Here is a 57671-nt window from a genome sequence, read left to right as displayed (position 1 = left end):
GGGCGAACTGCTCGGCGAACAGCCGGGCGCCGGTGTCCAGCGGGATCAGGGTGATGCCCCGTTCCCGGAAGACCGCCTTGACCTCCGGGGACACCATGCCGCTGTCCCAGGCGCCCCAGTTGATGGAGGTGACGTGGGCCGAGGGGTGGCGCTGCTTCCAGGAGGAGGCCCAGGCGTTGAGCACCTCGTTGGCCATGGCGTAGTCCGACTGCCCCCGGTTGCCGAAGAACCCGGCGACCGAGGAGAACAGCACGAGGTGGCGCAGGGCGTCGGCGTTCAGCGCGGCGGTCACCGCGCGCAGCCCGGCGAGCTTGGGGGCGAAGACCCGCTCGACCTCGGACGCCTTCTTGTTGGCGATCAGCTGGTCGGCGAGGACTCCCGCGCCGTGCACCAGTCCGGTGACGCGGTCCTTGTGCGGGGCGAGCGCGGCGGCGGTGGCCGCGGCGTCCGTGATGTCCACGGCCAGGTACTCCACCCGGCTGCCCGCGGCGCTCACCTCGGCGAGGGTGGCGCGGATCTCCCGGGCGCCGACGACGTCCCGGTAGAGCTGCTCGACCCGCTTGGGGGTCGGCTTCTCGCCCGTGGCCTTCAGCTGGGAGGCCGCGGCGGCCTTGAGCGCCGCGGCGTCCACCCCCTGGGCCCAGGCCGGTTCGTCCTCCAGCGGAGTGCGGCCCAGGAGCAGCAGGCCCGGCTGATACCGCCGGGCCAGCTCGATGACGCACGCGGCGGTGATGCCGCGTCCGCCGCCGGTCACGACAAGGAGGTCGTCACCGCTCAGGACGGGTGCGGTCGCCGGGTCCGAGGCGGTCAGCGGCTCTTCGGCGAGCGTCAGGCCGATGCGCCGGCTGCCGTCGAGGCCGACCTGGACCGTCTCGGTGACGGCGTCGCTCAGCTCCGGGAGCAGGAGGTCGGCTCCGGCCTCCGGGCTGAGGGCCGGGGCGAGGTCGACCGCCCGGCAGAACAGCTCGGGGGCCTCGACGGCCAGGGTCTTGACGAGTCCGCCGGGGCCGCCGGCGGGGACCAGGTCCTCGGAGACGCCGCCGAGCCCGAAGGCGCCGTCGAGCCGGGTGACCGTGACGAAGGCGGCGCGGCCGGAGGCGGCGGCGGCCGTCAGCGGTGCGACGGCGTGCTTGGCGACCAGCAGCGTGTGCGTGAGCCGCCGGACTCCGTCGTACCAGTCGCCCTCACGGGCGGCGGTCAGGTCGAGGACGACGCTGACCCGGTCGGCGAGGATGCTCTCCATCCGCTCGGCCAGTTCGGTCACGCCCCAGCCGGACAGCGCGTGGTCCTTGACCCCGGTGATGCGCTGGGCGACTCCGGGCAGCCGCAGGACGTGCACATGGCGTCCGGACTCGATGAGGCGCTGGACGAGCGGCGGCGCGAGCTCGGAGCCGTCGTCGACGACGAGCGCACCCGAACCCTCGGCGAAGCAGCCGACCAGCTGGTCGGGGGTGGGCAGCGCGACGAGCGCGGCCTGGGCCCGGCCTGTCCCGCCACCGGCCGGGGCGGCGTCCTGGCCGACCGGTGCGGGAGCGGCGGTGTCCGTCGCGGGGCTGTCGGCCGGGGCGGTCGGGGCTGCTCCGCTGGTGAACTCGATGATTTGTCGGAGGGTGCGGAGTTCTGCGAGTTGTTCGGGTCCTGCGGTGATGGCTCCGGCGAAGCGTTCTTGGAGGATGCCCATGATTTCGACGCGTTTGATGGAGTCGATGCCGAGGTCGGCTTCGATGTCCATGTCGAGTTCGAGCATGTCGGCGGGGTAGCCGGTTTTGAGTGCGACAACGTCGAGGAGTGCGGTTTGTACGGTTGTGGCGTCGAGTCCTGTGGGTGTGGGTGTGGGTGTGGGCGTGGGGGTTGCGGTTGGTGTGGGGGTGGTGGTGCTGGTGAATTCGACGATTTGTCGGAGGGTGCGGAGTTCTGCGAGTTGTTCGGGTCCTGCGGTGATGGCTCCGGCGAAGCGTTCTTGGAGGATGCCCATGATTTCGACGCGTTTGATGGAGTCGATGCCGAGGTCGGCTTCGATGTCCATGTCGAGTTCGAGCATGTCGGCGGGGTAGCCGGTCTTGAGCGCGACAACGTCGAGGAGCGCGGTCTGTACGGTCGCGGCGTCGAGTCCCGCGGGTGCGGGCGCCGCCGGGGGAGCGACGGGCTCCGGCGTGGGAGCCGCCGGGGCCGTCGGCAGCGGCTGTGGCTGTGGCACGGCGGCCGGGGCCGGGGCCGGGGCGATCTGCGCGGGGGCCGAGACCTGCGGGGCGGGCTGGGGCGACGGGGTCCGCAGGGCCTGCGGCGCGGCCGTACCGGTCGCCGCTGCGGGCGCGACGCCGAACTCCAGGCCGGCCAGGTCACGCAGGATCTCGTTGGCCCGCAGATGGCTGCGGCCGATGTCCAGGCCGTGCTCCTTGACGGCGTTCACACCGGCCAGCACCTGGTCGACCTGCCCCTGGACGGCGGCACGCTCCAGCAGCCCGGCCAACCGCTCCGCGCTCTGCAACTGGCCGGTGAGGTAGTCGTCGTGCAGGGCGAGGTGGTCGGCCACCAGACCGGAAAGGCGATCACTGTCCACGTGAGGTGTCTCCAAGGCAGTGGGTACGGGCGCGGGAGCGGGCAGGGCCGGGGCCGCGACCGCTGCGGGGCGGAGGGCCGTGGCGGTCGCGGTGGTCGCGGCGGGGACCGGGGCGGCCGCGGCCGTGACGGGCAGCGCCGCGGGGCGGGGAGCCGGAGTCGTGGGCCGGGCCGGTGGCGGTGTCGGGGGGAGCGCCGGAGAGACGTCCGCCGACGGCAGGGCCGGGGAGGCGATCCGGTAACCGTTGTCGATCGCATCGCGGTACGCGGCCCGCCGCTCGGGCGAGACGTAGTTGATGCCGTTCAGGAGGATGGACATGCCCTTGGCGGGTTCCGGCGTCGGCGGTGCGGCGACGTAGCGGTCGCTGGTCTCCAACGGCACGCCGAGAACGGCGAGTTGAGCGACGGCCTGCTTGAGCGCGACGTCCGCGTCGCGTCCCGGGCCGGCGTCCAGCCCCACCGCCCAGTGCTCCCGGTCGCCGAGGATGCGGCGTACCAGCTGAGTGAGGATGTTCTTGGGCCCGAACTCCACGAACACGCGGAACCCGGCGGCGTACATCTCCTCCACGCGGGCGGCGAAGTCCACCGGGTGGATGAGCTGTTCGGTCAGGACCTTGCGGTTGGCCGCGACGTCCTCGCCGTAGCCGGCCCCCTGGGTGTTGGCGAAGACGGTGCCGTTCGGACGGCCGATCTCGACGTGCTCGACGTCGGCGCGGAACGCGTCGAGCGCATGGCCGACGAACGGGGTGTGGAAGGCCGCGGAGACCGGCAGCCGGCTCGCCCGCAGGCCCGCCTCCCCCGCGGCGGCGACCAGTCGGTCGACTTCGTCCGTGGGGCCGCCGACGACGATCTGGTCGGGGGCGTTGCGGTTGCAGACGATCACATCGGTCCGGTCGGCGAGCAGCTCGGCGACCCGCTCCTCCGGGGCGGAGACCGCGGCCATCGCCCCGGCATCGAATCCGCGGTCCGGCGGCGGTGCCATGGCCCTTCCCCGGGCCCGGGCGAGCGTGAAGAAGGCGTCGTCGTCGAGCGCGCCCGAGGCCCACAGCGCGGTCAGTTCGCCGAAGCTGTGGCCGAGGAACCCCTCGGCGGTGAGCCCCAGTTCGCCCAGGTAGCGGAACTGGCCGGCGGACAGGGCCCCGATGGCCGGCTGTGCGTACGCGGTCGCCCGGAGCGCGGCCTCCTGCGCGGCCCGGACATCGGCCCCGAACAGCGGCGGCGGGAAGGCGACCCGGGACAGCGGCGTCTCGCCGGGCACCAGGACGTTGGCCCGGTCGAAGGCGGCCCGCAGCGGGGGCACCGCCAGAACGGCGGTGCTGCCGAGGTTCGTGTACTGGCTGCCCTGGCCCGCGAAGAGCGCACCGACCTTGCCGGTCCGCGCGGCGCGGCGCCGGTAGTGCAGGCCCTTGGGGTGCGACCAGGCGTCGGCGTCGCCACGGGTCCGCAGTTCGCCGAGGGCCAGCTCCCGCAGGGTGGTCAGCTCGTTCTCCGTACGGGCGACCAGCGCGATCCGGGCGTGACCCTCCGGAGCCGGCCCACCGGTCGCGGGCGCGCCCGCGGCGAGCAGTTCGGTGAGCGCCGCCGGGTCCGGCGCGTGCCACAGATGGACCGAGGCGACGGGGAAGGAGACCTTCAGGTCGTCGCCGTCGCCGTGCTCCTCCAGGACCATGTGGAAGTTGGTGCCGCCGAAGCCGAACGAGGAGATCGCGGCCCGGCGCTTGGGGCGCTCCGGGTCGCGGATCCACGGGCGGGCCTCGGTGTTGACGTAGAACGGACCGGAGGTGAAGCCGATGGTGGGGTTGGGCTCGGACACGTTGATGGTGGGAGGCAGGACCTTGTGGTGCAGCGAGAGCGCCAGCTTGATCAGGCCCGCGGCTCCGGCGGCCGCCTTGGTGTGCCCGATCTGGGACTTGACGCTGCCCACGGCCGCGTACTGCTGGTGGTCGTTGCCCTCGGAGACGACCGCGGACAGCGCGCTGAGCTCGGTGGCGTCCCCGACAGCGGTTCCGGTGCCGTGCGCCTCGAACAGCTCGACGCTGGAGGGGGAGCAGTCCGCGTCCTCGTACGCGCGTTGCAGCGCGACGATCTGGCCCTCCTTGCGGGGGGCGTAGATGGACTTGAAGCGGCCGTCGCTGGAGGTGCCCATCCCCCGCAGCACCGCGTAGATCCGGTTGCCGTCGCGCTCGGCGTCGGAGAGCCGGCGCAGTGCCAGCATCCCGATGCCCTCGCCGATCAGGGTGCCGTCAGCGTCCTTGTCGAACGGGCGGATCTGCCCGGACTTCGACAGCGCGGGCGTCTTGCTGAAGCAGAGATACATGAAGATCGTGTTCTCGGCGTCGCAGCCGCCCACCAGCATGGTGTCGGAGCGGCCTTCGAGCAGTTCGCTGACGGCGGTGCGGACCGCGCCGAGGGAACTCGCGCAGGCGGCGTCGACCGTCATGTTGATGCCGCCGAGGTCGAGCCGGTTGGCGATCCGGCCCGCCACCACGTTCCCCAGCATGCCGGGGAACGAGTTCTCCTCCCAAGGGGCGTACGCCAGACGGAACTTGGCGACAATCTCCTCGGCGTCCCGGTCGGACAGACCGCAGCTGCGGACGACCTCCTTGAGCACCGGGCTCTGGAGGCGGGCGGTCAGCGGCTGGGTGAGCTGGTTGGCGCCGGTGATGCCGAGGACGACGCCGGTGCGGGACGCGTCGTACCAGGGCTGCTCGGCGCCGGCGTCCTTGAGCAGATCGCGGGCGACCACCAGGCTCAGCAGCTGGAGGACGTCCGTCACCTCCAGGGTGTTCGGCGGCAGGCCGAACTCCAGCGGGTTGAAGGGGACGTCGGGGATGAAGCCACCGCGCTTGGAGTACGTCTTGTCCGGCACCGTGGGGTCGGGGTCGTAGTGCTCGTCCACGTCCCAGTGGCCTGCGGGCACATCGTCGATGCAGTCGGCGGCCGATACGACGTTCGCCCAGAAGTCCCGCACGTTGCTGGACTTGGGGTAGAGCGCGGAGAGGCCGACGATGGCGATGGGGTCCCGGGCGAGCCGACGGTCGAGGTCGGATTCCTGCGAAGAGTTCACGGCAAGTCTCTCTGGATCTGGGCGAACAGGGACTTCGGGGCGCGTCGCCCCGGCCGTCGGCGCGAGAGGCCGAGGGGAGGCCGGAAACGGGGCGGGGGCGGGCCCCGGCAGACGGACGGGCCGGCTGCTTGCTCATGGCGGAGCAGCGGCCGTCGGCGGGGGCGGGCCGGTTCGGTACAGGTGCGGGGCCGCTGCCGGTGGGGGCAGCCGGGCCGGTCGTGCGGTACGGGCCTCGCGCCTCGCGGGTTCTGCCCGAGATCGGGCGGGCGGCGGCCGGAGTGCCGGGCGGCCTAGGCCGCGGCGGTGTGCTTCTGGCTCTCCTCGGCGATGTGGGCGGCGAGGGCCTCGATGGTGGGGTGGTACCAGAGGGCGGTGGTGCCGAGCTCGAACCCGAGCCAGGACTCCATCTCACCGGCGATGATGAGCGCCTGGGTGCTGTCGAGGTCGAGCTCGTCGAAGTACTGATCGGCCGGGACTTCGGAAGGTGCCACGCCGACCCGCTGTGCGATCTCCTCGATCAGCCACTTCTGGGCTTCCTCGGCCGATATGTTCTTCGCCATTTCCCATCCTCTCCAAGCAGTTTATTGCCCATGGCGGGGACTTCGGTGAATTCCCCGCCGGGCGCCTCACGAGTGGAGGCTTTCGAAGGGCGGCAGGTGGAGCCCGGAACGGTGCCGACCGGGATCGTCCTGCGTTCCGTGACCCTAGGTGGGCACTCGTTCCGGAGCAACCGAACTCCGCTTGTATAAAGGCCGAGCAATGCTTTTGGTGAAGGAACTCCTCGCCGCTCGCGGTGCAATTGACTCGCTGAGCTGCGGTGAAGTGCGGCGGGGCGGGGCGATGAAAAGTGCTGTCAGCCTGCCGTAAGGCTGTCAGCGGTCATGTCAGGCTCCGTTTCCGGCGGTCTTCACCGTCGTCCCGACGGGTGGCCGATGAGCGCTCCCGGGACTGGAACGGGTACAGGTTGTTCGGTTCCCGCGTTCCCCGCCGGAGTTCGGCGACGAACTCGGAGATCGGCCTGTCCGGTGCCGCGGCGAGCCGGGCGACGGACCTGCGCAGGTCGAGCGGCAGATGGTCGCAGACCGCCGCCAGCTCTCCGGCGGCCCCGGGCTCGGCCTCCGCGCGCTCGGCGCCCAGGTGCGTCACGATGAGTTCGTGTGCCTCGTCCGCGGTCAGCGCGCCCAGGGGCAGGGAGAGCGCGCCCTCCCGAGTGGTCAGGTCGGCCAGCGGGGACCGGCTGGTGGCGATCACCGCGTTGCCCGGTGTGCCCGGCAGCAGGTGGCGGACCTGGGACGCGTCGGCGATGTCGTCCAGCACCACGACGAAGCGGCGGCCGGCCAGCAGGCTCCGGAAGAGGGCGGTCGCCTCCTCGGTGGTGTCGGGCAGCCAGTCGTCGCGTACGCCGAGGGAGCGGATGAATCCGGTCAGCACCGTGGCCGGGGTCACCGTCCGGTGCCCGGGATCGATGCTGCCCTGGAGACTGGCGTAGAGCTGCCCGTCGGGGAAGTCGTCGAGCCTTTGGTGCGCCCAGTGCACGGCCAGCGCGCTCTTGCCGATGTCCGGGGGCCCGTGCACGACCGCGATGCCCAGCGAGCCGTTCTTGTGCCGCGAGTGTTCCAGCAGGCCGTCCAGGGCGGCCAGTTGCTTTCTTCTTCCGGTGAAGGGCGCGGAATCCGGGGGGAGCTGGGCCGGCACCCCCATGGCCGGGAAGGGGCCGAAAGCGCTTGCGGCCTGCTGGGCCGGAAGGTCCGCGGTGGCGTGGTACGCCGCGTCGAGAAGCCGGAGCCCGGCGGGCGGGGTGGCGTTCGCGAGAGGGGAGGCCCGCTCGCCTCCCCCGCTCTGGCGGAGGACGGCCTGATGCGCCTGTCTGATGTCGTCGCTCGGCTCGACGCCGAGTTCTTCCTTGAGCCGTGTCCGCAGTTCGGCGAAGAGGTGGAGTGCGGCCGCCCGGCGGCCGGAAGCGGCGAGCGCCAGCATGATGTAGGCCTGGAGCGGCTCGTGCAGCGGTTCCTCGTACGAGGCGATCCTGAGGTGCTCCACGGCGAAGGCGGACCGCTTCAGCCGCAGGGCCAGATCGGCCAGTTCGATGGCCACGTCGATGTGGCGCTGGGCGACGCGCACCACCGCGGGGTGATGCCAGAGCTGGGGGATGTCGTGCAGCAGCCGGCCCTGCCAGCAGCTCAGGGCCTGTCCGTAGAGCTCGAGCGCGCCCTGTGGGTCGTTCGCCGCGGTCCGGCGGGCCAAGGCCGCACGGTCCTCGAAATGGCACAGATCCACCCGTACGCCCGCGCTGTTGAAGACGTATCCCCCGCGGACCGTGTGGATTCTCCGGTCGGTGGAGCCGTGTCCGGGGGGCGGGTCGACGATCCGGCGCAGCCGGGCCACATGGGTGTGCAGTAACTGCGGATAGGCGGGCGGGGGCTCGCCGCCCCAGAGCGCGTCCGCGATTTCCTCGTGGCTGACCATGCGGTCCGGCTGTACGGCGAGAAGGCCGAGCAGGACGCGTTGTTTGCGCGGTATCGGCACGGACCGGTCGCCGCTCAGGACCGAGAGGGGACCGAGCAGCCGGATCTCCTGGGTGCAGGGTCCGGAGGCCGGGAGGCCGGAGGTGTCCGTGCCTCCCGGGGGCTGCCAGCCGACGACTTCGGCGATACGTGTCAACGTCTCGTGCCGAGGCTTGACGTGGCCGTGCTCGATATGGCGTATGGTCCGCACGCTCACGGATGCTTTGCGTGCCACCTCGTCCTGGGTCAGACCAGCCTTTTGCCGTGCGGTGCGTAGTTCGGAACCTCGTATAGTTCTCAACTATGTCCCCACCGTAAGCCGATTGGCGAAGTCGGAAGTGAACTCGCTGTTAGGGTTCGCTCCCCGTCACTGTATTGCGCATGATTAGCGGAAGCGATCATTCCGGGGAAGGTGATGGTGCGGAATGAATGTCCAATCCGCAACTACTCTCTTGTTCCCGCGTCGGTGAATGACCATCAGGCGACAGGTTTCGGGCCCTCTGCCGTGTGCCGCGGGCTGATGTCCCGCCGGGTCTCTGCCACGTCCGACGGGACGGGTGTCCTGCGTACGAGGATCAGCACGAGGACGCCTGCCAGCACCGCCGCGACTCCGCTCACCAGGAAGGCCCGGTCGAGCCCGGCGGCGTAGGCCTGCTCGATCGCCCGCTCTCCCGCCTCCCGTGCTCCGGAGGGCAGTTCGGCGAGCAGACGTGCCGACTGGCCGCCCGTGACCAGCTCCGCGGCCGAGTCGGAGTCGGAGAACAGACCGCTGTCGGCCATGTTCCGCCCGATCGCGCCGGTCAGGATGGCGCCCACCACCGGGATACCGATGGCGAAGCCGAGCTGCCGGAAGGTGTTCGCCGCGCCGCCCGCCATGCCCGCTCGGTTCGCCGGGGCCGCGGCCAGGGCGGCCGAGGCGAGGATGGGTGACGCGATGCCGACTCCGACACCGGTCACCAGCATGCCGGGGAGCAGCGCCGTCCAGCCGGACGTAGCGGTCAGCCTCATCTCCAGCAGGGTGCCGAGACCGATCAGGAGCAGGCCGGCGCCGATCGGCCACTGCGGGGCGGCCGACGAGAGGAACCGGCCCGCCAGTCCGGCGGCCACGAAGGACATACCGCTCAGCGGCATCAGGATCAGACCTGCCTCGACCGGGCTGAGGTCGAGCACGGACTGGGCCCAGACGGAGACGAACACGAGGTTGGCGAAGGCGGCGGCGCTGAAGACCACCGCGCCCGCCATGAGCCCGCCGAACGAGGGCGACCGCAGCAGCTTCAGATCCAGCATCGGGTCCTGCCTGCCCTTCTCGACCAGGAGGAAGACGGCCAGCGCGACCGCGCTCCCGGCGAAGAGGGTGAGGGTGGTGTTCGAGCCCCAGCCGTCCTCGCCCGCGTGGATCAGGGCGAAGATCAGCAGGGTCGCGGCCGCTGTGAAGCCGACCGTGCCCGGTACGTCGATCCGGCGTCCGGCTCCGGACGGGGAGCCTTTGAGGTGCCGGTGGCCGATGATCAGCGCGAGGGCCGCGACGGGCAGATTGACGAAGAAGATCCAGCGCCAGTTGACGTGCTCGGTGAGCAGGCCGCCGAGGATCGGCCCGGCGGCGGCCGCGGCGCCGTTGACCGCGCCCCACAGGCCGAACGCGATACCGCGGTCCTTGCCCTGGTAATTGGCGGCCAGCAGGGCGGTGTTGGTGGCGAACATCGCCGCGGCGCCCAGGCCCTGCACTCCTCGGGCGACGATCAGCTGGGCGCTGCTGTCGGCGAGGCCGCAGGCGAGCGAGGCGGCGGCGAAGAGGGCCAGCCCGATCAGATAGACGCGGCGGGATCCGACGTGGTCGGAGAGGGAGCCGATGGCCATCAACAGGGCCGCGAGGACCAGGACATAGATGTCGACCACCCATTGCAGGGCCGTGAACGAGGTGTCGAGCGAGTCCGTCATCTGCGGGAGGGCGACGCTGACGATCGTCACATCGATCAACAGCATGAACGTGCCCAGGCAGACCGCCAGCAGCGGCATCCATTTGCGCATGGCGCGGTGCCTCTCAAGAAAAGGAGGAACAGGGGGGGTGGACCCACGGGCCCTTCGGGGCCGGACGTGGGGTGTGTTTTTCGGCCCGCACCGGACGGGGCGACGCCGTCGGCCTGCCCGTACGAGCCGGTGTTAGACAGTGGCTAATAGGTTAGGCTGACTCTACGCCCTGCGGGTCGCCGGGCGTCAAGGGTCTCCAGTGCCGGACTCCCTGGTAGCTCACCCAACCGCTAGGTTTCAGCCATGCCCGAATCAGCTCCACGTGTGCCCGAATCCGCTCCGCGCCGCCGGTCGCGTGCCTCGGCGGGCCTTCCGCCGATCACCGCGGACAAGATCGTCGACGCGGCGGTCGACCTGACGGCGGAGCACGGCCTCGACGGCTGGTCGATCCGGCAGATCGCGACCCGGCTCGACGTCTGGCCCGGCGTCGTCGCCCACCACGTGGGGGACCGGGAAGCGGTCGTGATGGCGGTGACGGACCGGATTGTCGGCCGGATTCCCGTCCCCGGAGCGGACGTTCCCTGGCGGGACTGGTTCCGTCAGCTCATGTTCGAGGGCCGTGCCGTCCTGAAGGAGTATCCGGGGGTCGCGCGCCGCCTGGTGGTGGTGGGCCCGAACGTGCCGTCCGCGCTGGCGACGATCGACGCCGGCATCAGGGTGCTCCAGGCGGCGGGCTTCGGGAGCCGGGCCACCGAGATCTACCGGTACCTCCTCAACAGCGCTTTCATGCTGGTGGCGGTGGAGGACGACCGGGGGAGCTTCTTCCCGAGCGCACGGGCGGACATGGGCCGCACGATGGCCGCGTTCGCGCAGGACAAGGACCGGCCGGGGCTGGCGGCCGCCGGCGAGCAGGCGCTGTCCAGGAGCAAGGACACGGCCGAGCAGGACCTGGCGTTCTTCCGCCTGACGGTGGAGCGTTCCCTGGACGGTGCGGAAGCGCTCCTCAAGGGCTGAGCCCTGGTCGCGGACCGGAAAGGACCGTGCCCCGGACGAGACGTCCGGGGCACGGTCCTTTCCGGTGGGCGCGGCGGCTCAGTGACGCCGCGTTCCGGCGGTCGACTCGTCCGGCGCGCGGGTCGCCAGCACGCCCGCCAGGAAGCCCGCGATCTCGCTCACCGTCGGGTAGTTCCACAGCAGCGTGGCCGGCAGGGCGACCCCGAGGTCACGCTCCAGCGCCACCCGTACCGCCGCTGCCAGCAGGGAATCGACGCCCGCCTCCGTCAGCGGCCGGTGTATCCCGATCGCGTCCGGCCGCAGCCCGAGGACCGCGGCCACCCGGCTGCGTACGTCGTCGAGCAGATACGCCGCCAGTTCCTCGCCCGACAGGCCCACCCAGTCCGGCACTTCGGCCGGCCGGCCCGCGTCGTCCTGTGCCAGCTCCGCCAGGAGCGCGGGCCGGGGGCCCTGGTGGTCGCGGAGCAGCCCGAGCACGGTGACCAGCGGTCCCGGGGCCCCTGCCGCGATCTGGTCGAAGGCGCGCAGCGCCCGGTCCGGGGCGATGTCGGCAGCACCGCGGGCGGCGAGTTCGACATCGGTCGCCTCCGCCGCCGTGGCCATGCCCATCCCGCGCCAGCTGGTCCACGCGATCGATACGGACTCCCGGGCGCCGCCGGACCGCCGGTGGGCGGCGAGAGCGTCCAGATAGGCGTTGGCCGCGGCGTAGGCTCCCTGACCCGGCAGGCCCAGGAGCGGGCCGGCCGAGGAGAAGAGGACGAAGAAGTCCGTGTCGCCGGGCGGGAAGAGTTCGTGCAGGACCCGGGCTCCCTCGACCTTGGGCCGCATGACCTCGCGCAGGGCGTCGGCCTCCAGCCGGTGCAGCATCGCACTGTGGACGGTGCCCGCCGCATGCACCACGCCCCGGACCGGCGGCAGTTCGAGCCGGTCCAGCGCCTGCCGGGTCGCCTCCCGGTCGGTGATGTCCACGGCGAGCGTGACCACCGTGACGCCCGCCGACTCCAGCCGCCGCACCGCGGTGACCCGGCGGTCCTCGTCGGACCAGTGGGGGCGCGGTGGCAGCGGGCTCCGGCCCAGCAGCACGATCCGGCGTGCTCCCCGCTGGGCGAGATGCTCGGCCAGTTCGAGGCCCAGCACCCCGAGTCCGCCCGTGATCAGGTAGGTGCCGTCGGCCCGGCAGCCGAACGGCTCCTCGTCCGCCGCCGGGGCCGAGGGGACCAGGCGGGGCGCCTGGACGGCGCCGTCGGCCAGGGAGAGCACCGGCTCCTGGGGGCGCAGGGGGAGCAGGTCCAGCAGCAGGGTGGCGGACTCCTCGCTGAGCGGACCCGTCGGGACGTCCACGACGCCACCCCAGAACTCGGGATGCTCACTCGCCGCGACCCGGCCCATGCCCCACAGCGGCGAGCCGCCCAGGTGGTCCACGGAGGCCGCCTCGCGCACCCCGGACGTCAGGCACCACAGGCGGGGCTTGCGGCCGGGCAGCGCCGCGACCTCGGCGACGAGCCGGGTGAACTCGACCGCGGTGGCCTCCGGATCCCGGTCCGCGGGCGCGTAGAGCACATGGTCGGCGTCCGTGAGCGCGGTCGCGTCCACGCTCACGGTGGCCCCCTGCCCCGCGCAGGCGGACACCAGGGAGCGGGCGAGCTGTTCCGTGCCCAGCACGAGCACCGTCCGGCCGGGCAGGGCGGTACGCGATCCGGCGTTCACCGGGAAGGGCTGCCACTCCAGGTCGAAGCGGCCGCTCGTGCTCCGCTCCTCGCCGGAGAGGCTGCCGTCCAGTTCGCCGTAGCGCAGTCCGCGCAGCGCGAACACCGACTCGGCGCCGTCCCGGCCCTCCGCGAGCCCGCGGATGTCCACGTGCACGGTGGTGGGACGTTCCGCGTCGAGCGTCACGGTGATGGCCGCTCTGCGGGGCGGCGGGCCGGACCGGCTCACGTGGTCGATGTGGGCGGGCATGCGCAGCACACCGGGGCCGGTGAAGACGACCGAGGCCATCGAGAGGGCGGCGTCCAGCACGGCGGCCCAGCTGCGGTCGAGTTCCGCGGTGGCCACGGCGGTCAGGACGCCCTCCCCGCGGCGCAGTTCCTCGATCCGCCACGGGTAGCCCATGTCGGCCACGCCGAGCTCGGCCAGCCGCTCGATCACATGGCCCGGGTCCACCCGCTCCGGCGCGCTCACGTCGCCTATCGGCTCGACGGCCGGCTCGCCGCCGACGTCCGCCAGCGTGTGCGTGGACCAGGCGTTGTCCGGTGCGCCCAGCTTGCGGGAGACGAGCCGCAGCCCGGTGTCGTCCAGGACGGTCTGGATCTCCCGGGTCTCCTCCTGCGGCACCACCACCGGCTGCCGCAGCCGCAGATCGCTCAGCACATCGGTCCGGCCGGCGGTCAGGAAGGTGTTCACCAGCACGGCGGCCGGGATGATCTCGGTGCCCTGGACGGGGTGGCGGCGCGGGTAGGGCCGGGTCTTCAGGTCGAGCGTCGTGTGCCAGACCCGCAACCGGGAGGCGTGCACCGCCGTCGGAGTGCCGAGCAGGGTGTCGACGGGCGACTCGGCGGTCTCCCGGGCGTCGACCCAGTGCCGTTCGTGCTGCCAGGCGGTGGCGGGCAGTTCGGCGCGCCGGCCCGTGGGGTGGAGCACCGGCCAGTCCACCGGCACACCGGAGCAGTGCAGCCGTGCCAGGGCGGTGAGCAGCGTGGCGCGCTCGGGCTTGTTGCGGCGGAGGGTCGGGACCACCAGCGCGCCCGGGGAGCCGGCCGTGGTCTCGGTGATCGAGTGGCTGACGACGGGGTGCGCGGAGATCTCCAGGAAGGTCCGGTGCCCGTCCTCGACGGCGGCTCGTACCGCGTCGGCGAACCGCACCGGGTTGCGCAGGTTCGCCGCCCAGTAGGAGGCGTCCTGCCGGCGTCCGGAACGCGGGTCGTCGACGGCGGTGAGATAGAGCGGTACGCGGGCGTCGCGCGGTTCGAGGTCGGCCACGGCCAGGACGAGATCGGCACTGATCTCCGTCATGTGAGCGCTGTGGAAGGCGACGTCGGAGTCCACCCGCCGGACGGTCCAGCCGAGGGCCGTCCACCGCTCGGCGGCCGCGTCGACGGCGGGGATGTCGCCGGCGACCACGGTCGAGGCGGGAGCGGCCGCGATGGCGGCGCACAGGGCGTCGGTGTCGCCGATGTGGTCGGACACCTCGTCGAACGGCCGGTCCACCATGACCATGGCGCCGATCCCGGCAACCTTGCGCAGCAGCGTGGAGCGGCGGCAGACGAGCCGGGCTCCTTCCGTCTCGGACAGCACACCGGCCGCCACGGCGGCGGCGATCTCCCCCACGGAGTGGCCGATGATCGCGGCGGGGGCGACGCCGTAGTGCCGCCAGACCGCGGTCAGGCCGATCTGCATGGCGAAGAGCATGGACTGGATGATGTCGACCGAGCCGAGGTCGCCGTCGGTGAGGACCTCGCGCGGAGTCAGCCCGAGCTCTTCCGCGTAGACGGGGCCGAGCCGGTCGATGGCGGCGGCGAACGCCGGTTCGTCCCGCAGGAGTTCGCGGCCCATTCCGGACCACTGCGCGCCGTGTCCGGAGAACACCCAGACCGGGGCCCGCACCGGACCGGAGGCGTCGCCGGTGACCAGGGCGGGGTGCGTCTCACCGGCGGCCAGCGCCGTCAGGGCCGCGGTGAGTTCGTCCCGGTCGCCGGTGACGACGGCCGCGCGTTCGGCGAGGTGGGCACGGCGGTGGGCGAGGGTGTGGCCGACGTCCTGGAGCGGGTGCGCACCGACGGCCCCGGCCAGCCGGGCGGCCTGTGCGGCGAGACCGGCGCGGTTGGCGGAGGAGACGGGGTGGAGGGTGAGCGGCGGCGCGGCGCCCGGCCGCCCGGCGGTGACCTCGGTGTCCTGTCCGGCGGGGCCGGAGCCGGGTGCCTCGGCCGGGGCCTGCTCCAGCACGGCGTGGGCGATCGTCCCGCCGTAGCCGTAACTGGCGACTCCGGCCAGCCGGGGCCGTCCGGTCACGGGCCAGGGAGTCGCCTCGGCCACCAGGCGCAGGCCGGAGGTGGCCCACGGGATGTCCCGGCGCGGCCCGTCGACGGAGAGGGTCGCCGGGATGACGCCGTGCTGCATGGCGAGCGCGGTCTTGATCAGCCCGGCGACTCCGGCGGCGGACTCGCAGTGGCCGATGTTGGTCTTCACGGACCCGATGAGGCACGGCCCGCGGCCCGCGGCCCGGTCGCCCACGACCTCGGCCAGCGCGGCGGCCTCGATCGGGTCGCCCACCTTGGTACCGGTGCCGTGCGCCTCGACGTAGTCGACCTCGCCGGGCGTGATGCCGGCCGCGGCGTACGCCTTGCGCAGCACATGCGCCTGTGCGGTCGCCCGGGGAGCCATGATGCCGTCGGTGCGGCCGTCCTGGTGGACCGCGCTGCCGCGGACGAGCGTGATGACGCGGTCGCCGTCACGTCGGGCGTCGCTGAGGCGCTTGAGGACGAGAACCCCGCAGCCCTCTCCGCGGCCGTAGCCGTCGGCGGCCTCGTCGAAGGCCTTGGAGCGGCCGTCCGGGGAGATGGCCCCGGCGATGTCGAGGACCGTGGTCAGGCCCGGTCCGGCCATCAGCATGACCCCGCCCGCGAGCGCCAGGGGCACCTCGCCGGCGCGCAGGGCGGCGCACGCCTGGTGCAGGGCGACCAGGGACGAGGAGCAGGCCGTGTCCACGGCGAGGCTGGGGCCACGCAGATCGAGGGTGTAGGAGATCCGGTTGGGCACCCCGCACAGCGAGGAGCCGATCCCGGTCCAGGCCTCCACACCGGGCAGATCCTCCAGCAGCCTGCGGCCGTAGTCGTCGGTGCCCACGCCGATGAAGACACCGGTGTCGGTGCCGGCGAGGCTCGTCGGAGGGATGCCGGCGTGCTCCAGGGACTCCCAGGCCACCTCCAGCGCCATCCGCTGCTGCGGGTCGAGCTGGCGGGCCTCGGTGGCGGACATACCGAAGAACGCGGCGTCGAAACCGCTGATGTCCTCCAGGAAGGCTCCGTTGGAGATCACGCGCGACAGGACGGCCGCGTTCTCCCGCGACCGTGCGCGCTGCGGGGCCCAGCGGTCCTCGGGCACCGGTCCGGACGCGTCGACCTCGTCCGTCAGCAACGTCCAGAAGTCCTGCGGGGAGTTGATGCCGCCGGGAAAGCGGCAGCCGATGCCGACGACGGCGATCGGCTCGTCGGGGGACGGCGGCAGAGAGGTCGGATCACTCACCATGGGTCACCGCTCACGGGTCGGGGAGTCGTCCGCTGCGGACGACAGGGGGACGAGGGGAGTTGGGCCGGGGCCGGTGGGGCGAACGTGGACCGGGGCCGGGTGCGGCTCGGTGATCATGCGTACATGACCGCCTTGTCCCAGTCCTCGCCCTCGCCGAAGAGATAGCGGGCCTTGAGGATGTCGCGCTGGGCGGTGAGGGCCGAGGTGGGGACCAGCGTGCCGAGCGGGAGTCCGGTGATCTCGTGCGGTACGCCGAGCTCGCGGTCGATCAGCCGGGTCAGCTCCTTGACGGCCCGTTCGCGTACGGCGTCCGGCGCCTCGAACTCGACGCGCAGCAGGCCGGGGTGGGCCATGGCCCGCCAGAACATCACGTCGTACTCGATGGGCAGGCTGAACACCAGTTCTTCCAGGCGCTGCTGAGTGACCGTGCCGGTTCCCACGGAATAGCCCGCGCCGGACCGGCCCAGTACCCGGACCGTGGGCAGGACCCAGTCGCAGGCGCAGCCGCCGTCGGTGACCTCGACGTCGTCGGCGAGGTTGTAGCGCAGCAGGGGCATGGCCTCGCGGTGGAGCGGGGTCACCACCAGCTGGCCGCGACCGGTGGCGGAGAGCGTCCCGGTCCGCGGGTCCCACACCTCGAAGACCGCGCGGTCCGCCCACAGGTGCAGGGACCCCTGAGGGCATTGGCCGGCGATGGTGCCCGTCTCGGTGGAGCCGTACTCCTCGACGATCGGGATACCGCCCCAGATCTCGCTGATCCGGCGCCGCCGCACCTCGGTGAGCGGTTCGGCGGCGGTGAACATCGCCCGCAGGGCGGGGAAGTCCTTCTCGGGGCGGAGCCCGGCCGCCTTCGCGGTGGCGGCGAGCATCATGATCTCGGTGGGGTTGCACCAGGTGAGGGAGACGTCCAGGTCGCGCATCACCCGGATCATCCGGGGGAGCGGCGTGGTCAGTGAACGGGCGTCGCCCGGCACGATGGTGGCTCCGCGCAGCCGTCCGGCGGCCTGGGCGAGGTGGGCGGTGATGACCAGGCCGTAGGGGGTGCGGACGAGGAAGGTGTCCGCAGGGGTGATGCCGACCCACTTGCGGGCGTAGCGCTCGGCCAGATCGGCCCAGTCCTCGTCGGTGTAGTACGAGGCTGTCGGCTCGCCCGACGTACCACTGGACTCGTGGTAGGTGGCGAGCTTCTCGCGGTCGACGGCGAGCATCCCGAACGGGTAGTGATCACGCAGGTCCTGTTTGGTGGTCAGCTCGATCCCGGCGAAGTCCGCCGCCTCGGCCGGCGCCGCGCGGCCCGCGTAGCGGGAGGTGTAGAAGGGCGAACGCATCGCCTGCGCGAGCACCCTGGGCAGCTCGGCCTCTTGAAGCTTCGCGAGTTCGGCGGGGCTGGACCAGTCGCCCGGTTCCGGACGCGGCAACGGCATCGGATCTCCCTCGTCTGTGCCCTGGGCCGCGAGCTGCGGCGCGCGGCGGCTAGGCGCTCAGCACAGCACCGGGAACCGGGGCGCGCCCGAGTAGTCGGTACTCAAGTCGCGTGCGGGCGGGCGCCGGGCGCGACGCATCGGCGCTGCCCAGCGCCTCTCGCCCCGGGCGGCGCCCGAGGGGGTGTTGAGTACCGCCTACTCATGAGGGCCCGGCGCCGCAGCTGTTGTGCTTGCGGCCAAGGCCACCCACCACGAAGGAGTCGGCGCGATGAGGACCGAGAACCTGTATCTCGCCGGGATCGGCAGCCACCTGCCGCCCCTGTACCCGGCCGAACGCGCAGTAGCGGAGGGGCTGTACGAGGAGGAGGCGAGGGAATCCTCCGGCATGCTCTCCGCGGCCGTCAGCGAGTCGACGCCTGCCCCCGACATGGCCGTCGACGCGGCGCGCGCCGCCCTGTCCGGATCGGGCCACACACCGGACGACTTCGGCATCCTGCTGCACAGCTACACCTACCACCAGGGGCCCGACGGCTGGTCGGCCGGACACTACGTCCTCAAGAACACCCTCGACCGTCCGATCCCCGCGGTGGAGATCAAACAGGGCTGCCTCGGCATGCTCGCCTCGGTGGAGGCCGCGGCCAACCGGCTCATCGCCAACCCCACGCACGAGGCGGCGCTCGTCACGACCGGCGACAACTACTCCACGCCGGGGGTGCGGCGCTGGCAGGCCTCCGGGCTCTTCGTGCTCGCCGACGCCGGATCGGCCGTGGTGCTCTCCCGGCGCTCCGGATTCGCGCAGTTGCTCGCGGTCGGCTCGCTGTCCGACTCCTCCATGGAGATCCTGCACCGGGCGGGCGAGGACCTCTTCCCGCCGGGCGTCACCCGGGGGAGGGGGCTGAACTTCTCCGAGCGGGCCGAGAAGGTCCGCGAGCAGTGGGCCGCCGGCCAGGCCCCGCCGATCAAGAACTTCGGCGACCGGGTCGCCGAGATCGCCGAACGCACGCTGAAGGAGGCCGGTCTCACTCTCGACCAGATCAGCCGCGTCTGCCACGTCGGCTTCGCGCGGCCGGCGCTGGAGGCGATGTTCCTGCTGCCGCTGGACCTCCCCGAGGAGAAGAACGTCTGGGAGTACGTCCGCACGGTCGGGCACACCGGGGCCGCCGACCTGTTCCTCGGCCTCGAACACCTGTGGCGCGGGGGCGAGGTGGGCCCCGGCGACAACGTCCTGCTGATCGGCGCCAGTACCGGTATGGAGGCGGGCGCCGCCGTCGTACGCATCACCGAGTCCGCGCCCGAAGCCGAGTGAGGAGAGCCCCCCATGCTTGCCGGATGCACCCCCTGGCCGCCCGATGTGGCACAGCGCTACCGCGAACAGGGCCTCTGGCGCGGTGAGACGCTCGGCACGGTGCTGCGCGACGCCGCCCGCAGGTACGGCTCCGACACGGCGCTGATCCACGGCGACCGGCGCATCAGCTACGCCGAACTCGACACCTGGGCCGACCGGCTGGCCGCCGGCTTCCTGGAGCACGGCGTCCGGGCGGACGACCGCATCGTGGTCCAGCTGCCCAACGTGCCGGAGTTCGTGGCGATCTCCTTCGCGCTGATGCGGATCGGCGCCAAGCTCGTCTTCTCCCTCCCCGCGCACCGGGAGACCGAGATCAGCCACCTCGTGGAGCTCAGCGGCGCCACCGGTTATGTCCTGCCGGAGGAGCACCGCGGCTTCGACCACCGGGAGACGGCCCGCAAGGTCCTGGAGGACTGCGACACGCTCCGCTCGCTCTTCGTCCTCGGGGCGAAGGACGAGGGCTTCGTCACCGTGGCCGAGCTGGAGGCCGCCACCGCCGACCCCCGGCCGCTGCCCGAACCCGACCCGTCCGACGTCGCGTTCTTCCTGCTCTCCGGCGGCACGACGGCCCTGCCCAAGCTGATCCCGCGCACCCACGACGACTACGTGTACCAGGCCGGGCGAGCCGCCGAAGTATGTGAGCTGTCGGCCGCCGACACCTACCTCGCCGTGCTCCCCGTCGCGTTCAACTTCGCCTACGGGTGCCCCGGTGTGATCGGCACGCTGATGACCGGGGGCACAGCCGTGCTCGCCGACACCCCCAACCCCCTGGACTGCTTCCCCCTGATCGAGCGCCACGGCGTCACCGTCACCGCGATGGTGCCCTCCATCGTGCAGTTGTGGCTGGAGGCCGCGGAGTGGAGCGAGGACGACCTCGGCAGCCTGCGGCTGCTGCAAGTCGGTGGAGCCCGCATGCTGCGCGACTTCACGGCACGCATCGCCCCCACCCTGGGGTGCTCGCTCCAGCAGGTGTTCGGGATGGCCGAAGGGCTGCTGACCTTCAGCCGGCCCGACGATCCGGCCGAGTCGGTGCTGACCACACAGGGCAGGCCGATCTCGGACGCCGACGAACTGCGGATCGTCGACGAGACCGGCGCCGCGCTCCCCGCCGGAGCCGTGGGCGAACTCATCACCCGGGGCCCCTACACCCTGCGCGGCTATTACGGCGTGCCCGAGTACAACCGGCGCGCCTTCACCGACGACGGCTTCTACCGGACCGGCGACCTGGCCCGGCTCACCGAGGCCGGTGAACTGGTCATCGAGGGCCGGATCAAGGAAATGATCATCCGGGGCGGCGACAAGATCTCCGCGGGCGAGGTGGAGGACCACCTCCTGGCGCTCGACGGCATCGCCGCGGCCGCGGTGATCGGGGTCGCCGATCCGTTCCTCGGCGAGCGGATCAGCGCGTTCATCGTCGCGGACGGGCCGCAACGGTCGCTGTCCGACCTCAAACAGGCCGTGCACGCCCGTGGAGTCGCGGACTACAAACTGCCCGACGCCGTGCGCTACGTGCCCGAGCTGCCCCTCACCCCTCTCGGCAAGGTCGACAAGAAGGCGCTTGCGGCATCCGCGGCGTCCGAGCAGGAAGGCTGACGTGGACAAGTCCCCGAACCCGACGGAGCAGGACCTGCGCGAGACCCTCGCGCCGCTGCTGGGCATCGACCCGGCGGAGATCGACCCCGACGCCAACCTCGTGGTGCTCGGCCTGAGTTCGCTGGAGATCATGCGGCTCATCAGCCGCTGGCGCAAGAGCGGTGTCCCGGCCCAGTTCGACGCCCTGGTCGCCGCCCCGACCCTGAACGGCTGGATCGCCCACTTCGCCGCGGTGACGGGCGCACCGGCGGTCGAATCGGGGACCGGCCGATGAGCGCCGAGCTGATCACCGGCGGTACCGTCTACACCGCGGACGCCGAGGAGAGCGTGTACCCCGGAGGCGCCGTCCTGGTGGTGGACGGGGCGATCGCGGCCGTCGGCTCCGCCGCCGACGTCGAGCGGGCCGTCGCCGCCCTCACCCCGGAACAGCGGGCGGGCCTGGGCCGCCGTGACGCCCGCGGCATGATGGTCCTGCCCGGCTTCGTCAACGCGCACTGGCACGAGATGTTCGCCATGCGTCTCCCGATGCGCGGCGCCCTGCGCCCGGTGTCCGACCGCGAGGACCAGGTCGCGTTCATGGGCGGCGGCGGCGACATGCACCAGATATCCGCCACCTTCGACCGGTTCGACGGCCTCATCGACGCGATGACCCCCGACGAGGCGCAGGCCATCGCCGCCTACTCGATGTGGACCCAGCTGCGCGGCGGCGTCACCACCCTCGGCGACATGGGCTCGCTCAACCGCCCGCACTCCATGGTCGCCGCCGCACAGGACCTGGGCATCCGCTTCTCCGCGAGCACCTGGGCGAGTGATGCGATCTGCCCGCCCGACCAGAGCCGCTTCGTCCGCACCCGGGACACGGACGGGGTGCTCGCCCAGGCCGAGGACCTGCTGGAGCTGACGGCCCGGGACACCTCCGGCCGCATCCGGTTCCGCCCCAGCATCGCCTACGTCACCAACATGACCGACGAACTGGCGCGCGGCATGGCCGACCTCGTCGCCCGGCACGACCTGGGCTTCGCCACCCATGTGGGCGCGCTCCGCAACGAGGTCGCGCTGATGCGCACGTACTACGGGCAGACCGGTGTCCGTCGGCTGGCCGAACACGGCCTGGTCGACGAGCGGCTGATGGCCGGCCACTGCGCCTTCCTCGACGAGCACGAGCAGAAGCTCATGGTCGCGGGCCGCGCCCACATCAGCCATTCCCCCGGGAAATACGGCCCCTCCGGCGAGTCCTCGCTCACCGAGACGGGCGTCGTGCCCGCGCTGCGCCGGCAGGGACTGGACGTGTCGCTGTCCACGGACGGCTCCTCCATGCCGAGCGCCGGGATCGCGGAGACGATGCGTGCCGCCTGGCAGATGTACAACGAGATGAGCGCCGACCAGACCGAGGTGCTGCCCACCGACGCGCTGGCGATGGGCACCAGGATCGCGGCCAAGGGACTGCGGTGGGACGACGCCGTGGGCAGCCTGGAAGCGGGGAAGCAGGCCGACCTCGTCCTGGTACGGGCGGACGACTGGCGCTATCTGCTCAACCCCCGCCCGCTGGAGGGCTTCCTGTGGCTGGCCGGTTCGGCCGACGTGGACACGGTGATCGTCGGCGGCCGCACCCTGCTGTCCGGGGGGCGGAGCGTCGGGACCGACGAGAGCGCACTCCAGGAGCGCTACCTGGACGCGCTCGCCTCGTTCTCCACCCGCGAGCTGGGCATCCCCGGCGAGGTCGTCGGACGGGTCGTCGGGGGGTGGACCCGATGAGCGCCCCGCTGTCCGGCGTCGCCCTGGTCACCGGAGCCGCCGGCGGCATTGGGGCCGAGGTCGTCCGCGCCCTGTCGGCCGCCGGGCTGCCGGTCGGACTCGTCGACCGGGACGTCCCGGCCCTGTGGGAGCTGACCGCCGAACTCAGCGCGGCCGGGGCCCGGGTGCTCGCGGTCCCCGCGGACGTGACCGTCAGCAAGGACGTCGACATGGCGGTCGCCAAGGCGGAGGCCGAGCTCGGCCCGATCGAGAACCTGGTCAACGCCGCCGGAGTGCTCCGCAGCGGACCCGCGGCCGAACTCAGCGACGCGGACTGGGACACCACCTTCGCGGTCAACGCGGGCGGCGTCTTCCACACCAGCCGGGCGGTGGCCGGTGTCATGGTGCCGCGGCGGCGCGGCTCGATCGTGACGATCGCCTCCAACGCGGCGGCCACGCCCCGTATGTCCATGGCCGCCTACGCGGCCTCCAAGGCGGCTTCGGCCATGTTCACCAAGTGCCTGGGTCTGGAACTCGCCCCCCACGGCATCCGCTGCAACGTGGTCGCGCCCGGATCGACCCGCACCCCGATGCTCACCGCCCTCCAGGGCGACGCCGCCGAACGGGCCTCCGTGGACGGGGTGCCCGCCGCCTACCGGCTCGGCATCCCGCTGGGGCGGATCGCCGAGCCCGGCCACATCGCCGACGCCGTGCTGTTCCTGCTCTCCGAGCGGGCCGCGCACATCACCATGCACGACCTGACCGTAGACGGCGGAGCCACGCTCGGCGTCTGACCGCTCCCGTGAGAAGAGGACACGTTCCGTGGCGATTGCGCCGATCGACCCCTACCCCCTACCGCGGGCCGCCGATCTGCCGGCCAACAAGGCGGCCTGGACCGTCGACCCCCGCCGGGCCGTACTGCTGGTGCACGACATGCAGCACTACTTCCTCGCCCCCTTCCCCGAAGGCTCCGAACCGCGTACCGGGCTCCTCGAAGGCGTCGCCGCGCTGCGCGGGAGCTGCACGCGGGCCGGCGTCCCCGTCGTCTACTCCGCCCAGCCCGGCGACATGACCCCCGAGCAGCGCGGGCTGCTCCAGGACTTCTGGGGCCCCGGCATGTCCGCCTCCCCCGGGGACCGGGGCATCCCGGACGCCATCGCGCCCGGTGAGGACGACACCGTCCTCACCAAGTGGCGGGCCAGCGCCTTTCACCGGACCGAACTGCTGGACACCCTCACCGCGCAGGGACGCGACCAGCTGATCATCTGTGGTGTCTATGCCCACGTGGGCATCCTGCTCACCGCCTGCGACGCCTTCGCCCACGGCATCCAGCCCTTCCTGGTCGCCGACGCGATGGCCGACTTCACTCTCGACTACCACCGGTTGGCGCTCCAGTACGCGTCGGCCCGCTGCGGCGTGTCCGTCACCACGGCGACGGTGTGCGAGGCCCTGACGAGCGCGTCTACGACGACGGCCGGGAGAGTATCGTGACCACACTCGAGGAACTGGCCGAGGACGGCCGCCCGTTCGCCCTCCTGCACCGCCCCGAGAGCGATCACCCCGACGCCGTCGAACTGCTGCTCGGTGACTTCTCCGAAGTGGCCACCACGGCCGGCCTGCCGGAGGCCAACGGCGGCGCCGACCGCCACGAGACACTCGTCCTGCTGCCCTACCGGGTGATCGGTGAACGCGGTTACGACCACCACGACGACGGTGAGCCGCTGCTGGTCATGACGGTCCGGGACCAGGCGCGGCTGCCGTTGGCCGACGCGCTCGGCCAGGTGCTGGCCTGGCCGGTGGATCCGGACGGGGCGAACGGGGGCTTCGACCTGTCGGACGAGGCGTACGGAGATCTGGTCCGGCGGGTGCTCGCCGAGGAGATCGGCCACGGATCGGGGGCCAACTTCGTCATCAAGCGCACCTTCGTCGCCGAGATCCCCCACTGGTCGGTGCGGACCGCGCTGGCGTTCTGGGGGCGGCTGCTCCGCGGCGAGCCGGGAGCGTACTGGACTTTCATCGTCCACACCGGCGAGCGGACCTTCATCGGCGCGAGCCCCGAGCGGCACGTCAGCCTCGACGGCGGTGTGGCGGTGATGAACCCGATCAGCGGGACCTATCGCTACCCCGCCGACGGGCCGGACACCGCGGGCCTGCTGGAGTTCCTCGCCGACGGCAAGGAGACCAACGAGCTGTACATGGTGCTCGACGAGGAACTGAAGATGATGAGCCGGGTCTGCGACGATGCGCGGGTGGTCGGTCCGGGACTCAAGGAAATGGGTCATCTCGCCCACACCGAGTACCGCATCGTCGGCCGCAGCACCCGCGACGTGCGCGAGATCCTGCACCAGACACTCCTCGCCCCGACCGTCACCGGCAGCCCGGTGGAGAGCGCCTGCCGGGTGATCGCCAAGTTCGAACCGCACGGCCGGGGCTACTACGCGGGCGTCGCCGCGCTGATCGGCCGGGACACGCACGGCGAGAGGCGCATGGACTCCGCCATCATGATCCGCACGGCGGATGTCGATGCCCGGGGCCTGATGCGGATCGCCGTCGGCTCGACGCTCGTACGGGACTCCGACCCCGCGGGGGAAAGCGCCGAGACCCGGGCCAAGGCGGCCGGTCTGCTCGCCGCCCTCGGCCGTGCGCCCCGGCGCCGGCCTCCGGCCGGCCATCAGGACCATCCGCAGATCAGAGCAGCCCTCCTGGAGCGCAACCGGCCGTTGTCCGATTTCTGGACCACCCCCGCGGCGCGGCGCCGCACCGGCCGGGGACGCCTGCTGGTCCTCGACGCCGAGGACACCTTCACCGCGATGGGAGCCCAGCAGCTGCGGTCGCTGGGCTTCGACGTCACGGTCCGCCGGTACGACGAGCCGCACCGCTTCATCGGCTACGACCTCGTGGTCCTCGGGCCCGGGCCCGGCGACCCCCGGGAGGAGAGCCACCGCAAGATCGCCTATCTGCGCGCCGTCACCGCCAGCCTGATCAATCTGCGGGTGCCGTTCGTCTCGGTCTGTCTGAGCCATCAGATCCTGTGCCAACTGCTCGGACTCCCGCTGCGCGCGCTGGACTTCCCCAACCAGGGCGCACGGCGGACGGTCGACCTCTTCGGCACCGCGCAGCAGGTCGCCTACTACAACAGCTTCGCCGCGCACTCCACCGCCGACCGGCTGTACAGCCCGCTGGTCGCCCACGACGTGGAGGTCGCCCGCGACCCGGACACCGGCGAGGTGCACGCCCTGCGCGGCCCCGGCTTCGCCTCGGTGCAGTTCCACCCGGAGTCGGTGATGACACGTCACGGCGCGGCCATCCTGGACGGCCTGGTCACCGGCGCGCTCGCGCCGGTGTCTCACGGAGTGGAGATCACGGCGTGACCGGTTCCCTGCCCTGCGCCCCCGCCGTGCCGCCCGCGGCCGGCCCGCAGGCCCCGCCCGCCCGGCAGCAGCCGCACTGGCACGACGGCCCGGCGCTGTCGTCCTCCCTCGCGGCCCTCGGACGGAGCCTTCCGCTGGTGCTCCCGTCCGAATGCGCCCTTCTCAAGAGCCGGCTGGCCGCGGTCGCCCGGGGAGAGGCGTTCCTCGTCCAGGGCGGCGACTGCGCGGAGTCCCTCGACGCGCTGGACGCCGGTTCGATCCGGCGGACCGTCGCCACCCTGGGGCGCGTGGCCGACGTGCTGGGCCGGGCCCTGGAGCTGCCGGCCGTCACGGTCGGACGGCTGGCGGGTCAGTACGCGAAGCCCCGCTCGTCGACCACCGAGATCCGCGACGGCGTCGAACTGCCCGTCTACCGGGGCGACGCGGTCAACGGCCACGCCTTCACCGCCGCGGACCGGGCTCCCGATCCCGGCCGACTCGTCCGCGTCCGCGACGCATCGGCCGCCACGCTCAACCTGGTGAGAGCCCTCATCGCAAGCGAGGACGGCACGTCCCGGGAAACCCTGCCCCGGGAGCTGTTCACCTCGCACGAGGGGCTCGTTCTCGACTACGAGCGGGCTCTGACCCGGGCCGATCCGGCCGGCGGGCGGTACGCGTCCTCCGGCCATCTGCTGTGGATCGGGGAGCGCACCCGGCAGCTGGATGGTGCGCACGTCGAGTACTTCGCCGGCATCAGCAACCCGATCGCGGTCAAGATCGGACCGACGGCCGGCACCGACGAGCTGATCCGGCTGGTCGACCGGCTGGACCCCGACCGCGACCCCGGGCGGCTCACCCTGATCGTGCGGATGGGAGCCGACCGCATCCGCGATGTGCTGCCCGACCTGATCAGCAAGACGATCGCTGAAGGCATGACGGTCGGCTGGGTGTCCGACCCCATGCACGGAAACACCTTCGGAGCCCCTTGCGGGCGCAAGACCCGCCGGTTCGACGACATCCTCGACGAGGCGGCCGGCTTCTTCGAGGTGGCCCACGGCCTGGGGGTGCACCCCGGCGGCGTCCATCTGGAGCTGACCGGCGACGATGTGGCCGAGTGTGTCGGCGGCGCCGACGGCGGGGTCGGCTTCGGCGACCTGCCGGGCGGCTACCGGTCCGTGTGCGACCCCCGGCTCAACCGGCGGCAGTCCCTGGACCTCGCGGACCGGCTCGCCGCTCTCCTCGCCCGCTCTCCTTCTCCGGCGGACGGCGGTGAGGGAGCGTCCGGTCGGGCGGCCGTGTCATGAGCGCCGCCGCGGTCGTCGGCGGTGACCCGGTCACCGGCACCGCCGACGTCTGGCTGCTCCCGGAGCACGCCATCGACGCGTTCGCCGCGGAGTGCGGCGGCGAGGGCCTCCTGAGCGAGGACGAACGTACGCGGATGGCAAGGCTGTTGCGGCCGGCGGACCGGAAGCGGTTTCTGGCCCGACGGATGCTGTGCCGCTTCGCGCTGAGCGCCCGTACCGGCCGCCCGCTCGGGGAGTGGCGCTTCACGATCGCTCCGCACGGCCGGCCCGAGCCCGAACCCGGCACGGACGGACTGCGGTTCAGCCTCGCCGACACCCGGGGACTCGTGGTGTGCGCCGTCACCGCGGGGCGGGCGTGCGGGATCGATGTGGAGCAGACCTCCGTGTCCGCCGAGTCGGCCCACCACATCAGCAGGTTCTTCGCCTCCGAGGAACTCCTGGAACTCTCCGCACTGGACCCGGACGCACTGGTCGCCCGGGTCGGCGAGCTCTGGGTGCTCAAGGAGGCCTACCTCAAGGCACAGGGGACGGGGCTGCACCGGAGTCTCGCCGGATTCTCCTTCGCCCCGCGAGGGCCGACAGGAGCCGGGCGGATCACCGTACGCGACTCCGTACGACCCGGCGCCTGGACATTCGAGCTCTTCCGCCCGGGCCCCGACCACCTGGTCGCCCTCGCCGTCGAGGGCGACGACCGAGCCGCAGTGCGGCAGACCTGGCTGACCGGTTCCGGGAAGCCGACCGATCCACGACGAGGGGATGGCCCATGAGCCGAGAACTGGATATGACCGTCGCGCTCTTTCCCGGGCAGGGCGCCTACCGCCCCGGCGCGCTGAAGGAGTTCTGGGAGAGCGGGGACCGGACGGTGCGGTCCACCTTCGAGGAGGTGGACGCGGCCGCCAAGGAGCTGGTGGGCCGCGCTGTCTCCCCGACCGTGTTCCAGCCGTCGCCGCCCAGCCCCGCCGCCCTGCTGGAGTCCGCCCCGGACGTCCTCCAGCTGGCCGTTTTCACGACGGCCGTCGCCACCCACCGGCTGCTCGCCGAGCGGGGGGCGGCCCCGTCGGTGCACCTCGGCCACTCCCTCGGTGAACTCGCGGCGCTGACCTGCGCGGGTGCCTGGGACCTGGCCGACGCCGCGAAGATCCTCTGCGAGCGGATCTCCGTCCTGCGCGAGCACGACCACAGCGGCGGCGTCATGCTCGCTCTGGGCTGCGACCGCGAACGCGCCGAGCGGATCGTCGGCCTGATCGGCGACCCCGGCCTGGTGCTCGCCGTCGACAACGGGCCCCAGTCCGTCCTCTCCGGCCGCGCCGAGCCGATCGCGACAGCCGAGGCCGTCGCCGCCCAGCTCGGCATCGCCCGTACCCGGCTGCGCTCCCCGCACCCCTTCCACCACCCCCTGCTGGAGAACGCGCGCGGCGTACTGGCCGAGCGGCTCGCCTCCTTCCCCTCCCGCCCGCTCGATGTGCCCGTCTACTCGCCGATCCTGGGGAGGTTCTACCGGGACGGGGACGACCTGGCCCGGCTGCTCGCTCTCCATCTGGTCACGCCGGTCGAGTTCGGACCGGCGGTCTCGGCCCTGCACGCCGCGGGGGCGCGGGTGTTCGTCGAGGCCGGGGCCGGCCGGGTGCTCAGCGCTCTGGTGGAGGAGGCCCGGCCGGGCGTCCACGTGGTCGCGCCGCTGGCCGGGCGGGACGAGGAGGCCGGGCTCGCCGCGGCGGCCGACGCCCTGCGGTCTCCGCTGACCCGCGGCTCCGTACCGGTGTCGACGGGGCCGGAGTCCGCAGCTCTCACGTCCCCCGTGACACCCCCGGCGCCCGTCGTCCCGGAGGCCGTCCCGGAGACAGCCGCCGTCGCCACCCCGCCCGTCCCCGACCGCGACGAACTCGTCGGCCGGGTGAGGGCCCTGTACGCGGAGGCGATGGAGTACCCGGAAGAGGTCTTCACGGACGACGTGCAGCTGGAGGCGGACCTCGGGGTCGACTCGGTGAAGCAGACCGAACTGCTCAGCAGGCTGGGGGACCGCTTCGGCCTCGGCCTGCCGCCCACCGGGCTGCGCGTCGCCGACTACGACACCTTCGGCAAGGTCGTCGACTTCGTGGCGGCCGGTGTCACCGACGGCGCGGACACCGGAAGCGCGGCCGGACGATGACGCATTCCCCCCTCCGCGCCGACGCGGAGTTCGCCGGACGCATCGCCCTGGTCACCGGCGGCGCGGGCAGCGTCGGCCGGGTCGTCGTCGAACGGCTCGCGGAGCGCGGCGCGACCGTTCTGCTGAACTGCTTCCACTCCTACGAGGCCGCGAAGCAGCAGGTGAGCGCGCTCGTCGACCGGGGACTGGACGTCAGGCTGATCCGCGGGTCGGTGGCCCGGCGGGCTCAGGTCGAGCGCATGTTCGCGGAGATCGCCGAGGAACACGGGCGGCTCGACATCCTGGTGAACAACGCCGCCGCCGGCTCCTTCGTACCCTTCGAGGAGATCACCGAGGAGCTGCTGGACCGGACGTACGCGACCAACGTCAAGGGCCCGCTGTGGTGTGCCCAGTACGCCCGGCCGCTGCTGGCGGCGTCCGGGCGGGGCGGCGCCATCGTCAACGTCTCCTCCCTCGGAGCCGCGACGACTCCGGCCAACTACCTCCCGACCGGGGTCTCGAAGGCGGCGCTGGAGTCGCTGACGCGCTATCTGGCCGCGGAGCTCGCCCAGGACCGGATCCGGGTCAACGCGGCCTCGTGCGGTCTCATCGACAACCCGGTGGGACGGCTGTTCCCGGAGTTCGAGGACGTCCGGGCGAACACCGTGGCGGCGACCCCGCTGTCCCGCTTGGGCCGACCGGAGGACCTTGCGGAGGTCGTCCTGTTCCTCAGCTCGGAACGCTCGGGGTGGGTGACGGGGCAGACGGTCCTGGCGGACGGCGGCCTGACGCTGCTGCGTTCCGCGATGTCCCCGACGCCGGAGCCGATGCGGGAGCCCGCGCCGCGGTCCTTCACGGAGCCCGCGCCGCGGCAGAAGCCGCAACCAGCGCCCCGGACCGCGCCGTTCCCGCCTGAGACACCTGCGACACCTGAGACGCCGCAGACGTCCCGGACAGCGGAGGCGCCGGACGACGACCCCATCGCCGTGGTCGGCATGGGGCTGGCCATCCCCGGAGCCTCCTCACCGGAGGAGTTCTGGCGGCTCCTCACCGACGGCGCGGAACTCTTCGTGGACGCCCCCCGCGACAGGTGGGACATCTCGCGCTTCCACGCCGAGGACCGCCGGGCGCCCGACAAGACCTACCAACGCCGCTCCGGCTTCATCACCGACTTCCGCCCCCACGAGAAGCTCCGGGCGGAAGGGCTCGCCGACGCCGGACTCGACCACACCGCGCTCTGGCTGCGCCACAGCCTCCACCAGGCGCTCGAAGGCGTGCGCCGTGCGGACGGCGACCGCTTCTCCTTCTGCGTCGGCTACACCCCCGACGGCAGCCAGCACCTCGAAGAGGCGTATGTGCTCGGCCACGCGCTGGAGACCCTCGCCGAGGACGGCGACGAGGCCGTGCACGGCCCGGTCGGGGACGCCCTGCGCCGGAGATTCGGCCGGGGCGGCGAGCCCGCGGAGGCGCGGCATCCGCACCGCGTCGGCCAGGTCGCGATGGACGGCATCCTGCCGGAGGGCACCCGGCTGCACATGGTGGACACCGCCTGCTCCTCCTCGCTGTACGCGATGGACCTCGGGGTGCGCGACCTTCTTTCGGGCCGCAGCGACGTGGCGGTGTGCGGGGGCTCCTTCGCCCTCGCCCCCAGCGGCTCGATCCTGTTCGCCAAGCTGAACGGTCTTTCCACGGGCGGGGCCGTCCGCGCCCTGGACGCCGACGCGGACGGAGCCCTGTTCTCCGACGGCGCCGGACTCGTCGTGCTCAAGCGCCTCTCGCGTGCCCGCGCCGACGGGGACCGGATCCTGGGCGTCGTCTCGGCGATCGGCCTCTCGGCCGACGGCCGGGGCAAGGCCATCTACGCACCGGCCCCCGCGGGCCAGGAACTGGCCGTGGAGCGGGCGTTCGAGCGCAGCGGGCTCGGCCCGGACGACATCGACTGGATAGTCGCCCACGCCACCGGCACGCCCGCGGGCGACGAGGCCGAGTTCACCAGCCTCGCCCAGCGCTACTCGGGCGACCGCGTCCAGCAGGTCACCTCCAACAAATCGCTCGTGGGGCACTGCGGCTGGGCGGCCGGAGTGGTCTCGGTCATCCACACCCTGCTGGCACTGCGCCACGGCACGATCCCCGCGCAGTACCGGTTCTCCCGGCTGCCCGACGCCCTGGCCGAGCGGGCGACCGGTCTCACCGTGCCGCGGAAGCCCGTGCCCTGGCCCGCCGACGGCGGCCGGCCGCGCCGCGCGGCGGTCTCCGGCTTCGGGTTCGGCGGCACCAACGCCCACGTGATCATCTCCGAGGACCACAGCGCGGTCCGGACCGGACATCCTGCGGCCTTGCCCGCTCCGCTCGACGAGGACCTCGTCGTGGTCGGCTGGTCCTCCCAGCTGCCCGGCAGCCCTTCGTCCGCGGAGGTCGCGGCCTGGGCGACGGGGGACCGCGACGAGGACTTCGCGCCCTCGTTCGGCATGGCCTACCCCGTACCGCCGTTCAAGGAACTGCGGATGCCGCCGCCCACCGCCCGTACCACCGACCGCACCCAACTCGCCATGATCCGCTGCATGCAGGCCCTGGACGAGCCGGTACGGGAGCTGTGCCTGAGCCACCACCGGACCACGGGGGTCGTGGTCGGCCACACCGGGGCCACCCGCAACGCCCTGCTCTACAAGTCCCGCGCCTACCTCGACGAGATCCGCCATGTCGTGGCGGGAGCGGGCGAGCCCGGCACGGAGAAGTTCACGACCCGGCTGGAGGAACGGGCCACCGGTCTGATCGCCGCGCCGACCGAGGACTCCTTCCCCGGGGCGATGCCCAACGTCATCGCGGCGCGGCTGTCCAACTACTTCGACCTGCGCGGTCTCAACATCACGGTCGAGGCCGGCGAGGCGTCTCTGCTGGAGGCGTTCGACGTGGCGGGTTCCTACCTCGATTTCCGGGAGATCGACGTCGCGCTGGTCGCGGGCGTCAACGGCACGGCCCTGCCCGGCTGGAACGACGAACAGGGCCGGCGGCCCGCCGAGGGAGCCTTCCTGTTCGTCATGGTCCGCAGGTCGCTCGCCGAGGAGAGAGGCCTCCCCGTGCTGGCCGTCGTGGAAAGGAGCGTGGCGGCATGAGCCCCTCGCGTCAGGGAGCAACCACCCTGCTGGGCGCCGAGGGCGCCCGGGAACTGATCGCCTTCCTCGCGCGGTCCGGGCCCGGACCGGCCACCGTGGTGATCGAGCGGGCCCCGGAGCCGGGCGGTCCGGCCCACAGCCTGCGGCTGCGCCGCCCCGCCGCCGAGGAGGAGCCCGCGGAGCCCCGGCTCCTGGACCGGCACGTTCTGCGTCTCGCCCCCGCGCCGCGCCGGGAACCCGGCCCGCCGACACCGTTCTTCCCGCCGTCCACCGCTCTGCTGACGTACGACCTGGCGGCGCTCGGCGCGTGCGAACTGCCCATGGACACGGCACTGTTGCCGCTGTCCCAGCAGGACGCGCTGGAGGAGGCCGTCCGGCGCGCAGCCCCGCGCCATGTCCGTATCGTGGTCGACCTGACCCGGGAGGACAAGCTCCAAGGCCCCTCCGAGCGGCTGCTGCGGCTGCACGACGCCCTCTTCCGTACCGCGAAGGCCTGCGCCGGGCTCCCCGCGCTGCCCGAGTCGTTCGTCCTGGTCATCCTGGGCGGTATCGACGCCGACCGGGTGCAGCACCCGAGCGCCGGGCTGTTCTCCGGGTTCGCCAAGAGCCTGGCGCTGGAATGGCCGGACTCCTCGGTGGTCGCGGTCGTCCACGAGGCCGCCGCGCTGACGGACGCCGAGGCCGACGCCTCGGCGGAGTCCCTGGCCCCGCAGCTCCTGCCCGTCGTCGCGTTCGCGGGCGGCGTCCGCCTCCTGCTCCGGGCCACCCGGGACCCGGGAGCCGCCGCGGCATCCCCCGAACCGCTGCGCACCGTCGTCGCGGCGGGTGGCGGCCGGGGCATCGGGGCGACGCTCCTCACGGCGCTGGCCCGCCGGGACCGGCCGCGCTTCCACATCATCGGCTCCACGCCGCTCGGCACCGGAGAGCCCGAAGAGGCCATCGGGCGGCAGGAGTTCATCCGGACGCACAGCACCGGGCCGGACCGGCTCACCGTACGGGAGGCCAACGCTGCCTACGACCGGCTGGCCGCCGCCGCCGAGGTACGCACCACCGTGCGCACGCTCGAGGAGATCTGCGGTGCGGACCGGGTGACCTACCACGCCTGTGATCTCCGCGATCCGGATGCCGTACGGGAGGCCGTCGCGCGGATCGAGTCGGTGGAGCGGGACGGCGTCGACCTGCTGCTCAACGTCGCGGGCACCAACCGGGCCGCCTCCGTGGCCAAGAAGAGCCTCGCCGACTTCCGTGCCGTCCGTGATCTGAAGGTACGCACCCACACCAACCTCAAGGCCGCGTTCGGCGACCGGCAGCCCCGCCGCTGGTGCAACTTCGGCTCCTTCGTCGGCTTCACCGGACAGAACGGCGAGACCGACTACGGATCGGCGAACGACTACCTCAACACCGCCGCCGCGTACAGCGCGGCCCGGGGCACGGGCGAGTTCACCATCGGCTGGACGCTGTGGCGCGACGTCGGCCTCGGGGCGACCCCGATCATGCGGAGGTTCCTGGCGAAGAGCGCGCAGTTCACCGCCATGCCCACGCCGGAGGGCATCGGCCACTTCCTGCACGAGATCGACCAGGCCGAACCGGCCCCGCTCACCGTGCTGTTCGGGGACGCGGAACGGGCGACCATGGAACGGGCGGCCCCCGGCTACCTGGACTTCTGCCGTGCCCCCGCCCCGGACCCGGCCCCCGCCTCCGGCCGGGCCGCCTCTTCCCCGGCCCCCGTGCGCCCGGCGCCGCCCGACTTCTTCGTCGACGACATCGTCGACCGCGGCGCCGGCCGGCTCACCGTGGTGCGCACCTTCTCCCTGGAGCGGGACGCCTATCTGCGCGAGCACGTCGTCAACGGCTACCCGACCCTGCCCGGCACCTTCGTCCCCGAACTCGCCGCGCAGGCCGCCATGCACCTGGTGCCCGGCCGGGTCCCGGCCGTGCTGGAGGACATCCGGCTCGACGCGTTCCTGCGCGTCTACCGGCCCGGCCGCGGCGAGACCAAGAAGATCACCGCGCGCCTCGTGGAGAGCGGGCGGCACGAGTCCGTCGTCGACGTCGAGGTGACGGGCGACGTGCTGGCCCCCGGAGGCCGACTGCTCGTCAAGGACCGCCGCCACTTCTCCGCCCGCGTACGGCTGCGGGACGAACCGGTGACCGCGCCGCGCTGGGAGCACTGGGACGACCAGGGCGCCGAGCCGGTGGCCGACCCGTACCACCTGCCCAACCCCGCCGTCCTGCTGAGCGGCGTCTTCGTCTCCACCGGCGACACCCGCGCCCACCCGCACGGCCGGCGCGCCCGCTACGTTCCGGACCGGCCGGGCATCGAGCGGTGGTTCTCCGGCCTCGTCGTGCCCTCCGTACTGCTCGACGGCCTGGCCCGGACCTCGGTTCTGAACCGGAGCGACGGCGACTGGATCCCGCTCGCGGTACCGCGGACCATCCGCCGTATCGACCTGTACGACGGCCACACCGACGCCTCCCTGGCCGCCGCCGGTACCCGGGTCGAGCTCTACTCCCTCCCCGCACGCCTGGATCTGGAGAGCGCCGAGGAGAACCGGTCGGTCGCGGTCACCGCGGCCGGGGACGTCGTCCTACAGATCAAGGACATGACCGGAGCCGTGCTCGGCCATGTGAACCAGACCACCGGCGAGTACCGCGGACGCCGCAACCCTGCCGAGGAGACCACACCATGACCGACACGCCCGACGGCGTCGCCACCGGCCCCGCGGCCCCGGAAGCCGGCGCCTGCCCGGTGACCGGCGCCCGGGCGAAACCGGTCGAGGGGCCGACGAGATTCCCGCGCTCCTCGCCGGTCGTCTCCACGATCGCGTACGCCGCCGATCCGCCCGGCTACTCGCTGCGCGCCCAGCGCGACCACGGCACCGTCGTGAAGCTGCCGATCCTGCCGCACAACCCGACCGTGCAGATCTCCGCACCCGACGGAATCCGCCGGGTGCTCCAGGGCAACGCCGACAACTACGCGCGCGGCGCCTACTACGAGGCGTTCGAACTGTTCATGGGACGCGGGCTGCTGACCCTGGACGACGGGGACTGGCGCGTTCACCGCAAGGCCGTCAACTCGGCGTTCACCCCGAACGCCATCGCCGCCCGGGGCGTGCACAGCGACGAGGCGGTCGCCGCGCTGCTCGACCGGTTCGCCGAACACGCCCGCACCGGAGAGCCGTTCGACCTCTTCGCGGAGGCGATGAGGCTGACCTCCCGAGTGATGGGGATCGCTCTGGTGGGCAAGGACCTCTCGCAGGACGGCGGCGAGTTCGCGGCGGCGGTCACGGTCGCCCTCGAAGCGATCTTCAAGAACGTCGGCTCGGTGGACAAGGCGATCCCGTCGTTCCTCCCCACCCCCTACCGCCGCCGCGTCGCTCGGGCCCGGCGGACCCTGGAGCGGGTCGTCGCCGAGGCGGCCCGGGACGTGGACCTCGGCGTCGGCGGCGAGGTCGCCACGCTCATCCGCGAGTCGGACCTGCCGGACGACGCGCTCTGGGCCGACCTGGTCACCCTCTTCCTGGCGGGCGTCGAGACGACAGCGCTGTCGCTGACCTGGACGGTGTACGAAGTCGCCCGCCACCCCGAGGTACGCGAGCGGCTGGTGGAGGAGACCGACCGGGTGCTGGGCGGCCGCCCGCCGACCGCCGACGGGCTGGACGGCCTCACCTACACCGCGATGGCGGTGGACGAGAGCCTCCGGATGCACCCGCCGGTGTGGCAGTTCACCCGTGAGGCGATCGAGGACGACGTCCTGGCCGGTCACAGCATCCCCGCGGGCACCCCGCTGCTCGTCTCCGTGTACGGGGCGCACTACAACCCCGAGCAGTGGGAGGAACCCGAACGGTTCGACCCCGAACGCTTCCGGCCGGGGGCCCCGGCCGATCGGGACCGCTCGGCCTACCTGCCGTTCGGAGGCGGACGGCGCCAGTGCATCGGCAAGCGCATGGGACTCGCGCTGCTCCAGCAGACGGTCGCGGCGGTCTTCGGCCGGTACGAGGTCTCGGTGGAGCGGGAAGCGGTCCGCGGCGGCGCGTTCATCACGCTGTTCCCCAAGGGCGGGATGCGCGTGCAGGTCCGGGAGCGTACCCGATGACGGCTTCCGGCGGCGCCGCGGAGACGACCGGCCTGCCGGCGCTCCGACCGCACCTCTCCTCCTTCGACCCGGACGCGTTCGTGCGCCCGGTGGGCCGGTTCGTCTGGGAAGCCGTCCCCGTCCCGCACCCCGGCACCGCCGCAGACCGCCCGCTGGCGGGGCGGCGGATCCTGCTGGTCGGCGAGTCGGCCGCCCTGGTGGCCGCCGTCGCCGGGGAGCTCGGGGAGCGGGGCGCGCTGGTCGTACGCTCGGACCCCGGCACGCCGCTGACCGCCGAGGGCTGGGACGGCATCGTCGATCTCAATCTGACGGGCCGGACGTACGAACTGGGCGACACCGACTGGCGGTCCGCGCTCGCGCGCACCACCGAGGCGATTCAGGCCGCATACGGCCGCTGGAGCGAGGAAGCGCGCTTCGGCCGCCATGTGTATCTGGCCGTGACCCACCTCGGCGGTCTCGCCGGCCACGGACCGGGCCGCGTGCCGCAGCCGCTGGGCGGCATCTGGGCCGGACTCGCCAAGTGCCTGCCGCGGGAACTCCCCGCGGCGGGCGTGGTGGTGGTCGACCTGGACCGGGCCGACGCGACGGCGGTCGCGGACGCGGTCGAGCGGGAGTTCGTGGCGCCCGCCCAGTTCGAGGTCGGCTACCGCGACGGCGTACGCCATGTGCTGGCCGGGCGCCCGGCGCCCGACTGCCCGCCGGGCTCCCGGCCGCCCGGTCCCGAGGACACGGTGCTGATCACCGGTGGCGCGCGCGGGGTCGGGTTCGCCGCCGCCCGCTCGTTCGCCGAGACCTTCGGCTGCCGCGTCGTGGTCACCGGCCGCGGTGAGCTGCCGGAGGAGGGAGAGACCGCCTTCCTGGACGACGGGGCGTTCGCACTGTGGCGGCGGCGTCGGATGTCCCGGGCGCGCACCCCGGGCGATCTGGCGGAGCTGCGCCGGGAGGTCCGGCGGGCCGACGAGGCCCGTACGGTCCTCGGCAATCTGCGGCGGGCGGCCGAGGACGGGCTGCGCATCACGTATCTGCGGTGCGACTGCACGGACGCCGAGCAGGTGGAGAGCGTCTTCGCCGCGCTCGGCGACGGCCCGCAGTACGTGGTGCACAACGCCGGTATCGACGAGCCCGCCCGCTTCGACCGCAAGTCCGCCGCGTCCGTGGTCGGCACGGTGGACGTCAAGGTGACCGGCTTCGTCCAGCTGGTCCGTGCGGTCCTCGCCCGGCCCGAACGGCGGGCCGCGCTGAAGCTGCTGAGCAATGTCGGATCACTGGCCGGCCGGATGGGCGGAATGGTCGGCCAGATCGACTACGCGGCGGGCAACGAGGCGCTGGCCCGGCTCGGGTTCTGGGCCCGCGACGATCTCGGGCTGCCGGTGCAGACCCTCTGCTGGCCGACCTGGGAACGTCTCGGCGTCATCGCCAACTACTCCGCGGCCGTCCGGTACGTCTCGACACTCGACCCGGCGGAGGGCGCTCGCCGCTGGGCCGAGGAGATCGCTTCCGGGCACACCGACGAAGCGGTCTTCCTGGGCCGGATCGGGGCCGTTCTGGCGCCGGGGCAGCTGCGGGGCTTCGGCATGCTGACCGGCCACCCGGACCTGCCCCGGCTCCATGCGCTGGACCACCACCTCGGCGAGGTCGAGGAGTACGCGCTGTTCCGCTCGATGCGCACGCGGTGGACGCTGGAGGCCGGAGCGCATCCCTGCCTGACGGACCTGCGGATCGAAGGTCTGCCGGCCGTCCCCGTGGGTGTCGTACTGGAGCATGTGGTGGCCGCGGGCGACTGGGTGGTGCCGGAGGGCTGGCCCCTGCTGCACCTGCGGGAGGTGCACCGGTTCGCGGTACGCCTGGCCGGCCTCCGGATCACCGGTGGGTGCCTGGTGCTGCACCGGGAGGCCGAGGGCGTGCGGCGGGACGGCGTATGGCAGGTGGACGTCACGGTGCGTGACCCTGCCGGTGAGCAGGTGGCGAGCGCCACCCTCGTGTACGGGCCCGAGCCCGCCTCGCTTCCCGCCGCGGCGCCCGGCGCCCGTCCGGAGCCGGCGGAACCGGCGGAACCGGCCGGGCCGGACACCGGGTGGCTGGACTGGGCCGGGGTGGTGTTCCGGGAGGAGCGGCCGGAGCCCGGCGACGCGGGAGGGTTCGCCCTCCGCCCGGTGGCGCCGGCGGACCTGTGGACGACGCCTTTCCCGCCCGCTCACACGCTGTCGCCCGCGGCCGTCGAGACGATCGTGCGTGAGACGGACCGCTCCCGCGAACGGGATTCGGCGGGCACGCTCACGATCGAGCGGCTGGTGCTGAGCCCGGGGGCGCAGCGGATCGACCTGGTGCGCGGGAGTGCGGTACCCGGGGAGTGGCGGGGCTCCTGGGCCGGGCGCGAGGTGCTCCTGGCAGAGGGCGTCGCCCTCGGGTCCTAGCCCTCAGGCCGTGGGGGGTGCCTGGGCCGCGGAATCCGCGGCGCGGGCACACCAGCCGCTGACCACGGCGTGCAGGGTCTCCTCGTAGGCGGCCCCGATGTCGAGTCCCGGCGGGGCGTTGCCGGACAGTTCCAGGGAGACCAGTCCGTGGGCCGCGCCCCAGCAGGACAGGGCGATGACCTCGGCCGTTCCTTCCTTGAACTGTCCGGCGGCCTGGCCCCGCACCACCGCGTCCACGAGCGGCTGGATGGTCGAGCCGGCCTCGCTGCGCCGTTCGGGCGTCGGTTCGTAGTCGCCGCGGTCGGCGAAGACGATCCCGTACAGATGAGGGTTGGCGAGGGCGTACTCACGGTAGGCGATACCGAGCCGTACGACGTCGGCCGAGGGGTCGTCGGAGGAGTCGACGGTGCCCAGGCGGGCGATGAACAGCCGGACCGCCTCCTCGTACAGGCTGTCGAGCAGCCCGGCCTTGTTCCCGAACAGGGAGTAGACCGCTGTGGTGGATGTCTTCACGTCGGCAGCCAGCTTGCGCAGGCTCAGCGCGCCCGTGCCGCGGTCGAAGACCGTGGCGGCGGCGCGGTTGATGAGCTTGAGGCGAAGAGCTTCGTCATGTGTCTTGAGCCTGGCCATGACCCCAATGTAGCGCAACGGTGTTTTGAATGGATCCACGCAGGAGCTGAATCCCGAAGGGCTGACACGAGGCTGACATCGGCCCGAAAATCTTGCACAGTGTCTAACTCGCGCAAAGTACCAGGTCAGAGCGTGTGCACCCGTGCTCTCCGGCCCGGGTGGCCCGCCCGATTCGTCGTGCCGCGTATTGATAACGCTGTTACTGTCGTCGTAGCTTGGGGACTGTGACACGACGAACAGGCAAGGCGATCTAGGGAGTTCGGATGTTCGAGACGTTGGGGCGCTTCATTTACCGGGGGCGCAAACCGCTGCTGATCCTCACACTGGTGTTCGCTGTCTTCTCGGGGGTGTACGGCCTCGGCGTCTTCGGCGACATGAAGCCCGGGGGCTTCGAGGACCCGAACTCGGAGAGCCGCAAGGCGGCGCTCCTGGCCGAGGAGGCGTTCCCGCAGCGCGCGCCGGACGCGGTCGTGGTCTACCGCAGCAAGGACAGGACGGTCGACGACCCCGCCTTCCAGGAGGCGGTCGTCGGCAAGATCTCCTCGCTGCCCGAGTCCGCGGTGACCGGTGCGGCGCACTACTGGATGACCAAGATGCCCGCTCAGGTCAGCCGGGACCGGCACGCCACCTATGTGGCGATGAACCTGAAGGGCAGCGACGACAACGCCAAGGAGGCGTCGTACAAGAAGGTCAAGGACCAGCTGGACGTCGAGGGGTACGAGACCTTCCGCGGCGGCCCCGTCCCCACCGGCTTCCAGGCCGGTGAGCAGATCGGCGAGGACCTCGCCGTGGCCGAGGGCTTCTCCTTCCCGGTCCTGTTCATTCTGCTGGTCGTGGTCTTCGGCGGACTCGCCGCGGCCAGCCTCCCGCTCTTCGTGGGAGGGCTGTCCATCCTCGGCTCCATGGCGGTGCTGAGGGTCATCGCCCAGTTCACCGACGTGTCGGTGTTCGCGATGAGCCTGGTCACGATTCTGGGTCTGGCCGTGGCCATCGACTACGGCCTGCTGATCGTCAGCCGCTACCGCGAGGAGCTGGACGCCGGACACACCGGCGAGGAAGCACTCTCGCGTACGGTCGCCACCGCCGGCCGGACCGTCATGGTCTCCGGCATCACCGTGGCGGTCGCTCTGTTCGGCATGACCTTCTTCCCCTTCGCCTTCCTCAAGTCCATGGCGTACGGCGGCGTCGCGGCAGTCGTGCTCTCCGTCTTCTTCTCGATCATCGCGCTGCCCGCCGCGCTCGCGGTGATGGGCCCGAAGGTCAACGCGCTCTCCCTGCGCCGCAAGAAGAGCGCCTCGGCCCCGGCGGCGAAGGACGAGGGCCCCTGGTTCCGGCTGGCGCACGGTCTGATGCGCCGTCCCGTCGCCGTCACCGTGGTCGCCCTTGCGGTGATGCTGGCGCTCGCGGTGCCGTTCCTGCGGATCGACTTCGGCGCCAACGACGCGCGGCAGCTGCCCGACAGCGCGGAGGGCCGCCAGGTCCACAACATCATGGAGCGGGACTTCGAGGGCGACGGCGTCAAGTCCATCGACGCCCTGCTGAAGCTCCCCGGCGACGCGAAGTCCCCGGAGCAGGGTGCGGCGCTCCAGGCGTACGCCGAGCGGCTCGCGAAGGTTCCCGGGGCGAAGGACGCCCAGATCAGCGGGGCGGAAGGCACCTCGGGCCGGGTCTCCGTCAGCTTCGACGGGGTGGCGGTCTCCTCCGAGGCGCGCGACCTGGTGAACGATCTGCGTGCGGTGGAGCGGCCGGCGGGCTCCACGGTGTACTTCGGCGGGGAGACCGCGGTCTTCGACGACACGCTGGACGCGCTCGGCGACGTACTGCCGTGGATGCTCCTGTACATCGCCATCGCGACGTACATCCTGCTCTTCCTGGCCTTCGGCTCGGTGCTGCTGCCGCTCAAGGCCATCGCCATGAACCTGCTGTCCTTGTCGGCCACCTTCGGCATCCTGGTCTGGATCTTCCAGGACGGGCACCTGGCCGACCTGATCGGGTTCGACCCGACCGGCAACATCGAACCCAACATGCCGATCATGCTGTTCGCCCTGATCTTCGGCCTCTCCATGGACTACGAGGTCTTCCTCGTGTCCCGGATCCGGGAACAGTACGACCAGCTCGGCGACCCGACCGCCGCCGTGGCGACCGGCCTCCAGAGCATCGGCAAGCTGATCGTCAGCGCGGCCCTGCTGATGTGCGTGCCGCTCGCGGCGATGGCGACCAGCGGTGTGCTCACCATGACCCTGTTCGGCGTCGGCATGGTGATCGCCATCCTGCTGGACGTGGCGGTGGTCCGCATCCTGCTGGTGCCGGCCGTCATGAAGCTGATGGGGCGCGCCAGTTGGTGGGCTCCGGGTCCCCTTCAGAAGGTGTACGCGCGCTTCGGCATCAAGGAGGGCGACGCGGCGCTCGCGGAGAAGAAGCCCGCCGGGGAGCGCGTTCCCGTGGGCAGCTGAACCGACCGGCCCGCCGGGTGAAGTGCCGCCTCAACGGGGTCACTTCACCCGGCGGGGCGCGGGAATCCGGCTTTGCCCGACCGCTCGGGCCGAATGTCGGGTACATTCATCACATCCATTAGACAGCGTCTAACTGAGGTCATGGAGGACGGGATGGCCACGGAAGAGGCCGTACTGGGCGAGATCCTGCGCCCGATCAAAGGAAAGCTACGGCTGGCCGTGGCCGCTCAGACGGTCTCGGCGATCGCGGGGGTCGTCCCCTTCATCGCCATCGCCGAACTCGGCCGGGTGCTGCTGAGCGACCACGCCGACCGCTCGGACCGGGCGTGGACCATCACGGCCGTCGCCGTCGGCGCCCTGCTCGTCAGGCTCGCCTTCATGCTGGCGGCGGGAGCCCTGTCGCACTTCGCCGACAACGAACTCCAGTCGCACATCCGCCGGAGTCTGGTGGCCCGGCTGGCCCGGGTACCGCTGGGCTGGTTCTCGGAGCGCAACTCCGGCACCGTGAAGAAGGCCGTGCAGGACGACGTGGACGCGATGCACCACATGATCGCCCACTCGATCCTGGAGATGACGTCGGCGACCGTCGTCCCGGTGGTCTCGCTGGCCTACCTCTTCTGGGTCGACTGGCGGATGACGCTCGTGACGATCGCCCCGCTCGTCGTCGGGCTCGGCCTGTACAGCGTCACGATGGCGCAGATGGCCAAGCATCTGCCGGACTACGACCGGGCCATGGGGGAGATCAACGGCAGTGCCGTCGAGTTCGTCCAGGGCGTCGCCGTGGTCAAGACGTTCGGCCAGACCCACCGGGCGCATCAGAAGTTCCGGGACGCGGCGGACGACTTCGCCGCCTTCTTCCTGTCCTGGGTCCGTTCCACCGTCCGTTCCAAGGCGGTCGCGGAGATGGTCCTCTCGCCCATCGCCGTCCTGCTGGCGGTCGTCACCGGAGGCGCCTTCCTCGTCACGGGAGGCGGGCTCGCCGGCGTGGACCTGCTGCCGTTCGCCCTGCTGGGCGTCGGCCTCACCGCCCCGGTGCTCGCGCTCTTCTACGCCAGTTACGAACTCCGGTTCGCCAAAGCGGCCGCGGCACGGGTCGGCGACGTACTGCACGCCGAGGAACTGCCCGTGGCCCGGGAGCCGCTCAGCCCCTCCGGCAACCACGTCAGCTACCAGGGCGTGAGGTTCAGCTACGACGGGGAGAAGGAAGCCCTCTCCGGCATCGACCTCGATCTCGCCCCCGGCACGGTCACCGCGCTGGTGGGCCCCTCCGGATCCGGCAAGAGCACCCTGGCCACCCTGCTGCCGAGGTTCGGCGACGTGACCGGCGGGAGCATCACCATCGGCGGCGTGGACATCCGCGACATCGCGCTGGACGACCTGTACCGCAGGGTCGCCTTCGTCTTCCAGGACGTCCGGCTCACCCAGACCTCGGTGGCCGACAACATCCGCATGGCCCGGCCCGACGCGAGCCGGGAGGACGTGATCGCCGCGGCCCGTGCCGCCTGCGTCCACGACGTGATCGAGGCGCTGCCCCGCGGATACGACTCGGTGGTCGGCGAGGACGCCCGGTTCTCCGGCGGGCAGGCCCAGCGGGTCTCCATCGCCCGTGCGGTGCTCGCGGACACCCCGATCATCGTCCTGGACGAGGCGGCCGCCTACGCGGACCCCCAGTCCGAGGCGGAGGTGCAGGAAGCCCTGTCCGGGCTGACCCGGGGCAAGATCGTCCTGATGATCGCGCACCGGCTCTCCACCGTCGTCGAGGCGGACCGGATCGTGGTCCTGGAGAACGGGGAGCTCATCGAGTCGGGCACGCACGCCGAACTCGTGGCCCGCGAAGGCCGGTACGCCCGGATGTGGCACGCGCACGAACGCAGCACGGTCTGGCAGCCGCGCCGGAGCGATCCGGACCCGGCCGCCGCTCGAACGGGAGGAACCCGCCGATGATCAGCCAACTGCTCAAGCTGGTGGGACCGGAGCACAACCGGCCCATCCGCAGGATGATCGCCGCGCTGGTCGTCTGCGCGGTTCTCCAGGGCATCGCCTTCGCCCTGCTCGTACCCATCCTCGAAGCACTGCTCGGCTCGGATCCGGACTCCGTCTGGCCGTGGCTGTGGACGCTGCTCGGGGTGTCCGCCCTCTACTGCATCGCCTACTACGACTCCCTGCGTACCGGCTTCGACGCCGGCGCCACCCTGTCGCGGATGCTGCACAACCGCATCGGCGACCAGGTGGCCTCGCTGCCGCTCGGCTGGTTCGGGCCCGAGCGCGTGGGCCGGCTCGGGCAGCTCGCCACCAAGAGCGTCATGGATGTGATGGGCGTACCGGCCCACCTGCTGAGGCCGCTGGTCACCAGCTTCGTCACCCCCGCCACCGTCGTCGTCATCATGTACTTCTTCGACTGGCGGCTCGCCCTCGCGGCGACGCTCACGGTGCCGCTGATCGTCGTGGTCTACCGCTGGAGCGCCGGTCTCACCCGCTCCGCGGACGAAGCCCGCTACGCCGCCCGGGCGGTCACCGGCGGAAAGGTCGTCGAGTTCGCTCAACTCCAGCCGGTGTTGCGGGTGTTCGGGCGTAACGCGGAGGGTTCCGGCGGCCAGGGGCTGGACGCCGCGCTGGAGACGCAGCACGAGGCGTCCCGGCGGGTGCTGATGACCGGGGTTCCCGGGCTGGTCAGCTTTGCCCTGGTGGTCCAGGCCGCGTTCACGGTGATCCTGGTGACCGGCACCTACCTGGCGCTGGACGGCGGGCTGGACGTCGCCAAGCTGCTGGCGATCCTGGTGCTCGCGGCGCGCTTCACCGAGCCGATCGCGGAGGCCGCGGTCCTGGGATCCACCCTGCGCACCGCGCGGGCGGCCCTCGACCGGATCGCCGAGCTGCTGGCCGAGCCCCGGCTGCCGCAGACCGCCCATCCGCTCACGCCGCGGGGCCACGACATCGAGTTCGAGGACGTGGACTTCGGCTACGACGGCAGCCAGGTGCTGTCGGGGGTGTCGCTGAAGCTTCCGGAAGGCACGATGACGGCCCTGGTCGGGCCGTCCGGCTCGGGCAAGACCACGGTCAGCAAGCTGATCCCCCGGTTCTGGGACGTGGACGGCGGCGTCGTGCGGATGGGCGGGGTGGACGTCCGGGAGATCGACCCGGAGGTGTTGATGTCGAAGATCTCCGTGGTCTTCCAGGACGTCTACCTCTTCGAGGGAACGATCCTGGAGAACATCCGGCTGGGCCGCCCCGGGGCCGGCGACGAAGAGGTCCGCGAGGCGGGCCGGCTCGCCCGGGTCGAGGAGATCGCGCTCCGGCTGCCGCTGGGCTGGGACACCAAGGTCGGCGAAGGCGGAGCGCTGCTCTCCGGCGGTGAGCGCCAGCGGGTCTCCATCGCCCGGGCGATCCTGAAGAACGCGCCGGTGGTGCTGCTGGACGAGGCGACCGCGTCGCTCGACCCGGAGAACGAGCGGGCGGTGCAGGAGGCGCTGGGCCACCTGACGGAGGGGCGGACGCTCCTGGTCATCGCGCACCGGTTGCAGACCGTGGCGGCGGCCGACCAGATCCTGCTGCTGGACGACGGACGGATCGTGGAACACGGCACCCACGACGACCTCATGGCACGCGAAGGCCGGTACGCGTTCTTCTGGGCGCAGCGCAGCCGCGCCCGGCGCTGGCGGCTGGCCGCCCGGCCGGCCTGACGGCCGGGCCCCGAACCCCTCGCCCCCGGTCGCCCTCCGGCACCGGGGGCGAGTGTTCTCCGAGGGCCCGGCGCGACATCCGTTCTGGCATATGACCATGAGAGACAAGGGGCGGGAAGTTTCCGGTAACAGCCCGCCGGGACGAAGTAAGAATTGCCGGTCGGTATTGCCTGTCCGAGTTCCCTCCGGCGGTCGGCAGCCTGTTTATCAGGCAACTTGAGATCTCGTGACCCTGCCAGTTTGCTGTCAGCTCCACTTTCAAGGTGCCGGTCTATACTTGACCGAATCCGTTAGTTCCGATGGTCAGATTTTGACCGTGAAGTTGCTTGGCTTGAAGCTGCGGACAAGGTCTTCTCGGCCATGTCCGGGCAACGTGTAATGCAGCGTTTACGCGGCAGACACAGGGGGCAGGCCAAGGGGCTTCGGGGCGTTTATCTGAGAGTGCTGACATTCTTCCTGCGGGGGCATGCATCCAGATGTCAACAGAAGTTCTCTTCTCATGGCCGATAACTGGTAGACAGGCCGAGCTCAAAGATGTAGAGCGTGCTCTTGAGCGCGGCGGCGGAGCGCTTCTGGTGGGCGGAACGGGAGTGGGGAAAAGCCTCCTTCTCGCCACTGCCCTGGAGCGGGCCGCCGACATCGGCCGTACCGTCCTTTCCGTCGGAATCGCGAGCTGGAGCAGCGGCGCCCGCGCGAAGGGATACGGATCACTCGGCGAATGCCTCGCCTCGATCGAACCCGCGCACCTGAGCGGCTCGGCGGCCGACCGCCCACTCGTCGGCATCGACGACGCCCACCTCGTCGACGACGCGTCCGGCCACCAGCTCCACCGGCTGGTGGCGGCGGGCCGCATCAGCGTGCTCGCCACCAGCCGCAAGGACGTTCACACGCCCGCCGGAATCGACAAGCTCTGGGTGGACCGCCTCATCGACCACGTCGAGGTGGCCCCGTTCGACCGTGCGCAGCTCCGGGACGTCCTGCACGCCCGGCTCGGCGGCCACACGGACGCGGCCACCCTGGAGCGCCTGTGGTCCGCCACGCACGGCAACGCGCTGGTGCTGCGGGAACTCGTCGACCACGCCGTCGAGAAGAAGTCGCTGCGCTGCGTCGACGGGGTCTGGTTGTGGGAAGGGCTCACCCATCCCCCCAGCCGCCGGCTGTCCGAACTCATCCGCCTCGGACTGCGCGACCTCAGCCTCGAAGAGCGCGAACTGGTCCATACGCTGGCCGTCGCCGAGCCACTGGAGATGGACATCGTCGCGGCGTCCGGACTCGCACACGCGGCGGAGTCGCTGGATCTGCGCGGCATCGTGGCCGTCCGCTACAACGGTACGCGCGTAGAACTGCGACTGGCCGTTCCGCTCAGCCGGGTGGTGGTCGCCTCCCGGATGTCCGACCTCACCGCGCAACGGCTCCGCCGGCAGGTGGCGGACGCGATGGAGCGCATGGGGGCGCGGCTCCCCGAGGACATCCTGCGCATCGTCTCGCTGCGGATCGAGGCCGGGCTGCTGCCGGAGCGCGAGCAGCTGCTCGTCGCCGCACGCACCGCGGTCCGGCAGCGGATGCACGAACTCGCCGAGCGACTCTGCCTGCTCGCCCTGCGCGTCACCGGCCAGGAAAAGCCGCCGCCGCACAGCACCCCCGTCTCCGACTTCGGTGAGGGCCCGGAGGCCGTGTGCCGCATGGTGGCGCACGCGATCCAAGGCTCGGACGCTCCCAGAGAATCCCTCCGTGCCGCACTGCTCCTCGGGGAGGTCTTCATCGGCAAGGGGCGGCACGAGGAGGCCGAAGCGGTCTTCGACACGGCCCTGAGCGCCGCGGTGGACATACCCCAGACGGAATACGTCGCCGCCGTCCACGCCCGCGTGGTCAACCTGGCCTGGCGGCTGCGGCGGGTCAAGGACGCCGGTGCGGTGCTGGACCGTGCCGTCGCCGCTGTCGGGCCGGGGCAGGCGGGAGTGCTGCACGGCAGCCGCGCCCTGATCGCCGTGATGTCCGACCGGCTGCGCGACGCCGTCGAGATCGGTGAAGCCGTCCTGCGGGCGGGGGACGCCCAACAGGCCGTCACCCAGGCCCTGGTCCCGGTGATGGCGCTCGCCCGGTCCGAACTCGGCGACGCGGCAGGCGCGCTGGAACTGATCGGCCGCCACCGGGGCCCCTCCTCCGACGGGGACGGTGAGGCGGCGGCCCTGCTGGTCGCCCTCGCGGCCCGGTGCCTGTGGCACACGGGCAACCTCAGGGAGGCCGAGGACGTGTTGGACACGGCGCGCCGCTACGACGACGCCGACCGCTGGCCGGTGCTGCTCCAGACCGTTCTGGCCCGCGCCCGGCTGCTGCGGCTCCGCGGCGAGCCCCAGCGGGCGGTGGCACAGTTGCGTCAGGCGGTGGCCCTGGACACCGGCCACGAATGGCCGGTCACCCGCGCGTGGACGCTCGCCCAGCTGGGCGGCGCACTGGCCGAGTCGGGGCAGCAGGCGGAGGCGCTCCGCGCGCTGGTCGAAGCCCGTACCGTACAGCGCGAAGCCGTCTCCCACCCGATCGCCGACGACGAGATCGCCTACGACCGGGCCCTGATCCTCGCCCACACCGGCGACTACTCCGGAGCCGCCTCCGCCGCCCTCGACCTCGCCGACCGCGCGGAGGCCGGAGGACGTACGCCCACCGCCCTGGCGGCCCTGCACCTGGTCGCCCGGGTCAAGGAGAACGCCTCCTACCGCTTCCGCTCCCGGGCCCGGCAGTTCGCCGCCCGGTGCGGCGGCGCCACCGCCCGCGTGATGTCCGATCACATCCAGGCGCTGGCGGAGGCCGACGGGAACGCACTCACCAAGGTCTCCCGGCAGTTCGGGGAGATGGGCGCCCTGCCGCTCGCCGCCGAGGCGGCGGCCCAGGCCGCCCGCGCCCACCGGGCCGCCGGACAGCGCCGCAAGGGCCGGGAGGCATGGGCCACCTGCGAGGACCTGCTCCGCGGCGGTACGTTCTCCCCTCCGCCCTGGATCGTGAACGAGAACCGCGGCGACATGGCCCCGCTCACCCCGCGCGAACGGGAAGTGGCCGCGCTCGCCGCCACGGGGATGTCCAACCGCGACATAGCGCTCCGGCTGGTCGTGTCGGTGCGGACGGTCGAGAACCACTTGCACCGCATCTACCACAAGCTGGGCATCACGGAGCGTCAGGCACTGCACCGCTCCCAGGGACAGGAGGCGCCGATGCGCGGCGTCAGGCTGCCGGCCGGGTGACCGCCCCGGAGGCGTCGAGGCCTCCGGGGCGGCGGGCGAAGGGCGGTGGCCGACGAGGATTTCCGTCGGCCACCGCCCTTCGGCCCGTCCCGGCTCCCGGCTCGGGCCGTCAGCCCGCCCCGGCGGTGGCCGCCACCGGTTCGGGCAGCGTGCCCTGGCGGACGAAGTAGGAGACATAGGTGGCGAACAACGCCTCGTCGATCTCCGGGCGGACGACTCCGGAGCCGCTCAGGAAAGCGCGTGTGGCCTCGTCGGAGAACTCGGCCGCCTCGAACCTCTCCAGGTCCACGATCAGGCGCATGAGGGGAAACATCGAGTTCTGCACATCGGCCGAGACCGCCTTCATCCACTTCAGGATGCTGACCTCCCTGATCTCGTACCCCGCGCCGCGGACGAGTTCGAGGATCCGGTCCGAATCCAGCGAACGCGCGCTCACCTGGTGAAACACCTGCCCGGTCGACCGGGCGTCGCGGGAGGCGGCGACCAGCGCGGCGCTGACGTAGTCGACCGGCACCATGTTCATGTCCAGCCCGAACCGCCGCGGATACACGCCCGCCTGGATCGACCCCTTGATGAACCGCCACACGAAGTCGTTCGGCTGGCAGGCCCCGGTGGTCGAATCGCCCCACACCTGCCCCGGCCGGTGGACGGTCACCGGCACCCCGCGGCGGTGGGCCTCCTGCACCAACTGCTCGGCCACCCACTTGCTCTTGGTGTATCCGAGGGACAGGGACTCGGGGGGCCCGGTCGGGTCCGACTCCTTCCGGGGGGTCTCGTGCTCCTTGGGCTCGAAGATGCCGGTCGTCGAGACGTGGTGCAGGGTGGCGCCGGAGGCGCACGCCAGCCGCAGGACCTCATGGGTCGCGTCCACCGTCGGCTTCCGCAGCCACTTGTAGAGGGTGAGGAAGTTGACCTTGGCCGCGGAGTGGTAGATCGCGCCGATGCGCGCGGCCAGCTCCGCGTACACCGCCTCCTCCATGCCGAGCCGGGGGCGTGTGACGTCCCCGGTCACGACCCGGACGCGAGAGAGGTCCACCTGGTCCAGCACCTCGTAGCCGCCGAGCGTCTTGCGCAGCCGCGCGAGACCCGCCTCGGCGTCGGCGGCCCGTACCAGGCAGTGCACGGTCAGTCCGCGCGCCAGCAGGTCCTTCAGCAGAAAGCTCCCGAGGAATCCGGTGGCGCCGGTGAGCAGCACCTCGGAGACCGTGACCGGGTCCTTCGCCTCGAAACCGGTGATGTCGTCGGCGAGCACGACATCCTCCGCGAACTCCTCGGCGATTCCCGCATACGTGGGCGGAGTCATCAGTCTTCTTCGTTCCTTTCCCGGGACCCGGTCCCCGGATCCGTACGACGTCGGAGAGCGGTCTCAGCCGCCGGTGGCCTGGGCTATCGCCCCGCTGAGCAGTGACAGGGCCTCTTTCACGTCTTCGTCCGACGCGATGATCGGAGGCAGCAGCCGCAGCGTGGTCGGACGGCTGATGCAGGGGGAGATGACGAGACCGCTGCCGGCCAGGGCCGCCAGCACGTTGCCGGAGATCTCGGCCGTGGTGAAGTCGATGCCCCACAGCAGTCCCCGGCCGCGTGTCCCGGCCACCACGTCGGCATGGCGGTCCTCGATCTCGGCCAGACCGGCGGACAGCGCCGCGGCGATCCGCTCGCCGTTCCCGGTGTGCTCCTCGATGGCGGCCAGCGCCGTGGGGATCACGCCCGTACCCAGGGGGTGGCCACTGAACGTCGCGGTGTGCAGCATCGGGTCGGCCAGCAGCGGTGCGAACAGCCGGTCGTTGCCGACAGCCGCCGACACCGGCACCACTCCGCCGCCGAGCGGCTTGCCGAGCAGGACGGCGTCCACCGGCAGACCGGCCTCCAGCGACGGCGACCGTGCGCCGCAGCGCCGCAGCCCCACCTGGATCTCGTCCGACACGATGAACGCGCCGTGTTCCCGGGCGTCCTGGCACCAGCGCGCCAGAACGGCCTCGTCCAGGATCCGCACGCCGTTCTCGGCCTGCACCGGCTCGAAGAAGACGGCCGCGACGTCCCTCTCGGCGATGACCCGGGCCACCGCCGCGGGGTCGTCGGGCGAGACATGCACGACGTCCCGCAGCAACGGCTCCAGTCCGGTGCGGAACCTGTCGTTGTGGGTCAGCGAGAGCGCCCCGAGGGTCTTTCCGTGGAACGCGCCCTCGACGGCCACGACCGTGGTGCGGCCGGTCGCCAGCCGGGCGAGCTTCAACGCGACCTCCACGGCGTCGGCGCCGCCGCACCCGAAGTAGACCCGGTTGAGCGTTCCGCCCAGGTACTCGGTCAGCTTCTCCGCGGCCAGCGGGGCCGCCGGGTTCTGCACCGTCCGGGTGGAGGTGGGCAGGACGTCCAACTGCGCCCGTACCGCGTCGACGACAGCCGGGTTGCGGTGCCCGAGCAGAGCCACGGCGTACGAGCCGAAGTCCAGCACGGAACGGCCGTCCGACAACGTCATCCGACAGCCGTCCGAGGAGGCCTCGACGGCGCCCTGCCCGCTGAACTTCCCGGCCACCGAAAGAGCGGGGGAGAAGTGCTTCTTCACTCGTCGGAAGGTTGCCTTGGCATCGTCCGCACGAAGTTCATTCATGGATTTCCCCCTGGACGCTCTGGCCGATGATGTCCCGCTGGTAGCCCTCAAGCGCCTTGGCCACTGCGGGGTGAATCATTTCGGCGACCATCGGCAGGCCGATGTCGAATTCCACCTTCAATTCGAGACCGGTCCCCTCCGCATCCTCAACGACCTGCCAGTACCCTTCGTAGAGCGCGAGATCGCCCTCCACCTGCCGAAACTCGACCCGCCGCCGCTCGGCATCGATGACGTCCTCCTGCTCCCACTCCATCTCGGAGCCCTTGAGCTCGACGATCCAGCTGCTTTCGCGGACGCCGTCCTTCTCGCCGGTTATCTCGACCTCGTTGACGCCTCCCATGTACGAGGGGAACGCCTCGATGTCCAACAGCGCCTTCCACAGCTGATCAGGGCTTCCGGCGCCCCGATGAGTCTCATGCAGTACGGCCACGGGAATTTCCTCTCCGCTATTCACGCGATTCTTCGGCGATCCGCATTTTAGGAGCGCCAACCGTCCGATCAGCCGGTCGCGAGGGCATACCTGACACGTCATTGACAGCCTGACGAGAGGCCCGCGGACCGAACACCGGCGGGCCCGGATGCCGGTGCCCCTCAGGCGGAGTCCCGCCGCTGGGCCGCACCTCCCCGCTCCACCAAGGCGGTCAGCCGGTCCAGGTCGGCCCGCATCGAACGCTGCTCGGCGGACAGCTGCTCCACCCGGCGGCGCAGCCGCACCAGTTCCAGGTCGTCCCCCTCCTCGCGCGGGTGCGCGTGGTCCCCGACGCCTTCCTCCTCGGCGTGCTCCAGCGCCCAGGGGCCACCCCGGCCATGACCGGCCTCGTATATCTGCCGTACGGCGGAACCGAGCGCGCCCCGGTCGCCCTCCGGAGCGCGCAGCCTCCGGACGGTCGGCGCACCGCCCTGCTGGAGCGCGACCGCCAACTGCTCGCGGAAGCGGTCCCGCTGAGGATGCAGGGAAACCAGTTCCTCCAGCCGGCCGACCACCTGGCGGTGCCGCCCGAGCCGGATGGAGGCCTCGCACAGGTCCTCCACGGCCAGCAGGCGCTCCTCCTCCAGCCGGGCCGCGACTCCCGCGCACAGCGGACCGTGCGAACCGCCGTCCAGCGCCGGTCCGCGCCACAGCCCGAGCGCCCTGCGCAGCAGGGCGGCGGCGGCCTCCGCGTCCGTCGCCAGCTGCCGTCGCGCCCGCGTCGTCTGCAACCGGAACTGCACGCTGTCGAGCTCCTCGGGCCGAGCCTGGAGCAGATAGCCGGAGCCGCGCGCGATGAGGCGGGGAGTGTTCGCCCGCGGGGGTTCCGCCTCGATCAGCTGCTGGCGCAACCGTGAGACGTGCGCCTGAAGGGCGTTGATCGCCTTGTCGGGGGCGTTGCGCCCCCACAGTTCGTTGATCAGTGTGTCCGTGGGAACCACGGAGTCCATACGCACCAGGAGCACGCCGAGCAGCACACGCTGCTTTGGGCTGTTCAACGGAATGCTCCGCCGCCTGACATCGTCGTAGATCTCAGGGGCACCCAGTACACGGAACTGCATCACAGCCTCCACCGGTCCGCGCGGCCTGCACGGTGCCGCATCACCGAGGCCATCACGTCCTCGTGGTCCGCATCGTGAGTACCCAGGTACTCAAACCCCGGTCTTCTCCGCGCGCCGCGCCGCGCCGCTCCTCGCTCCCGCCCGCCCAATGCCTCCGGGGGCGGCGGGCGGTACGGCAACGGGTTCCGGAAGCTGAGTACCGGTTACTCACGCCCCGAACGGCGAGACGGTGATGGTCTGCATCCCAGGCACCGTGGACAGCAGGGACAGGAGTATCAGGACATGACTCGGTGGGATGCGGAGGCGGCCGTCGTCGGACTCGGTGCGTGGGGGGCCTCCGCTCTGTGGCGCCTGGCCGCCCGGGGCGTCGACGTCCTCGGCTTCGACCAGACCGCCGTGGGCCGGGGCGGAGACTCGCGGCAGGCAGGCTCCACCATGTTCCGGCTCAGCTGCTCCGAGCAGCCGGGACTCGTCGCGCTGGCCCGCCGTTCACGGGAACTGTGGGCGGAACTGGAGGACACCGCGCGCACGCAGCTGTTCGTCCCCTCCGGTGGACTCGTGGTCGGCCCGCAGGACGGCCCGACGGCAGGCGGCGCCCTGCGGACGGCACGCGATCACGACATCGATGTCCGTACCTTCTCCGCCCGGGCGCTCCGCTTCCAGTACCCGCGCCACACCGGGGTCCCCGACCACCACATCGGCGTGTGGGAGCCGTCCGCCGGACTGCTCCGTCCGGAGGCCGCTGTCCACGCCGCGGTCTCCGCCGCCCGGGCAGCGGGAGCCCGGGTCTTCGAGTACAGCCGCATCACGGCGATCGACTTCGTCCCCGGCGGCGTCGTGCTGCGCTCGGCCCAGCGGGACATCCGGGTACGGCAGGTCGTGGTGACAGCCGGCCCCTGGCTGTCGTCGCTGGTCCCCGACGTCGCGCTGGAGACGTACCGCGCGCCGGTCACCTGGTTCCGCCCGCTCGAACCGGACGCGGGCTTCTCCTCGGAGGAGTTCCCCGTCTTCGTCCGCGAGTTCGACGACGGCCGGGTCCTGCACGGCAGCGGGTCCGAGGGTGACCAGGACATCAGGCTGAGCCTGGAGGACCACGGGACGGCTGCCAAGCCGACGGACCCCGACGACGTCGACCCGGCCGTCCGGTACGAGGACTGGTCCGCCCTCGCGAAACTGCTTCCCGCGAAGCTGCCGGGACTGCGCCGGCTGCCCGCCCGGGCCGCGGCGTCCTGGACGACCCGCACTCCGGACGCGCCTTTCGTTCTCGGCACTCCGGACGGCGACTCCCGTCTGATGGTCGCGGGCGGGAGCGGCGCCCGAGGGCTCCAGCACTCCACCGGGATCGGCGACGCCCTCGCGGATCTCCTCCTCGGGGCCGGGACCGGGGACGGCCCGGACGTCGTCGCGAGGGGGTGGCCCTCGCTGAGCACAGCGGTACGCGGCTGAGCCCCGCGGTACGCAGCACGACCCCGCCCGGCCTCCCACACGGGGGACGCCCCTGGCCGGACGGGGGGATCGGTGTGCCCTCCTTCTTGACGGGCAGTCCTGTCGGGCGAATAATTCATCGCATGATGAATTACGAACCGGGGGCGGCACCGGCCACCCCCACGACGCACCCCGCCCCGGGCGCACCCCCGCCACCGACCTCGGCGATCGCGGCCCGCGGCCTCACCGTCGTCCGAGGCGCCCGCACCGTCCTGCGCGCCCTCGACTTCACCGTCCCCTCCGGCAGCATCACCGGCCTCCTCGGCCCCTCGGGCTGCGGCAAGACCACCCTCATGCGGGCGGTGGTCGGCACCCAGGCCAAGGTCACCGGCGTCCTCGACGTCCTGGGCCACCCCGCCGGAGACCCGGCCCTGCGCCCCCGCATCGGCTACGTCACCCAGGCGCCCTCCGTCTACACCGACCTCACCGTCCGCCAGAACCTCGACTACTTCGCCGCCGTCCTGCACCCGGGCCGCGCCCACCGCGACGCCCGCCGCGAGGCCGTCACCCGCGCCATCGACGACGTCGACCTGACCACCCACGCGGACGCCCTCGCCGGTGCGCTCTCCGGCGGCCAGCGCAGCCGCGTCTCGCTGGCCGTCGCGCTCCTCGGCACCCCTGACCTGCTGGTCCTGGACGAACCGACCGTCGGGCTCGACCCCGTACTCCGCCGGGACCTCTGGAACCTCTTCCACCGCCTGGCCGACCGCGGCACCACGATCCTCGTCTCGTCCCATGTCATGGACGAGGCCGAACGCTGCCACCGCCTGCTCCTGATGCGCGACGGCCGGATCCTCGCCGAGGACACCCCCGACGCCCTCCGCGACCGCACCGGCACGGCCACCGTCGAGGAGGCGTTCCTCCACCTGGTAGACGCGGACCGGGCCGCCGCACCCCTCACCACCGAGGAGGCCCCCCGATGACCGCCACCGCGGGCCGCGTCCTGCGCCAGCTGACCCACGACCCCCGCACGATCGCGCTCCTGGTGATCGTCCCGGTCCTGCTGATCACCCTGCTCCGTTACGTCTTCGACGGCGCACCCGGCACCTTCGACGCCACCGGAGCCTCGCTCCTCGGCATCTTCCCGCTCATCACGATGTTCCTGGTGACCTCGATCGCCACCCTGCGCGAACGCACCACGGGCACCCTCGAACGCCTCCTCGCCCTCCCGCTCGGCAAGGGCGGCCTGATCGGCGGGTACGCCCTCGCGTTCGGCGCGGTCGCGGTCGTCCAGTCGGCGCTCGCCACGGCCGTATCCGTCTGGCTGCTGGGCCTGGACGTCGTCGGCTCACCCTGGCTGCTGCTCCTGGTCGCCCTCCTCGACGCCCTGCTCGGCACCGCGCTCGGCCTGTTCGTCTCCGCGTTCGCCGCCTCCGAGTTCCAGGCGGTCCAGTTCATGCCGGCGGTGATCTTCCCCCAGCTCCTGCTGTGCGGCCTGTTCACCCCGCGCGACGCGATGCACCCGGCCCTGGAGGCGATCTCGAACGTCCTGCCCATGTCGTACGCCGTCGACGGCATGAACCAGGTCCTCCACCACCCCGAGATCACCGGCGACTTCGTCCGCGACATCGCCGTGGTCGCGGGCAGCGCCCTGCTGGTCCTCTGCCTCGGCGCGATCACCCTCCGCCGCCGTACGCCGTGAACAGCCCGATGCGAGGATGACGGGAAGCGCACAGCCCAGCACCGCCCGGAGGGTGAACACATGACCCAGACAGTCGCAGTCCTCGGCACCGGCAAGATCGGCGAGGCCCTGCTCAGCGGGATGATCCGGGCGGGCTGGCGACCGTCCGACATCCTGGTGACCACCCGCCGCAGCGACCGGGCCCAGGAACTGCACACGCGGTACGGGGTCGAGTCCGTCACCAACGCGGAGGCGGCCAAGAACGCCGACATCCTCATCCTCGCGGTCAAGCCGCAGGACATGGGCAAGCTCCTGGACGAACTCGCCCCGCACGTCACCGCCGACCGCCTGGTCATCAGCGCGGCCGCCGGCATCACCACCACGTTCATCGAGGATCGGCTCACCCCGGACACCCCCGTCGTCCGGGTCATGCCCAACACCCCGGTCCTCGTCGACGAGGGCATGTCCGTCATCTCGGCCGGCAGCCACGCCACCGGCGCGCACCTCGCCACCGCCGAGGAGATCTTCGGCGGCGTCGGCAAGACCCTGCGCGTCCCGGAGTCCCAGCAGGACGCGGCCACCGCCCTCTCCGGCTCCGGCCCCGCCTACTTCTACTTCCTGGTGGAGGCCATGACCGACGCGGGCATCCTGCTCGGCCTGCCCCGCGCCCAGGCCCATGACCTCATCGTCCAGGCCGCCATCGGCGCAGCCGTCATGCTCCGGGACAGCGGCGAACACCCGGTCAAGCTCCGCGAGGCCGTCACCAGCCCCGCCGGCACCACGATCAGCGCGATCCGCGAGCTGGAGAACCACGGGGTGCGCGCGGCCCTCATCGCCGCCCTGGAGGCGGCCCGCGACCGCAGCCGCGAACTGGCCTCCGGCAACGGCTGACCCACGGCCCCCGCCGGGGGTTGACACGCCCCCGGCAGGTCCGTAGTGTGCTCCGAGTTGTCCGACGTGAGCGCCGACCCCGGTCGGTCCCCGGACAGCCATTCCGCAGTAACCACGAGAAGACACGCGACATCATGTCGCATGCCTTTTCGTGCGCCTGCGCGAAATGAGGAATCCGCGTTCGAAGGAACGCCCTCGATTAGCGTCGGGGCCCAGGACTCCGCTAAAGTCTCACTCGTCGGAACGGCCCAACAGCCGTGAGGACAAGCCCTGCTGACTGGGAATCAGGCCCGAAAGGATCTGATAGAGTCGGACTCGCCGGAAAGGGAAACCGCGAAAGCGGAGAACCTGGAAAGCGAAACTGCACGGCCCGCTTCGACCGGGAATCGGACACGAAAGAGTCTGATAGAGTCGGAAACGCAAGACAGCAGGACAAAGAAGTGAAACGAAGGGAAGCGCCCGGAGGGCCCCGGTGATACGGGACCGAAGGAAGCGTCCGTTCCTTGAGAACTCAACAGCGTGCCAAAAGTCAACGCCAGATATGTTGATACCCCGTCTCCAGCATCACGCTGGGACGTGGTTCCTTTTGAAATACACAGCGAGGACGCTGTGAACAACGGGTCTTATTCCGACCGGTTGTTCCGCTCTCGTGTGTGTGCACCCGATTACGGGTAAACATTCAC

At 72.0% G+C, this 57671-nt stretch carries 34 protein-coding genes (1 of these 34 running past the window's edge); 23 read left to right on the top strand and 11 right to left on the bottom strand.

From position 1 onward, the window contains the following. The 4 genes from A3Q37_RS17115 to A3Q37_RS17100 form a co-directional block, all read right to left on the bottom strand. On the bottom strand, positions 1 to 5626 hold the 5' portion of the coding sequence (locus tag A3Q37_RS17115) for a type I polyketide synthase (protein ID WP_065485307.1). It extends 896 nt beyond the left edge of the window; only the first 5626 of its 6522 coding nucleotides appear in the window; it begins with the start codon at positions 5624 to 5626; its stop codon lies beyond the left edge, outside the window. 290 nt (positions 5627 to 5916) lie between these two features. After that, positions 5917 to 6186 carry an acyl carrier protein gene (locus tag A3Q37_RS17110; RefSeq protein ID WP_065485305.1) on the bottom strand — a complete coding sequence of 90 codons (270 nt, stop codon included), beginning with the start codon at positions 6184 to 6186 and terminating at the stop codon, positions 5917 to 5919. A gap of 319 nt (positions 6187 to 6505) precedes the next feature. Further along, positions 6506 to 8431, bottom strand: a complete 1926-nt coding sequence (locus A3Q37_RS17105; protein ID WP_079137838.1) for a BTAD domain-containing putative transcriptional regulator — start codon at positions 8429 to 8431, stop codon at positions 6506 to 6508. 176 nt (positions 8432 to 8607) lie between these two features. Further along, positions 8608 to 10158: an MFS transporter gene (locus tag A3Q37_RS17100; protein ID WP_079137837.1), complete on the bottom strand. Its 1551-nt coding sequence runs from the start codon at positions 10156 to 10158 to the stop codon at positions 8608 to 8610. A gap of 243 nt (positions 10159 to 10401) precedes the next feature. Here A3Q37_RS17100 and A3Q37_RS17095 point away from each other — a divergent pair, with 243 nt between their 5' ends. Beyond that, entirely contained in the window at positions 10402 to 11112 is a 711-nt protein-coding gene (locus A3Q37_RS17095) for a TetR/AcrR family transcriptional regulator (protein ID WP_065485301.1), read from the top strand. 78 nt (positions 11113 to 11190) lie between these two features. On the opposite strand, the gene A3Q37_RS17090 is transcribed toward A3Q37_RS17095, so the two are convergent. Both A3Q37_RS17090 and A3Q37_RS17085 read right to left on the bottom strand, forming a co-directional pair. Beyond that, a complete protein-coding gene (locus A3Q37_RS17090; RefSeq protein ID WP_065485300.1) occupies positions 11191 to 16353 on the bottom strand; it encodes a type I polyketide synthase in 5163 nt (1720 codons plus the stop codon). A gap of 113 nt (positions 16354 to 16466) precedes the next feature. Next, on the bottom strand, positions 16467 to 17777 hold the full coding sequence (locus A3Q37_RS17085) for a phenylacetate--CoA ligase family protein (RefSeq protein ID WP_065485298.1): 1311 nt from the start codon (positions 17775 to 17777) through the stop codon (positions 16467 to 16469). Between the two features lie 268 nt (positions 17778 to 18045). Here A3Q37_RS17085 and A3Q37_RS17080 point away from each other — a divergent pair, with 268 nt between their 5' ends. Genes A3Q37_RS17080 through A3Q37_RS17015 form a run of 14 tightly spaced genes read left to right on the top strand, consistent with a single transcriptional unit; the run spans position 18046 to position 38854 of the window. Next, complete coding sequence (locus tag A3Q37_RS17080; RefSeq protein ID WP_065485296.1) at positions 18046 to 19083, top strand: ketoacyl-ACP synthase III family protein; 1038 nt, start codon at positions 18046 to 18048, stop codon at positions 19081 to 19083. Between the two features lie 12 nt (positions 19084 to 19095). Further along, complete coding sequence (locus A3Q37_RS17075; protein ID WP_065485293.1) at positions 19096 to 20715, top strand: (2,3-dihydroxybenzoyl)adenylate synthase; 1620 nt, start codon at positions 19096 to 19098, stop codon at positions 20713 to 20715. A 1-nt stretch (position 20716) separates the two neighbouring features. Beyond that, positions 20717 to 20989, top strand: a complete 273-nt coding sequence (locus tag A3Q37_RS17070; RefSeq protein ID WP_079137835.1) for a phosphopantetheine-binding protein — start codon at positions 20717 to 20719, stop codon at positions 20987 to 20989. Further along, entirely contained in the window at positions 20986 to 22470 is a 1485-nt protein-coding gene (locus tag A3Q37_RS17065; protein ID WP_065485288.1) for an amidohydrolase family protein, read from the top strand. Before A3Q37_RS17070 ends, A3Q37_RS17065 begins: the two co-directional genes overlap by 4 nt. Then, positions 22467 to 23243 carry a 2,3-dihydro-2,3-dihydroxybenzoate dehydrogenase gene (locus A3Q37_RS17060; protein WP_065485543.1) on the top strand — a complete coding sequence of 259 codons (777 nt, stop codon included), beginning with the start codon at positions 22467 to 22469 and terminating at the stop codon, positions 23241 to 23243. Before A3Q37_RS17065 ends, A3Q37_RS17060 begins: the two co-directional genes overlap by 4 nt. Positions 23244 to 23271: 28 nt before the next feature. Then, the gene (locus A3Q37_RS17055; RefSeq protein WP_065485286.1) at positions 23272 to 23940 is read left to right on the top strand and encodes an isochorismatase family protein; all 669 of its coding nucleotides are present in this window, start codon (positions 23272 to 23274) and stop codon (positions 23938 to 23940) included. Continuing rightward, positions 23937 to 25820 (top strand): anthranilate synthase family protein, encoded by a 1884-nt coding sequence (locus tag A3Q37_RS17050; RefSeq protein ID WP_255311837.1) that lies wholly within the window; start codon positions 23937 to 23939, stop codon positions 25818 to 25820. The genes A3Q37_RS17055 and A3Q37_RS17050 overlap by 4 nt, the downstream gene beginning before the upstream one ends. Further along, positions 25817 to 27103, top strand: coding sequence for a 3-deoxy-7-phosphoheptulonate synthase (locus A3Q37_RS17045; RefSeq protein WP_065485284.1), 1287 nt, complete (start codon positions 25817 to 25819; stop codon positions 27101 to 27103). Before A3Q37_RS17050 ends, A3Q37_RS17045 begins: the two co-directional genes overlap by 4 nt. Then, complete coding sequence (locus A3Q37_RS17040) at positions 27100 to 27870, top strand: 4'-phosphopantetheinyl transferase superfamily protein (RefSeq protein WP_065485280.1); 771 nt, start codon at positions 27100 to 27102, stop codon at positions 27868 to 27870. Before A3Q37_RS17045 ends, A3Q37_RS17040 begins: the two co-directional genes overlap by 4 nt. Further along, positions 27867 to 29252 (top strand): acyltransferase domain-containing protein, encoded by a 1386-nt coding sequence (locus A3Q37_RS17035; RefSeq protein ID WP_079137834.1) that lies wholly within the window; start codon positions 27867 to 27869, stop codon positions 29250 to 29252. The genes A3Q37_RS17040 and A3Q37_RS17035 overlap by 4 nt, the downstream gene beginning before the upstream one ends. Next, positions 29249 to 32344 carry an SDR family oxidoreductase gene (locus A3Q37_RS17030; protein ID WP_065485276.1) on the top strand — a complete coding sequence of 1032 codons (3096 nt, stop codon included), beginning with the start codon at positions 29249 to 29251 and terminating at the stop codon, positions 32342 to 32344. The genes A3Q37_RS17035 and A3Q37_RS17030 overlap by 4 nt, the downstream gene beginning before the upstream one ends. Beyond that, positions 32341 to 35034, top strand: coding sequence for a KR domain-containing protein (locus A3Q37_RS17025; protein ID WP_065485274.1), 2694 nt, complete (start codon positions 32341 to 32343; stop codon positions 35032 to 35034). Before A3Q37_RS17030 ends, A3Q37_RS17025 begins: the two co-directional genes overlap by 4 nt. Beyond that, positions 35031 to 36440, top strand: a complete 1410-nt coding sequence (locus A3Q37_RS17020; protein ID WP_065485272.1) for a cytochrome P450 — start codon at positions 35031 to 35033, stop codon at positions 36438 to 36440. The genes A3Q37_RS17025 and A3Q37_RS17020 overlap by 4 nt, the downstream gene beginning before the upstream one ends. Further along, the gene (locus tag A3Q37_RS17015) at positions 36437 to 38854 is read left to right on the top strand and encodes an SDR family NAD(P)-dependent oxidoreductase (RefSeq protein WP_065485270.1); all 2418 of its coding nucleotides are present in this window, start codon (positions 36437 to 36439) and stop codon (positions 38852 to 38854) included. The genes A3Q37_RS17020 and A3Q37_RS17015 overlap by 4 nt, the downstream gene beginning before the upstream one ends. A 3-nt stretch (positions 38855 to 38857) precedes the next feature. Here the strand turns inward: A3Q37_RS17015 and A3Q37_RS17010 are convergent, their stop codons facing one another. Further along, positions 38858 to 39484 (bottom strand): TetR/AcrR family transcriptional regulator, encoded by a 627-nt coding sequence (locus A3Q37_RS17010; protein WP_065485268.1) that lies wholly within the window; start codon positions 39482 to 39484, stop codon positions 38858 to 38860. Positions 39485 to 39747: 263 nt separating this feature from the next. Between A3Q37_RS17010 and A3Q37_RS17005 the strand changes: the two genes are divergently transcribed. The 4 genes from A3Q37_RS17005 to A3Q37_RS38230 all read left to right on the top strand — a co-directional run bounded on the left by A3Q37_RS17005 (position 39748) and on the right by A3Q37_RS38230 (position 48853). Next, on the top strand, positions 39748 to 41937 hold the full coding sequence (locus A3Q37_RS17005) for an MMPL family transporter (protein WP_065485266.1): 2190 nt from the start codon (positions 39748 to 39750) through the stop codon (positions 41935 to 41937). Between the two features lie 153 nt (positions 41938 to 42090). Beyond that, positions 42091 to 43881: an ABC transporter ATP-binding protein gene (locus A3Q37_RS17000; protein WP_065485539.1), complete on the top strand. Its 1791-nt coding sequence runs from the start codon at positions 42091 to 42093 to the stop codon at positions 43879 to 43881. Next, positions 43878 to 45617: an ABC transporter ATP-binding protein gene (locus A3Q37_RS16995; RefSeq protein WP_065485263.1), complete on the top strand. Its 1740-nt coding sequence runs from the start codon at positions 43878 to 43880 to the stop codon at positions 45615 to 45617. Before A3Q37_RS17000 ends, A3Q37_RS16995 begins: the two co-directional genes overlap by 4 nt. Before the next feature lie 590 nt (positions 45618 to 46207). Then, positions 46208 to 48853, top strand: coding sequence for a helix-turn-helix transcriptional regulator (locus A3Q37_RS38230; protein WP_065485261.1), 2646 nt, complete (start codon positions 46208 to 46210; stop codon positions 48851 to 48853). A gap of 109 nt (positions 48854 to 48962) precedes the next feature. Here A3Q37_RS38230 and A3Q37_RS16985 read toward each other — a convergent pair whose 3' ends face one another. From A3Q37_RS16985 to A3Q37_RS16970, 4 genes are all read right to left on the bottom strand, one after another. Next, positions 48963 to 50156: a thioester reductase domain-containing protein gene (locus A3Q37_RS16985; protein ID WP_065485259.1), complete on the bottom strand. Its 1194-nt coding sequence runs from the start codon at positions 50154 to 50156 to the stop codon at positions 48963 to 48965. A 63-nt stretch (positions 50157 to 50219) separates the two neighbouring features. Beyond that, positions 50220 to 51461: an aspartate aminotransferase family protein gene (locus A3Q37_RS16980; RefSeq protein ID WP_065485257.1), complete on the bottom strand. Its 1242-nt coding sequence runs from the start codon at positions 51459 to 51461 to the stop codon at positions 50220 to 50222. After that, positions 51454 to 51891 carry a type II toxin-antitoxin system RatA family toxin gene (locus A3Q37_RS16975; RefSeq protein WP_065485255.1) on the bottom strand — a complete coding sequence of 146 codons (438 nt, stop codon included), beginning with the start codon at positions 51889 to 51891 and terminating at the stop codon, positions 51454 to 51456. Before A3Q37_RS16975 ends, A3Q37_RS16980 begins: the two co-directional genes overlap by 8 nt. A 161-nt stretch (positions 51892 to 52052) precedes the next feature. Further along, positions 52053 to 52928, bottom strand: coding sequence for a BTAD domain-containing putative transcriptional regulator (locus A3Q37_RS16970; RefSeq protein ID WP_176711437.1), 876 nt, complete (start codon positions 52926 to 52928; stop codon positions 52053 to 52055). 345 nt (positions 52929 to 53273) lie between these two features. Here A3Q37_RS16970 and A3Q37_RS16965 point away from each other — a divergent pair, with 345 nt between their 5' ends. From A3Q37_RS16965 to proC, 4 genes are all read left to right on the top strand, one after another. Next, the gene (locus A3Q37_RS16965; protein WP_079137830.1) at positions 53274 to 54437 is read left to right on the top strand and encodes an FAD-dependent oxidoreductase; all 1164 of its coding nucleotides are present in this window, start codon (positions 53274 to 53276) and stop codon (positions 54435 to 54437) included. Between the two features lie 122 nt (positions 54438 to 54559). Then, positions 54560 to 55399, top strand: coding sequence for an ABC transporter ATP-binding protein (locus A3Q37_RS16960; RefSeq protein WP_065485251.1), 840 nt, complete (start codon positions 54560 to 54562; stop codon positions 55397 to 55399). Further along, positions 55396 to 56118, top strand: coding sequence for an ABC transporter permease (locus tag A3Q37_RS16955; protein ID WP_065485249.1), 723 nt, complete (start codon positions 55396 to 55398; stop codon positions 56116 to 56118). The genes A3Q37_RS16960 and A3Q37_RS16955 overlap by 4 nt, the downstream gene beginning before the upstream one ends. Before the next feature lie 60 nt (positions 56119 to 56178). After that, positions 56179 to 56988 (top strand): pyrroline-5-carboxylate reductase, encoded by an 810-nt coding sequence (proC, locus tag A3Q37_RS16950; RefSeq protein ID WP_065485247.1) that lies wholly within the window; start codon positions 56179 to 56181, stop codon positions 56986 to 56988. The last annotated feature ends 683 nt before the right edge of the window (positions 56989 to 57671 follow it).

The sequence above is a fragment of the Streptomyces sp. PTY087I2 genome (assembly GCF_001687325.1).
Lineage (GTDB): Bacteria > Actinomycetota > Actinomycetes > Streptomycetales > Streptomycetaceae > Streptomyces.
The sequence above is the reverse complement of the archived record's forward strand: the minus strand, read 5'-3'. Positions and strand labels throughout refer to the sequence as shown.

Coding starts and splice junctions, on each gene's coding strand:
- A3Q37_RS17110 (WP_065485305.1), bottom strand. CDS start 6,186: ATGGCGAAGAACATATCGGCCGAGGAAGCCCAGAAGTGGCTGATCGAG.
- A3Q37_RS17100 (WP_079137837.1), bottom strand. CDS start 10,158: ATGCGCAAATGGATGCCGCTGCTGGCGGTCTGCCTGGGCACGTTCATG.
- A3Q37_RS17095 (WP_065485301.1), top strand. CDS start 10,402: ATGCCCGAATCAGCTCCACGTGTGCCCGAATCCGCTCCGCGCCGCCGG.
- A3Q37_RS17090 (WP_065485300.1), bottom strand. CDS start 16,353: ATGGTGAGTGATCCGACCTCTCTGCCGCCGTCCCCCGACGAGCCGATC.
- A3Q37_RS17085 (WP_065485298.1), bottom strand. CDS start 17,777: ATGCCGTTGCCGCGTCCGGAACCGGGCGACTGGTCCAGCCCCGCCGAA.
- A3Q37_RS17080 (WP_065485296.1), top strand. CDS start 18,046: ATGAGGACCGAGAACCTGTATCTCGCCGGGATCGGCAGCCACCTGCCG.
- A3Q37_RS17075 (WP_065485293.1), top strand. CDS start 19,096: ATGCTTGCCGGATGCACCCCCTGGCCGCCCGATGTGGCACAGCGCTAC.
- A3Q37_RS17065 (WP_065485288.1), top strand. CDS start 20,986: ATGAGCGCCGAGCTGATCACCGGCGGTACCGTCTACACCGCGGACGCC.
- A3Q37_RS17060 (WP_065485543.1), top strand. CDS start 22,467: ATGAGCGCCCCGCTGTCCGGCGTCGCCCTGGTCACCGGAGCCGCCGGC.
- A3Q37_RS17040 (WP_065485280.1), top strand. CDS start 27,100: ATGAGCGCCGCCGCGGTCGTCGGCGGTGACCCGGTCACCGGCACCGCC.
- A3Q37_RS17035 (WP_079137834.1), top strand. CDS start 27,867: ATGAGCCGAGAACTGGATATGACCGTCGCGCTCTTTCCCGGGCAGGGC.
- A3Q37_RS17030 (WP_065485276.1), top strand. CDS start 29,249: ATGACGCATTCCCCCCTCCGCGCCGACGCGGAGTTCGCCGGACGCATC.
- A3Q37_RS17025 (WP_065485274.1), top strand. CDS start 32,341: ATGAGCCCCTCGCGTCAGGGAGCAACCACCCTGCTGGGCGCCGAGGGC.
- A3Q37_RS17020 (WP_065485272.1), top strand. CDS start 35,031: ATGACCGACACGCCCGACGGCGTCGCCACCGGCCCCGCGGCCCCGGAA.
- A3Q37_RS17015 (WP_065485270.1), top strand. CDS start 36,437: ATGACGGCTTCCGGCGGCGCCGCGGAGACGACCGGCCTGCCGGCGCTC.
- A3Q37_RS17010 (WP_065485268.1), bottom strand. CDS start 39,484: ATGGCCAGGCTCAAGACACATGACGAAGCTCTTCGCCTCAAGCTCATC.
- A3Q37_RS17005 (WP_065485266.1), top strand. CDS start 39,748: ATGTTCGAGACGTTGGGGCGCTTCATTTACCGGGGGCGCAAACCGCTG.
- A3Q37_RS17000 (WP_065485539.1), top strand. CDS start 42,091: ATGGCCACGGAAGAGGCCGTACTGGGCGAGATCCTGCGCCCGATCAAA.
- A3Q37_RS16995 (WP_065485263.1), top strand. CDS start 43,878: ATGATCAGCCAACTGCTCAAGCTGGTGGGACCGGAGCACAACCGGCCC.
- A3Q37_RS16985 (WP_065485259.1), bottom strand. CDS start 50,156: ATGACTCCGCCCACGTATGCGGGAATCGCCGAGGAGTTCGCGGAGGAT.
- A3Q37_RS16980 (WP_065485257.1), bottom strand. CDS start 51,461: ATGAATGAACTTCGTGCGGACGATGCCAAGGCAACCTTCCGACGAGTG.
- A3Q37_RS16965 (WP_079137830.1), top strand. CDS start 53,274: ATGACTCGGTGGGATGCGGAGGCGGCCGTCGTCGGACTCGGTGCGTGG.
- A3Q37_RS16960 (WP_065485251.1), top strand. CDS start 54,560: ATGATGAATTACGAACCGGGGGCGGCACCGGCCACCCCCACGACGCAC.
- A3Q37_RS16955 (WP_065485249.1), top strand. CDS start 55,396: ATGACCGCCACCGCGGGCCGCGTCCTGCGCCAGCTGACCCACGACCCC.
- proC (WP_065485247.1), top strand. CDS start 56,179: ATGACCCAGACAGTCGCAGTCCTCGGCACCGGCAAGATCGGCGAGGCC.